This is a genomic window from Maridesulfovibrio frigidus DSM 17176 (assembly GCF_000711735.1).
GTDB classification, from domain to species: Bacteria; Desulfobacterota; Desulfovibrionia; order Desulfovibrionales; family Desulfovibrionaceae; genus Maridesulfovibrio; species Maridesulfovibrio frigidus.
Genome location: NZ_JONL01000006.1, coordinates 57672 through 115342, shown reverse-complemented (window position 1 = coordinate 115342; position 57671 = coordinate 57672). Strand labels below are relative to the sequence as shown.

General features: G+C 42.3%; 57 protein-coding genes (1 of these 57 only partly in view). 25 read left to right on the top strand and 32 right to left on the bottom strand.

Going from position 1 to position 57671, the window contains the following annotated elements:
• Window positions 1-69: 69 nt before the first annotated feature.
• The 5 genes from BR06_RS0112610 to BR06_RS0112590 all read right to left on the bottom strand — a co-directional run bounded on the left by BR06_RS0112610 (window position 70) and on the right by BR06_RS0112590 (window position 4686).
• The gene (locus tag BR06_RS0112610; protein ID WP_031483591.1) at window positions 70-360 is read right to left on the bottom strand and encodes a PxxKW family cysteine-rich protein; all 291 of its coding nucleotides are present in this window, start codon (window positions 358-360) and stop codon (window positions 70-72) included.
• 142 nt (window positions 361-502) lie between these two features.
• A complete protein-coding gene (locus BR06_RS0112605; protein ID WP_031483590.1) occupies window positions 503-1828 on the bottom strand; it encodes an amidohydrolase family protein in 1326 nt (441 codons plus the stop codon).
• Window positions 1829-1846: 18 nt separating this feature from the next.
• The gene (gene mtnP, locus BR06_RS0112600) at window positions 1847-2596 is read right to left on the bottom strand and encodes an S-methyl-5'-thioadenosine phosphorylase (protein ID WP_031483588.1); all 750 of its coding nucleotides are present in this window, start codon (window positions 2594-2596) and stop codon (window positions 1847-1849) included.
• A gap of 101 nt (window positions 2597-2697) precedes the next feature.
• The gene (locus BR06_RS0112595) at window positions 2698-3210 is read right to left on the bottom strand and encodes an adenine phosphoribosyltransferase (protein ID WP_031483586.1); all 513 of its coding nucleotides are present in this window, start codon (window positions 3208-3210) and stop codon (window positions 2698-2700) included.
• Between the two features lie 165 nt (window positions 3211-3375).
• Entirely contained in the window at window positions 3376-4686 is a 1311-nt protein-coding gene (locus BR06_RS0112590; RefSeq protein WP_031483585.1) for an NCS2 family permease, read from the bottom strand.
• Between the two features lie 170 nt (window positions 4687-4856).
• Between BR06_RS0112590 and rsmA the strand changes: the two genes are divergently transcribed.
• The 10 genes from rsmA (at window position 4857) to BR06_RS0112540 (ending at window position 16447) form a co-directional block, all read left to right on the top strand.
• Window positions 4857-5648, top strand: coding sequence for a 16S rRNA (adenine(1518)-N(6)/adenine(1519)-N(6))-dimethyltransferase RsmA (rsmA, locus tag BR06_RS0112585; protein ID WP_031483583.1), 792 nt, complete (start codon window positions 4857-4859; stop codon window positions 5646-5648).
• 251 nt (window positions 5649-5899) lie between these two features.
• On the top strand, window positions 5900-6172 hold the full coding sequence (locus tag BR06_RS0112580) for an HU family DNA-binding protein (protein ID WP_031483581.1): 273 nt from the start codon (window positions 5900-5902) through the stop codon (window positions 6170-6172).
• A 15-nt stretch (window positions 6173-6187) separates the two neighbouring features.
• Window positions 6188-6364 carry a hypothetical protein gene (locus tag BR06_RS20540; protein ID WP_169738244.1) on the top strand — a complete coding sequence of 59 codons (177 nt, stop codon included), beginning with the start codon at window positions 6188-6190 and terminating at the stop codon, window positions 6362-6364.
• A 163-nt stretch (window positions 6365-6527) separates the two neighbouring features.
• Entirely contained in the window at window positions 6528-6728 is a 201-nt protein-coding gene (gene rpsU, locus BR06_RS0112570; protein ID WP_015336888.1) for a 30S ribosomal protein S21, read from the top strand.
• A 3-nt stretch (window positions 6729-6731) separates the two neighbouring features.
• Window positions 6732-7175: a GatB/YqeY domain-containing protein gene (locus BR06_RS0112565; RefSeq protein WP_031483577.1), complete on the top strand. Its 444-nt coding sequence runs from the start codon at window positions 6732-6734 to the stop codon at window positions 7173-7175.
• 132 nt (window positions 7176-7307) lie between these two features.
• Window positions 7308-9620, top strand: coding sequence for an endonuclease MutS2 (locus tag BR06_RS0112560; RefSeq protein WP_031483575.1), 2313 nt, complete (start codon window positions 7308-7310; stop codon window positions 9618-9620).
• A gap of 64 nt (window positions 9621-9684) precedes the next feature.
• Window positions 9685-11415 carry a DNA primase gene (gene dnaG / locus BR06_RS0112555; protein ID WP_034603038.1) on the top strand — a complete coding sequence of 577 codons (1731 nt, stop codon included), beginning with the start codon at window positions 9685-9687 and terminating at the stop codon, window positions 11413-11415.
• The gene (gene rpoD / locus BR06_RS0112550) at window positions 11402-13159 is read left to right on the top strand and encodes an RNA polymerase sigma factor RpoD (protein WP_031483570.1); all 1758 of its coding nucleotides are present in this window, start codon (window positions 11402-11404) and stop codon (window positions 13157-13159) included. The genes dnaG and rpoD overlap by 14 nt, the downstream gene beginning before the upstream one ends.
• A 150-nt stretch (window positions 13160-13309) precedes the next feature.
• Window positions 13310-14260 carry an adenosylcobinamide-phosphate synthase CbiB gene (cbiB, locus tag BR06_RS0112545; RefSeq protein ID WP_031483568.1) on the top strand — a complete coding sequence of 317 codons (951 nt, stop codon included), beginning with the start codon at window positions 13310-13312 and terminating at the stop codon, window positions 14258-14260.
• 219 nt (window positions 14261-14479) lie between these two features.
• A complete protein-coding gene (locus BR06_RS0112540) occupies window positions 14480-16447 on the top strand; it encodes an ArnT family glycosyltransferase (protein ID WP_031483566.1) in 1968 nt (655 codons plus the stop codon).
• A 114-nt stretch (window positions 16448-16561) separates the two neighbouring features.
• Here the strand turns inward: BR06_RS0112540 and proC are convergent, their stop codons facing one another.
• The 13 genes from proC to dut all read right to left on the bottom strand — a co-directional run bounded on the left by proC (window position 16562) and on the right by dut (window position 28297).
• Complete coding sequence (gene proC, locus BR06_RS0112535) at window positions 16562-17365, bottom strand: pyrroline-5-carboxylate reductase (protein WP_031483565.1); 804 nt, start codon at window positions 17363-17365, stop codon at window positions 16562-16564.
• A 1-nt stretch (window position 17366) separates the two neighbouring features.
• Window positions 17367-17786, bottom strand: coding sequence for a nucleoside-diphosphate kinase (gene ndk / locus BR06_RS0112530; RefSeq protein ID WP_031483563.1), 420 nt, complete (start codon window positions 17784-17786; stop codon window positions 17367-17369).
• An 84-nt stretch (window positions 17787-17870) separates the two neighbouring features.
• A complete protein-coding gene (locus BR06_RS0112525) occupies window positions 17871-18665 on the bottom strand; it encodes an ABC transporter ATP-binding protein (RefSeq protein ID WP_031483561.1) in 795 nt (264 codons plus the stop codon).
• On the bottom strand, window positions 18658-19569 hold the full coding sequence (locus BR06_RS0112520; RefSeq protein ID WP_211252481.1) for an ABC transporter permease: 912 nt from the start codon (window positions 19567-19569) through the stop codon (window positions 18658-18660). Before BR06_RS0112520 ends, BR06_RS0112525 begins: the two co-directional genes overlap by 8 nt.
• Window positions 19570-19736: 167 nt before the next feature.
• A complete protein-coding gene (locus BR06_RS0112515) occupies window positions 19737-20687 on the bottom strand; it encodes an ABC transporter substrate-binding protein (protein ID WP_031483557.1) in 951 nt (316 codons plus the stop codon).
• A gap of 181 nt (window positions 20688-20868) precedes the next feature.
• Complete coding sequence (locus BR06_RS0112510) at window positions 20869-22134, bottom strand: divergent polysaccharide deacetylase family protein (RefSeq protein WP_031483555.1); 1266 nt, start codon at window positions 22132-22134, stop codon at window positions 20869-20871.
• Window positions 22135-22151: 17 nt separating this feature from the next.
• On the bottom strand, window positions 22152-23429 hold the full coding sequence (locus BR06_RS0112505) for a S41 family peptidase (RefSeq protein WP_031483553.1): 1278 nt from the start codon (window positions 23427-23429) through the stop codon (window positions 22152-22154).
• Window positions 23430-23478: 49 nt separating this feature from the next.
• Window positions 23479-24609: a murein hydrolase activator EnvC family protein gene (locus tag BR06_RS0112500; RefSeq protein WP_031483551.1), complete on the bottom strand. Its 1131-nt coding sequence runs from the start codon at window positions 24607-24609 to the stop codon at window positions 23479-23481.
• Window positions 24610-24622: 13 nt separating this feature from the next.
• Window positions 24623-25276 (bottom strand): endonuclease III domain-containing protein, encoded by a 654-nt coding sequence (locus BR06_RS0112495; RefSeq protein WP_031483548.1) that lies wholly within the window; start codon window positions 25274-25276, stop codon window positions 24623-24625.
• 41 nt (window positions 25277-25317) lie between these two features.
• Window positions 25318-26190: a 50S ribosomal protein L11 methyltransferase gene (locus tag BR06_RS0112490; protein ID WP_031483546.1), complete on the bottom strand. Its 873-nt coding sequence runs from the start codon at window positions 26188-26190 to the stop codon at window positions 25318-25320.
• Between the two features lie 102 nt (window positions 26191-26292).
• Window positions 26293-26502, bottom strand: a complete 210-nt coding sequence (locus tag BR06_RS0112485) for a hypothetical protein (protein WP_031483544.1) — start codon at window positions 26500-26502, stop codon at window positions 26293-26295.
• A gap of 88 nt (window positions 26503-26590) precedes the next feature.
• A complete protein-coding gene (locus BR06_RS0112480; protein WP_031483543.1) occupies window positions 26591-27793 on the bottom strand; it encodes an aspartate aminotransferase family protein in 1203 nt (400 codons plus the stop codon).
• A 30-nt stretch (window positions 27794-27823) separates the two neighbouring features.
• The gene (gene dut / locus BR06_RS0112475; protein ID WP_031483541.1) at window positions 27824-28297 is read right to left on the bottom strand and encodes a dUTP diphosphatase; all 474 of its coding nucleotides are present in this window, start codon (window positions 28295-28297) and stop codon (window positions 27824-27826) included.
• A gap of 205 nt (window positions 28298-28502) precedes the next feature.
• Here dut and glgP point away from each other — a divergent pair, with 205 nt between their 5' ends.
• The 8 genes from glgP to BR06_RS0112435 all read left to right on the top strand — a co-directional run bounded on the left by glgP (window position 28503) and on the right by BR06_RS0112435 (window position 40122).
• Window positions 28503-31070 carry an alpha-glucan family phosphorylase gene (glgP, locus tag BR06_RS0112470; protein WP_031483538.1) on the top strand — a complete coding sequence of 856 codons (2568 nt, stop codon included), beginning with the start codon at window positions 28503-28505 and terminating at the stop codon, window positions 31068-31070.
• 57 nt (window positions 31071-31127) lie between these two features.
• A complete protein-coding gene (locus tag BR06_RS0112465) occupies window positions 31128-31820 on the top strand; it encodes a thermonuclease family protein (protein WP_235727726.1) in 693 nt (230 codons plus the stop codon).
• Window positions 31821-31906: 86 nt separating this feature from the next.
• Window positions 31907-33040 carry a glutamate synthase-related protein gene (locus BR06_RS19820; protein ID WP_051677088.1) on the top strand — a complete coding sequence of 378 codons (1134 nt, stop codon included), beginning with the start codon at window positions 31907-31909 and terminating at the stop codon, window positions 33038-33040.
• Window positions 33041-33049: 9 nt separating this feature from the next.
• On the top strand, window positions 33050-34366 hold the full coding sequence (locus BR06_RS20755) for a 4Fe-4S dicluster domain-containing protein (protein WP_084154138.1): 1317 nt from the start codon (window positions 33050-33052) through the stop codon (window positions 34364-34366).
• Window positions 34367-34739: 373 nt separating this feature from the next.
• Window positions 34740-35081, top strand: a complete 342-nt coding sequence (yajC, locus tag BR06_RS0112450; protein WP_031483530.1) for a preprotein translocase subunit YajC — start codon at window positions 34740-34742, stop codon at window positions 35079-35081.
• 128 nt (window positions 35082-35209) lie between these two features.
• Window positions 35210-36811 (top strand): protein translocase subunit SecD, encoded by a 1602-nt coding sequence (gene secD, locus BR06_RS0112445; protein WP_031483528.1) that lies wholly within the window; start codon window positions 35210-35212, stop codon window positions 36809-36811.
• Window positions 36812-36824: 13 nt separating this feature from the next.
• Window positions 36825-37904: a protein translocase subunit SecF gene (secF, locus tag BR06_RS0112440; RefSeq protein ID WP_031483527.1), complete on the top strand. Its 1080-nt coding sequence runs from the start codon at window positions 36825-36827 to the stop codon at window positions 37902-37904.
• A 490-nt stretch (window positions 37905-38394) separates the two neighbouring features.
• A complete protein-coding gene (locus tag BR06_RS0112435) occupies window positions 38395-40122 on the top strand; it encodes an aldehyde ferredoxin oxidoreductase family protein (protein WP_031483525.1) in 1728 nt (575 codons plus the stop codon).
• Window positions 40123-40201: 79 nt separating this feature from the next.
• On the opposite strand, the gene BR06_RS20955 is transcribed toward BR06_RS0112435, so the two are convergent.
• From BR06_RS20955 to BR06_RS0112395, 9 genes are all read right to left on the bottom strand, one after another.
• A complete protein-coding gene (locus BR06_RS20955) occupies window positions 40202-40315 on the bottom strand; it encodes an adenine nucleotide alpha hydrolase family protein (RefSeq protein WP_084154136.1) in 114 nt (37 codons plus the stop codon).
• 181 nt (window positions 40316-40496) lie between these two features.
• Window positions 40497-41471 carry a 4Fe-4S binding protein gene (locus BR06_RS0112430; protein WP_031483523.1) on the bottom strand — a complete coding sequence of 325 codons (975 nt, stop codon included), beginning with the start codon at window positions 41469-41471 and terminating at the stop codon, window positions 40497-40499.
• 24 nt (window positions 41472-41495) lie between these two features.
• Window positions 41496-42371, bottom strand: coding sequence for a dTDP-4-dehydrorhamnose reductase (gene rfbD, locus BR06_RS0112425; protein ID WP_031483521.1), 876 nt, complete (start codon window positions 42369-42371; stop codon window positions 41496-41498).
• A complete protein-coding gene (rfbB, locus tag BR06_RS0112420; protein ID WP_031483519.1) occupies window positions 42368-43390 on the bottom strand; it encodes a dTDP-glucose 4,6-dehydratase in 1023 nt (340 codons plus the stop codon). Before rfbB ends, rfbD begins: the two co-directional genes overlap by 4 nt.
• A gap of 151 nt (window positions 43391-43541) precedes the next feature.
• Window positions 43542-44009 carry a tRNA (cytidine(34)-2'-O)-methyltransferase gene (locus BR06_RS0112415; protein WP_031483517.1) on the bottom strand — a complete coding sequence of 156 codons (468 nt, stop codon included), beginning with the start codon at window positions 44007-44009 and terminating at the stop codon, window positions 43542-43544.
• Window positions 44010-44475: 466 nt separating this feature from the next.
• Window positions 44476-44856: a RidA family protein gene (locus BR06_RS0112410; protein WP_031483515.1), complete on the bottom strand. Its 381-nt coding sequence runs from the start codon at window positions 44854-44856 to the stop codon at window positions 44476-44478.
• The gene (locus BR06_RS0112405) at window positions 44856-45857 is read right to left on the bottom strand and encodes a hypothetical protein (RefSeq protein ID WP_031483513.1); all 1002 of its coding nucleotides are present in this window, start codon (window positions 45855-45857) and stop codon (window positions 44856-44858) included. Before BR06_RS0112405 ends, BR06_RS0112410 begins: the two co-directional genes overlap by 1 nt.
• Before the next feature lie 85 nt (window positions 45858-45942).
• The gene (locus BR06_RS0112400) at window positions 45943-46296 is read right to left on the bottom strand and encodes an STAS domain-containing protein (protein WP_031483512.1); all 354 of its coding nucleotides are present in this window, start codon (window positions 46294-46296) and stop codon (window positions 45943-45945) included.
• 70 nt (window positions 46297-46366) lie between these two features.
• Window positions 46367-47506, bottom strand: coding sequence for a histidine kinase dimerization/phosphoacceptor domain -containing protein (locus BR06_RS0112395; protein WP_031483510.1), 1140 nt, complete (start codon window positions 47504-47506; stop codon window positions 46367-46369).
• Between the two features lie 216 nt (window positions 47507-47722).
• Here BR06_RS0112395 and BR06_RS0112390 point away from each other — a divergent pair, with 216 nt between their 5' ends.
• A complete protein-coding gene (locus tag BR06_RS0112390) occupies window positions 47723-48415 on the top strand; it encodes a hypothetical protein (RefSeq protein ID WP_031483509.1) in 693 nt (230 codons plus the stop codon).
• Window positions 48412-48693, top strand: coding sequence for a hypothetical protein (locus BR06_RS0112385; RefSeq protein WP_235727725.1), 282 nt, complete (start codon window positions 48412-48414; stop codon window positions 48691-48693). Before BR06_RS0112390 ends, BR06_RS0112385 begins: the two co-directional genes overlap by 4 nt.
• 131 nt (window positions 48694-48824) lie before the next feature.
• On the opposite strand, the gene BR06_RS0112380 is transcribed toward BR06_RS0112385, so the two are convergent.
• The 4 genes from BR06_RS0112380 to BR06_RS20535 all read right to left on the bottom strand — a co-directional run bounded on the left by BR06_RS0112380 (window position 48825) and on the right by BR06_RS20535 (window position 51707).
• Window positions 48825-49556 carry an amino acid ABC transporter ATP-binding protein gene (locus BR06_RS0112380; protein ID WP_031483507.1) on the bottom strand — a complete coding sequence of 244 codons (732 nt, stop codon included), beginning with the start codon at window positions 49554-49556 and terminating at the stop codon, window positions 48825-48827.
• Entirely contained in the window at window positions 49556-50569 is a 1014-nt protein-coding gene (locus BR06_RS0112375) for an amino acid ABC transporter permease (protein ID WP_031483506.1), read from the bottom strand. Before BR06_RS0112375 ends, BR06_RS0112380 begins: the two co-directional genes overlap by 1 nt.
• Window positions 50570-50658: 89 nt before the next feature.
• The gene (locus BR06_RS0112370; protein WP_031483505.1) at window positions 50659-51477 is read right to left on the bottom strand and encodes a transporter substrate-binding domain-containing protein; all 819 of its coding nucleotides are present in this window, start codon (window positions 51475-51477) and stop codon (window positions 50659-50661) included.
• Between the two features lie 62 nt (window positions 51478-51539).
• Window positions 51540-51707, bottom strand: a complete 168-nt coding sequence (locus BR06_RS20535; RefSeq protein WP_169738243.1) for a hypothetical protein — start codon at window positions 51705-51707, stop codon at window positions 51540-51542.
• A gap of 190 nt (window positions 51708-51897) precedes the next feature.
• Here BR06_RS20535 and BR06_RS0112360 point away from each other — a divergent pair, with 190 nt between their 5' ends.
• From BR06_RS0112360 to BR06_RS0112340, 5 genes are all read left to right on the top strand, one after another.
• Window positions 51898-52668 (top strand): basic amino acid ABC transporter substrate-binding protein, encoded by a 771-nt coding sequence (locus tag BR06_RS0112360; RefSeq protein WP_031483503.1) that lies wholly within the window; start codon window positions 51898-51900, stop codon window positions 52666-52668.
• Between the two features lie 95 nt (window positions 52669-52763).
• Window positions 52764-53546 (top strand): amino acid ABC transporter permease, encoded by a 783-nt coding sequence (locus BR06_RS0112355; protein ID WP_031483501.1) that lies wholly within the window; start codon window positions 52764-52766, stop codon window positions 53544-53546.
• On the top strand, window positions 53536-54273 hold the full coding sequence (locus tag BR06_RS0112350; RefSeq protein ID WP_031483499.1) for an amino acid ABC transporter ATP-binding protein: 738 nt from the start codon (window positions 53536-53538) through the stop codon (window positions 54271-54273). The genes BR06_RS0112355 and BR06_RS0112350 overlap by 11 nt, the downstream gene beginning before the upstream one ends.
• A gap of 158 nt (window positions 54274-54431) precedes the next feature.
• On the top strand, window positions 54432-56390 hold the full coding sequence (locus BR06_RS0112345) for a hybrid sensor histidine kinase/response regulator (protein WP_031483497.1): 1959 nt from the start codon (window positions 54432-54434) through the stop codon (window positions 56388-56390).
• 79 nt (window positions 56391-56469) lie between these two features.
• Window positions 56470-57564, top strand: a complete 1095-nt coding sequence (locus tag BR06_RS0112340; RefSeq protein ID WP_031483495.1) for an AI-2E family transporter — start codon at window positions 56470-56472, stop codon at window positions 57562-57564.
• Between the two features lie 43 nt (window positions 57565-57607).
• Here BR06_RS0112340 and BR06_RS0112335 read toward each other — a convergent pair whose 3' ends face one another.
• Window positions 57608-57671, bottom strand: the 3' end of a protein-coding gene (locus BR06_RS0112335; protein ID WP_031483493.1) for a bifunctional metallophosphatase/5'-nucleotidase. Its footprint extends 1577 nt past the window's final position; only the last 64 of its 1641 coding nucleotides appear in the window; its start codon lies off the right edge, out of view; it ends in the stop codon at window positions 57608-57610.

Here is a 57671-nt window from a genome sequence, read left to right as displayed (position 1 = left end):
AACAGTATAAACCGTTTTTCAGGTAAGTAAGATTAACGACTTGCCTAGAAAGGCAGTGCGAGCTGTTTATTAACGGCCGCGTGCTGCACGCTTGGAAGCTTTCAGCGGGTTAACCTTGACTTTACCTTCTTTATCTACTCCAGCGCGAGCGTGAGTAGCGAAGTTACATACGCCTTTAGCCCATTTTACTGCTGGCTGTGCGTAGCTAGGACAGTAAGTTTTGCTTTCAACTTCGATTGCACGTTCACAACCTTCACATTTGTCAATGACAGGTTCCATGATAGTTCCCTTGAAAGACAATCCTTCAGCAGTCATTTCAGCACCGTCAAGTGCGTGTATTTTTGCATTCTTTTTAGCCATGTAGCGCCTCCTGTTTGGCAAGTCGCTTGCGTACAAGCGTATTTATCTAATATTTATCTTGAAAAGCACATTTCCCTATGCAATCTTTCCCTATATTGTCAAGGGAAAAACTGCCCGAAAAGTTTTAAATCCAGCACCTATTTTACTTATGAAGCCTCTTTAACGCCCATTTTACGGCCTTTTCAGCTTCAAATGATATTGTTTCAATATCTGCAGTAAAATGTTTACCGTCTTGATAAAGAACCTTTCCATCGCAAATTGTAAGCTTCACATCCTGTGCGCCGACGCAGTATACAACGTGAGAAAGGGGGTTGTATACAGGTTTTAAATGCACCTTGTTCATATCAATGGCGATGATGTCCGCTCGCATCCCTGAACTGATAGATCCAGTGTCATTTAACCCTAAAAATTTAGCACCGTTAACCGTTGCTAGATCCAGTGCTTGCTGCGCTGGAATTACTGTCGGGTCCTGTTGAATTCCCTTTTGCAATAGCGCCGCTGTCCGCATCTCTTCAAACATGTTCAAATCATTATTACTGGCAGCCCCGTCTGTACCGAGGCCGACACATATGCCAGCGTCAAGCAATTTAGTCAAAGGGCAGATGCCCGATCCTAATTTGAGATTGCTTTGCGGGTTATGCGAAGTCATTGCTCCCGCAGCACGTATCTGGTCGATCTCAGCATCAGTAACGTCCACACAATGATGTATCCTCGTGCGTGCTGTTAATAGACCTGTATCGCGCAGAAGTTCAAGTGGTCTTTTGCCGAATTTCTCTAAAGTTAGTTTTGTTTCGGCAACAGATTCAGCGCAGTGAATCTGCCAGAGCACATCAAGTTTTTCAGCAAGCTCCATGCTTTCAGCAAGTTGATCAGGGTTTGTAGTGAAAACTGCGTGGGGAGTTACGGATGAATTTATACGGTCATGAGAAGAATATTTGTTATGTAAATCTTCTATTACCTCCCATGCCTCTTGCGCTGTTTTAAAGAATGGAGAGGGGAATTCGAAAAATCCTTCTCCTAAAACAGCTTTAAGGCCACATTCATCCACCGCCTTGCCTACGAAATCCTCATGCATGTACCCGTCAAAGAAAGCTGTAGTACCGCCTGCTATCATCTCCGCACAGCCTAATTGCGCCCCGAGTTCGACTAATTCTCTGCTCAGCCCTCCCTCGATGGGGAAGATATAGTCATGTAGCCATGTCAGAAGCGGCAGGTCGTCCGCTACGCCTCGCATAAGCGTCATTGGAACATGGGTGTGCGAATTGATCATTCCGGGCATTAGAATCGATTTTTCAGCGTCCAGCGTTTCTGCTGCCGCCCAATCTTTGCTAATCTCTGCCTTCGAGCCAACATCGGAAATAGTGTTACCGGTAACAGCAATTGCACCGTCGTCAATAACTCGTCGATTCTCATCCTGCGTAATAACGCTGGAACCGTATATGATGAGGTCGCATTTCTGTGCTGACATGTAGGTTTACCTGCGGAGCTAGCTTAACTGTTCAATTGTTTTGACCAGCATTGAAGTAACTTTTTCAGCATTTTCCTGAAATATTTTGAGAATGTCATCCCATGTTACTGGCTCTTCATCCGTTTTCCAGCAATCGTAGTCTGTGGACATCGCCACGGCTGCGTATGGAATTCCGGCTTCGTTAGCTAAAGCTGCTTCAGGAGCGGTACTCATGTTGATGATATCTGCGCCCCATGCACGAAACATATGGGATTCTGCGCGAGTTGAGAAACGTGGTCCCTCGATGGTGACAACGGTTCCTTTGTCGTGTGTTCTGATGCCAAGCTCGGCACATGATGTCATCATCTTTTCGCGCAAAAAATTATCAAACGGGTCAGCCATTGGAGTATGTGCAGGAGCATGCGGCTCGAAAGTTTCATGAAATGTGAGGGCGCGATTACGGGTAAAATCGATGAACTGATCGATGATAACAAGGTGGCCGCGGTCAATTTCTTCTCTAAGAGATCCTACTGCTGTTGTAGCAAGAATGTAGTCACAACCTAAATCTTTGAGGGCCTGAATATTTGCTCGGTTATTTACGAAAGTAGGTGGAATGGTGTGTTCTCTGCCGTGTCGGCCTATGATGTGAACTTCTGCTCCTGCGATTGTACCTGATTTGATGGGTGAGCTTGGTTCGCCCCATTTATTTGTAACTTTGGTATCTTTCGCATTCTTGATAATGTCAGGATTGTCCAGTCCACTGCCGCCGATTATGCCTATTACTGCCATTTTATTCGTATCCTGTTTCGCAAAACTGAAATTATAATTAAAAAGAAAAATCTCCTTTTTGCCGCGTTGGAAGCAAAAAGGAGATTTTGTTAGAACTAATTTTAAAGCTTGAGAAGGTGACTGTTCGGAATACCGTTCAGTTTGCTTTGCCCGTCGAGGAATCCTAGTTCAGTGAGGAATCCTATTCCGGAGACTATTCCGCCGGCTTTTTCAACTAGCTTGATCATACCTTGCGCTGTTCCGCCAGTGGCTAGAACATCGTCGATGAGTAGAACGTCTTCGCCTGCACTGACAGCATCAACATGCATGCTCAGGCTATCTGAACCGTACTCAAGGTCGTAACTTACGGAAATGGTATCGTATGGCAGTTTGCCTGGCTTACGGATGGGCACAAAGCCGATTCCGAGTTTATATGCCAGCGGTGCGCCGAAGATAAATCCTCTAGCTTCTGCTGCAGCAATTTTGTCAGCTTTATAGTCGCTGAATTTTTCAGCCATCATATCGATAGTGTACTGAAATGCTTTCGGATCTGCTAAAAGCGGTGTGATGTCAAAATATACGATACCTTCTTTAGGAAAATTAGGTACATCGCGAATGTATTCCCTCAAATTCATGAACTTCCTCCGTCCTATGCAAATTGATATTTATTAGAATTGGACTAGATGCTTTCACCGCAGTTGTCAAAGACCGAGATAAATCACTGTGTAATATAGTACGCATAAAAAGCTTAGTTTAAGCTGTCGGTCCGGTTAAAGCGTTGGTTCTTATATTTAAAAACGCTAGTGCGGACATGTTATAAAAAATACGACAGATAGAATGCATAGCACCCATATCCCCAGAGAGATTTCTTTAGTTTTTCCAGTAACTATTTTCATGAATGGATAGGCTATGAACCCTGCAGTCATCCCTGTTCCAAGATTGTAGGTAAAGCTCATTAGAGTAATAACTAAAAATGCTGGAACAAGTTCACTGATATCGTCAACGATGAGATCCTTGCACGGTGCGATCATCAGCATCCCAACTATTATTAGACTCGGGCCGTAAGCACATGGCGGGATTGTGGTGAGAATAGGTTCCAGAAAAAGTGCTGCGAGGAAAAGCATGGCCGTTGTTACGGAGGTAAGTCCTGTTCTGCCTCCCGCTTCAATCCCTGTAGCGGATTCTACAAATACTCCAGTTGTGGTGGTTCCGAGGAGTGACGCTAAAACGGTAGTCACTGCATCTACCAGTAGAGGTTTTTCGATTTCGGGCAAATCTCCGTTCTCATCAAGCAATCCTGCGCGATATGAAACGGCATACAAAGTTCCCATCGTATCTAAAAAATCAAGGATAAACACAGTAAGGATCACTGATATGAATCCCCATGTGAATGATCCAGTAATATCAAGTTGTAAAAAGGTCGGTTCCAATGAAGGGGGCATACTGATGAATTCTGTCGGAGGGCTAGCTATTCCCAAAAAGAAAGCTGTGACTGTTGTCGCGGTAATACCTATAATAATAGCTCCACTGACTTTTCGAGCCATGAGCAGGGCTATGAGAAAAAAACATCCGATGGCAAGCAAAGTTGATGTGCTTGATAAATTTCCTAGGTGGGTTGGCGCTCCAGGGACTCCTAATACAACAATTCCAGTGGTGTTTAGGCCAATGAATGTAAGAAAAAGACCTATCCCTACCACGAAAGCATTTTTCAAATTTTTAGGGATTGCTGATATCATCCATGTTCGAATACCTGTGGTGGTGAAAATAACAAAAAGCATACCGCCTATAAAAATAGCACCTATGGCTGTCTGCCAACTGTAGCCCATCACTTTTACAACCGTGAACGCAATAAAGGCGTTTTCGCCCATGTAGGGGGCAACAGCGAAGGGACGCTTTGCATATAAACCCATTGCCATTGTTCCGAAGAATGCGCTGATGATTGTAGCGACCATGCTCGGTCCAAATGGGATCCCGGCAGCCTCAAGAATTTTAGGATTAACCACAATGATATAAGCCATCGTTGTAAATGTGGTCATCCCGGCAATTATTTCCCGGCTTATGGTTGAACCGTGTTGTTTAATTTGAAAATAGTTGTCGATAAAGTTCTTCATAGTTTCTCCGCGAGCGAGTGAAGTTCGAATTGGTTACTTATAACATTTTGAGCCTATTTAATACAAGCGGCTTGTTTTTAGCTAATCATTAAGCTTGCGAAATGTGGTTGCGTAAAGCTAAAGTGATTTTTTAGAAAAATCAGAAGTAATTATTTTTAAATGGAGTTTTTGTGCAAGTCAGACATAAGGCGAAGAAGAGTTTAGGTCAGAACTTTTTACAAGATGATAATATAGCACGTAAAATTGTTGATAGTCTTAAGATAAGTGAAAAGGATTCTGTTATTGAAATAGGTCCCGGACAGGGGGCTTTGACTAAACATATATTGGAAGCTGGTCCTAAAAAGCTAATGCTGATTGAGATGGATAGGAATCTTGCTCCTGCGCTTGAGAAAGAATATCCGGCAGCAGAAGTGATTCAGCAGGATGCCCTGAAATTTATATGGGAAGATCTAGATCCTGAAAAAAATTGGAAGATTATCGGCAACCTGCCATATAACGTTGCTTCTAAGCTCATGTGGGACATTGCTGCGAAGAGTCCCGCTGTAAATTGCGTGTTCATGGTTCAGCACGAAGTTGGTCTTAGAATTACTGCTGACCAGGGTTCAAAAAAGTACGGCGGCATCAGCGCATGGATTAAAAGTTACTGTGAGACGCAATATCTTTTTAAAGTTCCACCGACCGTTTTTAAGCCAAAACCGAAAGTAGACTCGGCAGTAATAAAATTTTATTCACTGCCGAATAATGAAAAACCCAGTGATCCTGAGGGTCTTGCAGGTCTGATAAAATACTGTTTTCAGTATAGGCGCAAGCAGTTAGGTAAGATACTGAAATCATTCGTTTCTGATTCTTTGTTGCAGTGGATGGAGGAAGAGGGTATTTCGCTCAAAGATCGCCCAGAAGCCTTGTCGCCTGTACAGTTTCAGGGATTATATAATTGCATTAAAAATGATTTTCCCTCTTGACTTGTAGGCGAAAATTTTGTTTTAGATTTTCATCAAGGTTCGACAGTGCAAATTTTCCCCTAAGTTCTAAACTGTTTTGGGGGTGGGGGATTTGTGATGTTTGAATTTGATTAGCAGTAGCAATTCTTGTTACGTAAGTAATGCTCTGCAGATAAATTAGAACCAAACTCTCGCATTTATGTGAGGTCAATGGCAGACACAGATTAGTGTGTCGCAATAATTAATTTCCCGTTTTAAGGAGGAAGGAACTGATGACAAAGGCTGAACTAGTAGTAAAAATCGCTGAGAAAGCAGGTATGACCAAAGCTGACTCAGAGCGTTGCCTCAACTATTTTCTTGATACAGTTGAAGAAACTCTTGTAAGCGAAGGTAAACTGACTCTTACAGGTTTCGGAACTTTCCAGGTTGATGAAAGAAAAGAACGTGTTGGTCGCAATCCTCGCACTGGCGATGAGATCAAGATTCCAGCATGTAAAGTTGTTAAATTTCGCCCAGGCAAGCTTCTTAAAGACGCTGTAAAATAATAAAGGAGATTAACGATGTTACATGGTGAAACCGTTCAAAGCCCTCTTCCTATGGACCTTCCTTGGTGGCAGCCTGATCACGTAATTTTCTTCGGCGTTCTTTATGCCGTTATAGCCGTCCTTGGCGCAGGTCTTGTATACTGCGCATTTAAAGCTTGGATGGATTCAAAAGATCAGGCTACAGAATATTAGTCTTTATTTGATTTAGATTTTTTTATGTTCAGCACCTGAATTCAGGTGCTGAACATTTTTTGTTGTAGTAATGCTTGACTTTATTGCTATAATGGATGTACAAAACTTCTCTTCCGCAACGGTCTTTACGGTGCGAGATTTAAGCAAAGGGGGGTGATTTTACATGCCAGGTGTATACCTCGAAGATTCAGACAATTTTGAAATAGCTCTTCGCCGTTTTAAAAAACAGGTCGAAAAAGCTGGAGTTCTTTCCGAACTCAAAAAACGTCAGCACTACGAAAAACCTAGCGTACAGCGCAAGAAGAAAAAAGCTGCAGCACGCAAAAGGTTGATCAAAAAAATGCGCAAAATGTCAATGGGTTAATATATGAGTCTCATTGAACAAGTTGATACAGATTACATCGCGGCCTACAAGGCCAAGGACGATGTTAAAAAGTCTGTCTTGAGGCATCTCAAGACGGCTATAAAAAATCGCATGGTCGACAGCGGTGGTGAAATCACCGATGAAGACGTACTTGATCTTGTTGCAAAACAGATCAAACAGCGCAAGGACGCCATTGAACAGTATGAAAGTGCTGGACGACCTGAGCTGGCCGAGAAAGAGGCTATAGAAATAAAGGCTCTTTCAGGATACATGCCGCCAGAGCTTTCCACTGGAGAACTCGAAGCAGCTGTAGACAAGGCAATTGCCGATCTCGGTGCATCTTCAATTCAGGATATGGGCAAAGTGATGCAAGCCATCATGGCCGTTCATAAAGGACAAGTAGACGGTAAAGCTTTAAGTAGCCTTGTACGTTCTCGTCTTGCCTGATCTCGATCAGCTTTAGCTAGTATTAAACGGCAGGCCCCGGAGTTAATCCGGGGCTGTTTTGCCGTTTTTTTGGTATTGGACCCTGATATTTCAGGGTAATGTTGCTCAAACCTCTTCCCCTACTGGAATGCTATGGAACCTAGATCTCTTCAATTACTTGAGTTTCCAAAGGTTCTCAAAGTACTAGCAAATTTCGCTGTGTCTTCTTCTGGAGCGCAGGCATGTCTTGATCTTTCCCCTATGCGGGAAGCTGATGCCATCAACGAATTGTCCCGATTTTTTAGACAGGGACAGAACTTTTCAAAAGAAACCGGTTTTAAACTCAGCATATTCCCTCCACTCGAAGGTCTTTTTGAGTTTTTAGACAAACCAGCCAATGTTCTTGATAATGATGCGCTTTTCGCTCTTATCCAGACTCTTGGCCAGGCTCGCATACTCAAAGAAGCGTTATCTATTTCAGAAAAACGTGAATGGGATTGTATTGTCGGTTTCATTGATGCTATTGTTTGGCCCGAAAAAACTTTTTCAGGACTCAAACGTTGTATCGATCAAGATGGTCATATCAAAGATGAAAGCTCGCCTGAACTTTATGATGTAAGGCAGTCCCTCAGAGGACTTCATCAGCGCTGCTCTAAAAAGGTTCGCGACTACATTCACGGCGAAGATATCAGCCGTTTTATGCAGGACGATTTCATGACGATTTCGTCTGATCGCTATGTTCTGCCTCTCAAATCAAATTTCAAAGGCCGTTTACAGGGAATCATTCACAGTTATTCAAATACTGGTGAAACCTGTTATTTTGAGCCTCTGTTTCTGGTAGAACTTAATAATACCATGCAGGAGCTTAAGCAGAGAGAAAGACAGGAAGAACTGAAGATCCTGACTTACCTTACAGGGCTTGTACGCGCCGAACTTCCGCAGTGTGAAGCCGCGTATGGTTTCCTTATAGATTATGATGTATTGCAAGCTAAAATACTATTCGCAGATTCTTTAAATGCTGTTGCGGTAGATGTTGAAGCCGGAGCAGGGTTTAATTTGACCGGAGCGCGGCATCCCTTGCTTGTGGCATCCGAAATCGGAGTTCATCCACTAAATGTTGAACTTCCTCCTGATCAACGAGTTCTGATCCTCAGTGGTGGTAATGCTGGTGGTAAGACTGTGTGCCTTAAGACGGTGGGTATCCTTGCCGCAATGGCTTTCAGTGGTATTCCGGTTACTGTTGAGAAGGGATCAATTCTTCCGCTGTTTAAAGAAATTTTTGTTATTATAGGTGATGAGCAGTCTCTCGAAGAGAATGTAAGTACATTTTCAGCTCAGATTCAGTCCATCAGCCGTATCTGGGATTCAATGGATTCCTCAACCTTATTCATTTTAGATGAATTTGGTTCAGGTACTGATCCGGCTCAGGGCGCAGCGCTTGCTCAGGCTGTAGTTGATGGACTCCTTGAAAATAAAGTGACTTGTTTCGCGGCAACTCATTTTCCTGCTCTAAAGACTTACGCTCTTGTTACTGAGGGTGTTCGTGCTGCTAGTGTCCTCTTTGATCCTAGCACTAAAAAACCATTATTCAGTATTGCATATGATCAGGTCGGTGCTTCTATTGCGCTTGATGTTGCTCGTGAGCACGGTTTTCCTGAATCTCTTATTTCTAAAGCTGAGCAGTACCTGCTTATGGACGGCTCGGAGACTGGTTCGGTCATGAGTCGTTTGAATGACCTTGCTGTCACTAGAGAACGCGAGCTTGATGAACTTAGTAGGGACCGCGAAAAGCTGAATAAAAAACGTGCTAAACTTGAAGAACGTTTTGAGAAAGAACGTATCTCCGTTTTGAAAGATGTTAAGGCTCAGGCGCAATCAGTTTTGAAAGAATGGCAAGATGGCAAAATAGGCCGTAAACAGGCGCTTAAGAAGCTTGCTGATGCACGCGGTAAAATCGGTGGAGATGACAAGCCTAAGGTGGAAATTAAGCCGTTCTCATTTGAAGATATTAAAGTCGGTTCAAATATTTTAAATATAAATTGGGCACGTAAAGGTATAGTTCTTGAGAAAGATGACCGAAAAAAACGTGTGAAGGTTGATATGGACGGGGTCGCCATGTGGATGCCCGCCGATCAGCTTGGTCCTGTTGAAAAAGAGGGTCAGCCTTCAAGCTTTAAGGGACGCGCTTCTGATGTCAATTCTGCCGATACATCTCGTGGAGATTTGTGTCTCAAGATTGACTTACGTGGAAAGCGTGCTGATATAGCCATCAGTGAACTCGGTAAGTTTTTTGATCAGGCTTTACTGCGCGGAGCAACTTCTCTCGAGATTGTTCATGGGCGCGGGACAGGAGCTTTAAGGCGTGAGGTGCATATTTTTCTAGACGGTAATCCCGCAATTGCAAGTTTTGCATTTGCTCCTGAAGATCAGGGCGGAGACGGTATGACTAAGGTCGAACTGGCTTAGTGCAAAATATTTCCAGTTGTGTTACGGGTTTGCAGGGCGGGATATTGGCAATGGAGGGTTTTCTTTGGACAGAGCAGCTATAGAAGCTATCAAAGAGCGTCTCGACATAGTCGATATTGTTAGACGATACGTTGAACTTAAGCCTGTTTCCGGTAGGTTTATGGGACTTTGTCCGTTTCATCAGGAGAAGTCTGCATCTTTCAGTGTGAATAGTGATGAAGGGTTTTATTATTGTTTCGGCTGTCAGGCTTCGGGCGATATTTTTACTTTTTATTCTGAGATTAACGGACTTGAATTCAAAGACGCTTTAGAACAGCTTGCCGGAGAGGCGGGTGTTGAGCTTACTCCGGGCAAAGTTGACCCGGGAGCTGCAAAAAGAAGTTCCGAGCGCAAAACTTTTCTCGAGATGCATGAGAAGGCCGCAGAATATTATTCCCGTCTTCTTAAGCTTCCCGAAGGACGAACTGCCCGTACTTACCTTGAAAAAAGGGGAGTAGATGCTGCAACCATGGATGCTTTTGGGGTTGGGTGCAGCTCTGACGATTGGCAGGGGTTAGAGAAATTTTTGGTATCTAAAGGTTATTCTGCCGAGCAAGGGGTCCGTGCTGGACTTCTTTCTCAAAATGCAAAAGGCCGGACATATGATAGATTTCGTGGAAGATTAATTTTTCCTATAAAAAATTTATCGGGCCGAGTCATTGCTTTTGGCGGAAGAATAATTATTGAAGGAGAACCAAAGTATTTAAATAGCAGTGACACCCCGATTTATAAGAAGGGTGAACACCTCTATGGACTTTCACAGGCACGGACATCTATTTCCCAAACTAAGCAGGCTCTGCTTACCGAGGGGTACATGGATGTTATTGCTCTGCACCAATTTGGTTATGCCAATTCTTGCGGAGTGCTTGGAACAGCTTTAACTCCCGAACAGGTCAAAAGGCTTTCGGGTTTTTGTTCAAAAGTAATTCTCGTTTTTGACGGGGATAGTGCAGGGCTTAAAGCAGCTCTTCGCAGTTCTGAAATGATTTTAACGCAGGGTGTTTCCTGCGATGTAATAGTTCTTCCCGACGGGGAAGACGTTGATAGTATCCTTCAGGCCCGCGGCGCTGAAGGTTTTCAGGTTTTTCTGGATGAAGCTACAGAGGGGCTGGATTTTTGTCTGACTACTCTCAAAGCGGGGTATTCTCCCCGTGAGATTATGGATTGGGCGCAGGACTTTTTAAAGAATATGTCCAGTGCTTCACTTAAAGCCTTTTATCACCCCAAGGTCGCAACCGGTCTCGGGGTAGCTGAAGCAGGGCTGAATTCGGCTTTTTCCGGTGTTTTGGGTAAATCTTCGACTCCTGTTGCTAAAAAAGAACGGCCTCGTGCTGTTGCTTCGGTCGGTGGACAGGAGAAAGATGATAAAATTTTCTTGAGATATGCTGTTCAGCATCCTGAACATGTCACCGAACTCTCGGAACGGGGAATCGCGCAAGTCCTAACCTCACATTGGGGCAAATTGTTGTGGCCAAAACTCATGGCACACAGCGGGCAGGACATAATGCCGTACCTTGACGATTCTGAGAAGCGATTCTGGGCGAGCTGTAGAATGGAAGATCCATTTTCCCGCGAAGACCTGGAAGAAGAATGGCGACATGTTTGTATGGTGATTGCTAAGAGGCGATATGAAGCAGGCAGGAAACAACTTGCTGATGCTATGCGTCGTGCTCAGGCAGAAGGCGATTTAGACCGCGTTAACGCGTATCTCAAAGTTCTGAACGACTCTGTATGGAGGGATGATGGGCAATATTAAAGATATTCTGGCGATTAAGACTCTTATTTCCGAAGGAAAGAAACAAGGTTTTCTTACCTTTGAACAGCTTGGCAAGGCTCTGCCTGCTGAATTTAATGAGGCTAAACAGCTTGAAGATGTAATTAAGATTTTTGATCAGTTGAACATTGCCATCGTTAATACCATTGAAGATGGTAAAAAACTGATGGATGACGGTGCTGGTTCTGATGATGAGATTAGTCTTGTTGAGAGTACCGAAGACGCTATAGATTTCGTTTCCCGCAGTACTGACCCCGTTCGTATGTATTTACGTGAGATGGGCGCTGTTGGCTTGCTTGATCGTGAGGGCGAAGTTGTTATCGCTAAGAAGATCGAAAACGGAGAAATGGAAGTTCTTTATGCTCTGGTTGAAATTCCAGTAGCCATTGAAGAGCTTATCCGTGTCGGTGAATTTCTCGATGATTCCCGCATTAAGTTGAAAGATGTTGTTAAAACCATCGAAGAAGATGACCCAAGCGAAGACGAGATGAATCAGCGTCAGCGCGTAATCTTCCTGCTTGATGAAGTTAAAAAGATCTATAAGAAGAAGAAAAAAATATACGAAAAGCTTGATTACTGTGCACAGACAGACCGCAGGGTTTATGGCGTGCAGATGGAAATCATGACTTACAAGCAGGAAATTGTTGATCGCCTGCGTGATATAAAAATTGAAAAGACACTTGTTGATTCAATTATTGAAACTGTCGGTGACTACGTTAGACAGATGCACAACTGTCAGCGTGACCTTTCTGCTTACATACTCTCCACTGGTAAAACTCAGCAGGAGATTAAAGATCTTTTCAAAAAGATCGATGACAGAGAGATTAACCCTGTTGCAGCATCCGATGAATTGAATCTGACTGTAGATGAATTGTTCTCCTTTAAGGAAATGATTTCAGGTAAGATGGAAATTCTGGTTCGCCTTCAGGAAAAATGTTGCCATGACGTTTATGACCTCGAAGAAGTTGTTTGGCGTATTAAGCACGGAAACAGATCTGCTATGCAGGCTAAGCAGGAGCTCATCAGAGCTAACCTTAGACTTGTTGTTTCCATTGCTAAAAAATACACCAACCGCGGATTACAGTTCCTTGATCTCATTCAGGAAGGTAATATCGGCCTTATGAAGGCTGTTGATAAGTTTGAATACCAGCGTGGTTACAAGTTCTCCACATACGCAACATGGTGGATTAGACAGGCTATTACCCGCGCCATTGCGGATCAGGCCCGTACTATTCGTATTCCTGTGCATATGATTGAGACTATTAATAAGCTGATCAGAACTTCCCGCTACCTCGTTCAGGAACTAGGACGTGACCCAGCTCCGGAAGAAATTGCTGAGCGCATGGATTACCCACTCGAAAAGGTTAAAAAAGTCCTTAAGATCGCCAAGGAACCGATTTCTCTTGAAACACCAATTGGTGATGAAGAAGATTCCAGCCTCGGTGACTTTATTGAAGATAAAAAAGCTACTGCTCCTGCTGAAGAAGTCGTAAGTACTAAACTCGGTGAGCAAATAGCAACTGTCCTTTCTGATCTTACCCCGCGTGAAGAACAAGTTCTTCGCAAAAGGTTTGGTATCGGCGAAAAGTCTGATCACACTCTTGAAGAGGTTGGTAAGCTTTTCAATGTTACTAGAGAACGTATTCGTCAGATTGAGGCCAAGGCTCTAAGAAAGCTACGGCATCCTGTTCGCAGTGCACTTCTTCGCTCCTATTACGAAAATTAATATTTAAATGCGGCACAGAATTTATTCCGTGCCGCATTTTTTTGTGATATAAATGTAGTCGCTCAATCCCTGACGGGAGTGAGCATAATCTTTTTTTATGCATTTAAAATTAGTCGCCGTTAACGATTTAAAAGTCGAGGATGAAAGCTTATGGATAATTCAACTGTAGTATTTCTTGTTCCCGTAATAGCTCTTTTGCTAGATCTCTTCTTAAATGGTCCAAGCTGGTTCCCTCACCCTGTCCGCTTTTTGGGTATGGGGCTTGATTGGTATGATAAATGGGTCAGATCCACTTCACTTTCCCCTAAAATTATGGGCGGATTAGGAGTTATAGGATTCTGTCTTGTTATTTGGTGTGTTATAAAAATGCTCCTAGCTATTCCACTTATTGGAGTGCTAATCGGACTTTACCTCGCTTATGCAGGTCTTGCTCTTGGCGCACTTCTATCAGAATGTCGCAATGCGGCTTCGCTTCTCGATCAGGGTAAGATTGAAGCAGCGCGCACAACCATTGCAATGCTTGTTAGCCGTGATGTTGCTGATCTAGATGAAGCAGGTCTTCGTAAGGCTCTTGCTGAAACTACAAGTGAAAACTTGAATGACGGCTTTGTTGCTCCATTTTTCTACCTTGTTGTTGCCGGACCTGCTGGAATGTGGGTTTACAAAACTATCAGCACCATGGATTCCATGTGGGGATACAAAAATGAGCAGTACAAAGAGTTCGGATGTTTCGCAGCAAAAGCTGACGATATCTTGGCTTTCATACCAGCTCGTATAACTGGATTCATGATGCTTGCTGCGGGACGTATCCTCAAATTAGATTGGGAACGCACCTACGAAAATCTGCTTGATGATGCAGCTAAAACAGAAAGCCCTAATGCTGGTTGGCCTATGGCTGCGGCAGCTTGGCTTCTTGGCGCACAGATGGGCGGCAAGGCAACTTATTTCGGTGAAGAAATAGAAAAACCTGTCATCGGCCCTGTCGGTGAGTGGACTTCTTCGAAACTGAAAAGACTCGGAACACTCATGCTTTACAGTGCAATCATGAGTGCTATCCTTTTAGACATTTACTTTTTGCTAATCTGGATTTCAGAAATGTAAGAAGTTAATTCAAAGTGAATTAATATTAAGGGAGGTCGCAAGCGGCCTCCCTTTTTTTATGGGCAACAGCTTAAAGATGCGGCATAAAAAAAACTGTTCAAAATTAAGCAATAACGGTAATTGCTCAGTAGTTTAAATCTGAACACGTCAGAGCTAAGTTATAGCTCTCTTAATAATATTCCAGTTGCCTCACTTCAATTTTTACGGAGCTTTCTTACTATGTCTGAAAATTCAAGCAAAAATAAAATAATAATAATTCTGCTTTCATTGGCAATTATCCTTTTCGCAGCGGCAACATGGCTTGCTATAAATAAGTCGCTGGTAAAGCCCGAGAACTCATATCTTGCGGCTCACCCAAAAGCTGAATGGATCAGACTGGATATCCCGTTTAGGTTGAATGCTCGTAACAATGGCTCAGAAATGACCCTGTTCCGTACCACTTTTGACCTAACTGACGATAAAACAGCCAAGCTTAATTTTAAAGCTTTCCGTGGGGCAGGAGTCTGGCTGGATGGCAAGCCTCTTCTGAAATCTGACGGGGACCTCAACGATTGGCGTGATGAAAAAGTTATCGATTTGCCCTCTCTTAAAGTCGGAAAGCATGAGCTAAAAATTGCTGTTGTGAATAACAATGCTCACCCGATGCTGCTAGCGTGGTCAGATGAGCTTGGACTTTCAAGCGGAAGTGGATGGGAAGCGAGTAGGGACGATTATGTATGGAACCCCGCTCTAAATGCCGGAAAGTCAGGATCAGTTTTAATCAGTAACAAATTTAAAAGGGCGGATCAGGCTCTTCTACATTCGCTACCTTATATGCTGTGTGTTTTCGTTCTTGTCGCAGGATTTATATGGATGCGTGATCAGGATAAACTCCCCGCAGCAGTCAGTAAAATTATGATCACACCCAAAGCTTTTAAGATCGCGCTGATCTTTCTTTGGTCAGTGATGGCGTTGAATAATTTTAATATTTTGCCATTAAAGCTAGGTATGGATTCAACTGGTCATTTTACCTACATCCAATATGTCGCGGACAATTTAAGTCTGCCAAGCCCTATTGAAGGGTGGCAAATGTTCCAGCCTCCGCTGTACTATGTCATTTCAGCCGTAGCATATAAAATTCTGACCACTATGATGGGGGTAGAAAGCGCCCTGTACTGGCTCCGCTTAATCCCACTGGCATGTGGAGCTATAATGATAGAAGTCTGTTATAGAAGCGCAAAGTTAGTATTTGCTGAGAACAAAACCTTACAGGTTATAGCAACCTTACTTGGCGGATTCATGCCTATGAATTTCGTGATGTCACAGTTCTGGGGAAACGAACCGCTTGCAGCAGTTTTTTCTGGATTGACCATACTGATGGCACTTACGCTCATTATTCAAGAAGATAAGCGCAATCTAAAATCCTACGCACTGTTAGGATTATTTATGGGGTTAGCAATCCTTACCAAGGCAACCGCAAGTCTGCTTATCCCTCTTTGCCTGTTCTTCGTGCCTCTAGTCGTGCTTTCATCTAAAAAGGATACTACCGCGCATCAATTTAATCCTATCGCAGGCATGGCTCTTTCTGCGCTTATTACGGCATTGGTTAGCGGCTGGTATTATCTTCGTAATTTCTATGAGTACGGTAAGCCGTTTATAGGCGGCTGGGATGCAATGCGCGAGATTGTCTGGTGGCAGGATCATGGCTACCGTATATGGGAGCATTTTGTGACTTTCGGAAGTTCACTACTGCGCCCGATATATTCTACAACAAACGGACTATGGGACGGGATTTACGCAACATTGTGGCTCGATGGAAATTTAAGTGGAATTAGCAAGTTTGCAAGCCGACCACCGTGGAATGACGATCTTATGGTCGCATCTGCGCTACTGGCACTTGTGCCGTCCATCTGGATTTTAATCGGGATCGCAAGGACTTTTATAGCTCCGGTAAAGGGAGTCATGAACGGCAGAATGTTTCTTGTAGGATGCGTGGTAATTTACTTCACAGCAGTAACCTACCTTTACTTGAACCTGCCAATCTACAGCACTGCTAAAGCTAGCTATACTCTAGGTCTATTACCGTGCTTCGGAATATTAGCGACTGTAGGAGTGGAGCCATTCTTGAAAAATAAAGTGCTTAAAGCGATAACGTGTGGATTTTTGGGAGTGTGGGCAAGTACGGTTTATTTGACTTACTTTGTGTAAGAATATTTACTGCTCCTGTGAACTTTCCCCAAATAAAAGTTTTGGGGAAAGGGGGAGTCCAAAGGGGGAAAACACTTTTTTTAAAAAAGGGTTTTCCCCCTTTGGTCTTAATATCTATTTTTGGCCGAGTTCAACGCTGCGTTCATAGCTTTCGCGGACTGCGTCTATGATGTTTGCGCGTGTGGCTGTGCGGTCCAGATGGACCAATGCCTGTACGGTTGTGCCTCCGGGGGAGGTTACCATTTCGCGCAACTCGCTGACGTGGAAATCACTTTCCTGTGCCAGTTTCGTAGACCCTTCAAAGAGCTTTTCAACCATTTTGGTTGCAGGCTCCCGAGGTAGTCCGAGAGATACGGCTGATTCGATCATGGCTTCCATAAAATAGAAGACATAAGCAGGGCCGGACCCTATGACGCCTGTGAAAGTATCAAATTGGCTTTCGGCTAGTATATATACATCACCTAAAGGTTTGAACATTTCGCGTGCGAAAGAATTTTGCTCTTCGCTGATGTGTGTGTCGTCAAGGCAGACTGCAAATACTCCGGCATTAACTAATGCGGGAGTGTTAGGCATAACCCTTACAATGGGGCACCTGTTTTCGCTGGAATCTTTGAGCGAGCTTACAGTTAGTCCGGCTGCGATTGATACAATGCATTTGGACTCATCAAGTTCAGGCGCAATTTCTTCAAGAACTGTGGCCGCGTGCTGTGGTTTGACACATAGCACGATGTAGTCGGATTCCTTGGCAAGATCGCGAGCTGTATCCATCTTGGTCAGCCCAGTCTCTTCGGCAAGAAGGCCAAGTGCCGTTTTATTTAAGTCAAAGCCGAGTACGTTGAGATTATCATCGCCCGCCATGCCTTTAATAATGGCGGCTCCCATGTTGCCAGTGCCTATGAATCCGACGTTTTTAGTCATACTAGTTTACCAACTCGAGGGAGCTGAAGAAGTAAGGTACTTCAATTGCAGCAGTGTCAGGACCGTCAGATCCGTGACATGCGTTAGCTTCGATGCTTGCGCCGAAAGCTTTACGGATAGTTCCTTCAACAGCGTCAGCAGGGTTGGTTGCGCCCATGAGATCGCGGTAACGTTTGATAGCGTTGTCGCCTTCAAATACGGAAACTACACAAGGTCCGGACATCATGTATTCGACTAGCTCACCAAAGAAAGGACGTTCGCTGTGAACAGCGTAGAAACCTTCAGCCTGAGTTTTAGTCAAGTGGATCATTTTAGTAGCTTTAATTGTAAGGCCTGCATCAGAAACCATTTTCAAGATATCGCCGACTTTGTTGTTAGCAACTGCATCTGGTTTGATGATAGAAAAAGTAAGCTCTGCCATTTTAAAATCCTCCAAAGTGTATTGTTTTCTGCGGTTTTTCGCATAATTCAGGGTAGCACCCTGCTAAATAAAATCGTGACTGCTTTAAGAAAAAAGCATTCTGTCAGAAGCCACGCTCTCGCCACGAAAGGTGTAGAACCTTTCTAGAAGGTCTTCAACTTTTAATCCCTTCTTTTCCTTCCCGGAAATATCTAAAATAATCTGCCCCTGATGAAGCATGATTAGTCTATTACCCATGCTAATGGCCTGATTCATATTATGAGTCACCATTAATGTGGTCAGTTCGTCTCTGTGAACGACGGTGTCGGTTATATCAAGAATTTTCTGTCCTGTCTTGGGGTCAAGTGCCGCCGTATGTTCATCTAGAAGCAAGACGTCCGGGCGGGTCATTGTTGCCATGATCATGGTCAGAGCCTGACGCTGTCCACCTGATAAAAGTCCTACTTGATCAGTCAGGCGATTCTCGAGTCCTAGACCTAGCGTTGACAGTTGTTCTTTAAACAGCAGCCTGTCTTTTGCGCGTACTCCAAGTCCCAGCCCACGTCGTTTGCCGCGTTTAAGCGCAAGGGCCATGTTCTGCTCAATGGTCAGTGATGTACAAGTTCCAAGTAGCGGATCTTGGAAAACTCTACCGAGATTTCTAGCCCGTTTGTGCTCAGGCCATACGGTAACGTCATTACCATTGATAGAAATGGTTCCGCTGGAAAGAATGAAAGTACCAGCAATGGAGTTTAGAAAAGTTGATTTGCCAGCTCCGTTTGAGCCGATAATTGTTATGAAATCGCCTTTGTCTACTTCAAGGTCAATTCCGCGTAGGGCTTGAACTTTGTTTACGCTGTTGGGATTAAACGTTTTGGCGGCTTTATTAATATTAAGCATTGGAGCGAAGCCTCCTACCTAGAACGTTTGCTTTGATCTGCGGAGAGACCAGCGCGGCGATTACAAGAACGGCCGTGACCAGATTAAGGTCACTCGGGGTGAACGCAAAGTCGCCGATTCTCATGCCGAGCGCAAGTGCTATTGCGACACGGTAGAGGACAGAGCCGAGCACTGCGGAAATCATTGCGGCAGTGACACTTCGTGTACTAAAAATTGTTTCACCGATAATTACTGAAGCCAGCCCTGCGATGATGGTTCCGATGCCCATATTTACGTCTGCGGAACCTTGATTCTGAGCTACCAGTGCTCCGGACAGCGCGACCATTGCATTTGAAAGACCCACGCCGAATATTATAATCATGTCACGGTTAACACCAAGGCTGGTGATCATCTTAGGATTGTCACCTGTTGCCAGAACAGCAAGTCCGAATGACGTTTTCAGAAACCAGATTAGTGCGGCGAGTGCGATGATTGAAACTATCGCGAAAAGTATTGGAGTCGAAATATAAGGGGCGAGTCCTGTGAATTCCATGAACTGGTCTATCAAAGTATCTTGACCTAGCAAGGTCATATTTGGACGGCCCATGATACGTATATTGATTGAATATAATGATATCATGGTCAGGATGGATGCCAGTAAGTGGAGTATCTTGAATTTGGTATTGAGAATACCTGTGACTGCTCCGGCAATGAATCCCGCGCCCACAGCCATGCTCATGGCGATAGCAGGATGATATCCGTTAGTGATGGCAACAGCAGACACCGCAGCGCCAAGCGGCAGACTTCCGTCAACCGTCAGGTCTGGAAAGTCCAGCACTCTAAATGTTAGATATACACCTAGAACCATCAGCCCGAAGGCGAATCCTTGTTCAAGCGCACCCATAAAAGCGTATAAGCTGATCATCTGATAATTGGGGTAATAAGTTTATCCACGCCGGGCATTATAAAAAAGAAAAGGCGCGGTTCATCCGCGCCTTTAACTCGATTGTCTAGATTTGGCAAATTATGAATTCAGAGCGCGCTTCAACATAATATTGTAAGCGTTGTATAATAAACGATTTAGTGCCTAGTTTATTTAACGATTTCGTCCGCTCTGCTCATAACCTGCTTTGGAATGGCAATGCCCATTTTTTCCGCTGCGGATGGGTTAATGAATAGCTGTAAATTCTGTAGAGATTCAACTGGCATGGAGGCAGGTTTCGCGTTGCCGGAAAGAATGCGGACAGCCATATCTGCAGACTGAAGACCCATGCGGTAGTAGTCTACTGCTAGGGCGGCGATAGTACCACGTTTTACCGAATCGGTGTCAGCTGAAAATATAGGGAGCTTGTTCTGTCTGCATACTTTGATTGCAGCTTCAAGGCCGGAAACAACAGTGTTGTCGACAGGAATGTAGATAGCTTCACATTTCCCAACAAGGGATTTAGCTGCCTGATATACGCCGCTTGAGTTGGCTATTGATGCTTCTTCTACTTTGATACCAAATTCCGCACATACTTCTTTAAGTATTTTTATGAGTACAACGGAGTTGGATTCGCCTGCGTTGTAGATGGTCCCGAGGGATTTAATCTCAGGCATAAATTCCCTAATAAGTTCAACCTGACGGCGGATAGGACTCATGTCTGTCATGCCGGTAATATTATTACCGGGGTTCATTAAACTTTTAACCAGTCCCGCGGCAACGGGGTCGGTTACTCCTGTGAAAATGATAGGTATATCTTTAATTTTCTGAGCAACTGCTTGCGATGAGGGGGTGGTAATGGCTAAAATTAGATCAGGATTTTCTCCCTTAATCTGACTTGCAATTTGGGTGTTTGTTGCCTGATTGCCTTGTGCAATATGAACGTTGTACTGAACGTTAACATCGGCTTCTTTGAGGCGCTCTTGAAATCCTTTCCGCATTGAATCGAGAGCAGGGTGCTCAACAATCTGGGTAATGGATACGGTATAACTCTGCGCTGAATGGATAACTGGTACTACGACCATGAAAATGAGCACCATGAAAAGTAGGATTTTTTTCATCCGGATATACCTTTGATTTAGAAATTTTTGATTGTTTAATTTGGCCTGAAATAGGTAATCAAGTCAAGTCCCTGTAAGATTCATATGGGGTAAAAAACACATTAATAGCTGGAAAGCTACCCATTTATTGAAAAAGTTTAGAGAAAGTCATGAGTTACGACGAAAAAATAAATATTGATATTTAACTACGTGGAGCTAACTTCTCAACTGCAACAACTTTTATTTTACCCTTGATCTCTTTGGACCACAGTTTAATAGCAGCTACTGTTTCGCGGTTGGGATGGCCAATCGCTATTGATTGACCTTTTTGGCGGGCAATTTTAGCCGCTTTATTCAATTGGAATTTAATGGCTGCCACGTCTTTAACATTGTCGAGAAAGATGTTGCGCTCATATAAAGTTACGTGTCCATTTTTAGCGGCAGTATTAGCGGCACTTTTAGCCGTGGTGCGGCTGTCTAAAAAGAACAAACCGTTTTGGCGTAAGGGAACCATTACTTCAGTCATACCTGCTAGATTCTCTGTGAAACGCGAACCCATGTGGTTGTTAAGTCCCGTTGCGTCAGGTATTTTTTTCATAGCCGAGATTATGCGGTCATGAATAGTTTTTGCTTTCATGCCGATCAGCAGAGAGTCTGCGCCCGGATTAACTTTCGGATATCCTTTAGGCTGCATGGGAAGGTGGATCATTATTTCATTCCCACTTTTCTTGGCAATCAAAGCAACTTTACCCGCGTGTGAACTGTTGGGCCAAATGGAAAAAGTTACGGGAACATCTAAATCCGCTAGTTTTTGAGCAAGACCAATATCTTCGCCCATATCGTCAATGACAATCGCCATTTTAGGCGCATTGGGATCTATTACGACTGCGACTGGTTTTTTAGGTGTAATAATTTGATCTATAAAAAATTTGTGAGTTGGAACTTCATTTATACTAAGTAGCCAGTACCCTTCGGATAACTTGCTTATATCAGCATTCAGACCTGCACTGTTTAGCTTCTTTTTGACACTTTCAATAAAGATAGAGCTGTCTGTGCTAAGTGGAAAACGAAGCTGTTGAAAATGAAATGAGTTTCCCTGATGTTTTTTTAGCGTTACGTCTTCAATCTTTAGCTTAGCCATTGAGACGTGAGCATCTTTAAGGGCATTGATTAAAGAGAGATCGGCAATTTTTACTAAATCTTCGAGGTCGTCTTCAATTATTTCTTCATAGTTATTGGTTGCATTTTGAGATGTAAAACCTTGCTGATCCTGAGGAATGGCCTGCTGATTGTCTGCGACAGTTTCAGCACCGCCATAGAACAACAAAGCAATGACAATACAAATGAATGCTGCTGTTGCTACTGTGGCTACAACTACCGCTAACGGGCTTGAAAGATAAGCCCGAGCTCCCGGAATTTCTTCCGGGGTTTCGGGCTTATCATTTTGATCCGAAGTATTATTTTCCACTTCAGTTTATCCTAATGCTATTTAATTTCCTTTAAACGTGGAAGCTGCTTCACCAACTGAAGGCTTAGTCTGATCTGGTTGTCTCTTTCAAGCATTTTTAGTGCTTTATCATCTTGCTTCGAGTCCTTATCGGACTTTTTGTCACCGTTATTTTCGAGATGTCTGGACAAATCCTGTTCACGGACAATGAAGCGGTCATCTTTTTCATCTTTAGAAGGAGGGATGAAAGGATAGATGATGTCAGGGTCAATTCCTTCAGCCTGAATGGAGCGACCACTCGGGGTGTAGTAAAGAGCTGTGGTCAGTTTTATTCCTGATCCGTCAGCCATTGGGATAATGGTCTGTACTGAACCTTTACCAAATGTACGCTCACCTACAAGAAGTGCTCTGTTATGATCTTTCAGTGCGCCAGCTACGATCTCTGATGCGGAAGCAGAACCGGCATTAATGAGTGTTACGATAGGAACGTCGGCAAAGCCTGCGTTACCTTCCGCCATGAAGTCTTTTCTACTATTTTTATCACGACCTTCGATGTAAACGAGGATCCCTTTGTCGATAAAGGCATCTGCCACTGAGGCAGCCTGAGTAAGAAGTCCGCCAGGATTGTTGCGTAAATCCAGAACAATTCCTTTGAGCTCATTAGATTTTTTGTAGTTATTCAGAGCCTTGAGCATTTCGCTTGTAGTGTTTTCACTGAAGCGGGTAAGTCTAAGGTATAGGTAGCCTTTTTCAAGCTCTTGATTTTTTACACTTTTGATCTTGATAGAGTCGCGGGTGATAGTGACTTTAACGGGCTTGTTGTCATCTTTATGAAGGATTGTGAGGATGACATCAGTTCCGCGTTTACCTCTGATTTTGCTGACAGCCTCCATCAGGGTAATGGACTGAGTCGGTGTCCCATCGATTTCAAGGATCAAGTCGCCTGATTGAAGTCCAGCCTTATATGCGGGAGTGTCTTCAATTGGTGAAATTACAGTTAAACGACCTTTTTCAAGGCTGATTTCGATGCCGATGCCGCTGAAGGCACCACTAGTTGCTTCCTGCATCTCCTTGAAATCATCAGCTGAAAGAAATGTGGAATGCGGGTCAAGCTGCTCGAGCATACCTTTTACCGCATCATCGACAAGTTCTTTGCGAGAAATGTCTTTTACATAATTATGTTCAACTAAGTCTAATACTTGGCTGAATCTGCGTAAAGGTTTGAAGCGTGCATCATCAACGGCTTCTGTTGGTTGCGGCGCGGCAGAAATTACTAAAAGGCAGATTATGGCTATCATCCATAAAGTTTTTCTCATTTGTTCCTCCAGCTTAGTGAGTGCTGTATCTTGCTAAAGTTATTACTAATTATTGTTTAGAAAGCCATTTTTGCGGATTAACGGGTTTCTGGTGAAAACGCAATTCAAAATATAATCCGGTATCTTTTAAGTTGGGGTAGTATCCGGTTTTTCCAATAATTTCATCTTTTTCAACTTCCTGTCCGGTTTTAACGAAGCTTTCAGCTAAATAAGCGTACAAGGAGTAATAATTGTATCCGTGGTATATGATAACAACGCGTCCAAATCCTCTAAGTGTATCATTGTGAACAACTTTTCCCCAGAAGATAGAGTTGACATTAACATTACCATTTGTCTTGTAGCCAGTGCCTCGCACAGGTGGCTTGGCAAAAGGTTTAAATTTAATTTTAATCTTTCCATCGCAAGGATTCGGCAGTGAACCTTTAAAAGTCAGAATCTTTTTGCTGGTAAGGCTTTTGAGTTTGTAATTCAGTTTGTTAATTGTATCAAGAAGACCTTTCAACTCTTGTTCTCGGGTGAGTTTCATGGATCTTATGCTTCTTATACCTGAAAGGAGTTTGAGCTTACCCTTTAGTAGGACGTCTTTTGTTTTGTTGATATCAACCATTTTGCTTTCAGCTTTACTACGAAGTTCAGCCTGAACTTCAAGGTTTTCTGAAATCATTTTTGCTTTTTCTTCAGCTCTGGTCAGTTCTTTTTTAGCGTCCTTATAAATAGACGCAAGCCAGACAAAATTGCGGTCGGAACCTTCCCAGTCCTCAAGAGACCCGAACTTGTTTTCAAGTTTACGTGAATGAATCGGCCATAACTTGGTGAGCATTACTTTTAAATTACTAACTATTATTTCAAGTTCATCTTGAAGAACATCCTGCTCTAATTTTGCAGCTTCTTCATCTTCAACAATTTTTGTATGTTCGTCTTCACTTCTGAACAGTGTACGTTCTACCTCGGTAATTCTATCTTCAACTGCAGCAAGTTCCCCGAAAATCTCACGTTCTTTGCGGGTGAGTTTCAGCAGAACTTTTTTTTGTTTTTTAATATTTTGCTTTTGGTCTTTAATTTCTTCACGAATTCTGCCCACAGCTGAGCTTTCCGTCTGCGAAGATTTCGCCGGTAGCGGGAAAAGAAGTATAATGGCTGCCAAGATGAGCAGCACAGGCCTGAGAGAAACTTTGTGCATATTACCTGTTAATTCAGCTTTGAAGAAATTTGCCAAGCGGGCATCTCTCACAATCTGGGTTCGTTTTTTTGCACCACTCTTTAGCCGTTTTTACCAGAAGAGCGTGGAATTCATTGAAAAGTTGAACGTCTTCTGTCAGCACATCAGCGAAAAAACTTTGAAGTTCGTGGTAATCAATATCCTCGTGCACAAGCATATGTCTATTAAAAATCCTGCGTGTGTAAGCATCTACCACAAATGATGGTTTTTCGAGCGCGTAAAGAAGTATGGAATCCGCTGTTTCAGGACCTATTCCTTTGACGGAAAGAAGCATTTCGCGCAGCTCGGATGTTTCAAATCCGGATAAATCCGTGACACATTCCGCTGAGTTCTTTTCAAGTAAATCAAGAAAGTTTAATAAACGATCGGATTTTATGCGGAAGAAGCCTGACGGTCTGATCAGGTCCTGTAGTTCAGCAATGGAAAGACTTCTCATCCCCTGAACTGTCAGCGCATCGTTTGCCTTAAGATTGGCAATTGCTTTCTCGACGTTTTTCCAGTTCGTATTCTGAACAAGTATAGCCCCGACCGCGATTTCAAATGGCGAATCTCCTGGCCACCAATGGGATGGACCTAATTCCGCAGACAGGGTCTCATAGTATTCCATGAGAAGGGCTTCTCTGTTCATATTAACTTATTTTCGCTTATTGGGTTTGTTTCAGCCGTTTTCTAGCTGTCGATAGCGCCAGTGTTTTCCCAGAGCAAACCTGCCCATTCACCGTCTATGAAAATTTCAGGAGCTGGTAATCCTTTTGTGATGTAAGCCTTAGCTACATTTTCGGCCTGTTCATTCAGTATACCTGATAGAATTAGGATCGAATTTTCTTTTAGCCTTCCGATAACGTCCGGAGAAAGTTCAATTAGCGGCCCGGACAGAATGTTGGCGACAACAAGGTCGTATTTCAGACTTGGATCAATACAATCCGCACTGCCGACCGCAAGAGTTATATCGTCTTCAACATCGTTGTTCTGCATGTTTTCCAGAGCGCATACGATTGATTGCGGGTCAATATCCACGCCTGTTCCTTTGAGTCCAAGCTTGGCAAGGGCTATGGAAAGGATAGCTGAACCAGTGCCGAGATCGAAAAATGACATTTCTGGATTAAGCTTTCCTTCGCGGGAAAGTTTACTGATAAGTTCAAGGCAAAGCGCAGTGGTGGGGTGGCCGCCAGTACCAAAGGCCATCTTAGGCTCGATTACTATCTGAGTCAGTCCTTCGGTCTTCTTTTCTAAAAGCCATGGTGGCAATATTTCAAACATATCTCCGCACACGACAGGGACAAAAAATTCTTTCCAAGCAAGTCCCCAATTCTCATCTTCAATTTCTTCGCCAATGCATCCGGCATCCGGCCAACGTTTCTGAATTTCAGCTACGATTTCAGAACCTAGAGGGTGGTCTTCGAGATGAATTGTGTAAAATATAGAATCATCATCTTGCGGTTTTTCTTCCCAGCCATGAGCAACTCTTCCGGAAAGGTAAACCTGACATTCATCCATTTCAGTTTCAGGAAGCGTAAATTGAATTTTAAGAAGTTTGGACATTGTCAGCCTTATTTATTTTTTTTGGAATTTTATTAAAAAAAAGCCCAAATACTCACGCACAAAAAAGCGCGTTACTATTGGGCTTTTGATTTAGAGATGTTGTTAAATCATTTGATCAATAATGGAGCCTTTACCTGTTAACCTGTTTAAGGTTGCCGCGGCACTTCTATCAAGGTCTGCTTCATGTGCTCTTAGCGCAACATCGCTCATGTCGTTAGCAACAAGCTCAGGGCGCTCTGTCTTGGCAACAGGCGTAACAGACGTATCTTGAACTCCGCCCTCTACAGGGGTGGATAATGCTACCGTGTCCATAAGTATCTCTCCATTTTTTCCTAGTCTATACTACAAAGGTAAGTTTGGGTAGATTGCTGGTCAAGGGTTAACAGGTATCATTAGCTCATTAATCCATTTTCGCAAGCAGGGAGTCCAAAGCATCAAGAAATACGACAAGGTCCTGCTTATCAATTGTAAGAGCGGGCAAGAGTCTTAAAATTGTCCCTTTGGTGAGATTAAGGATAAACCCTTTCTCACGAAGTTTGGTAAAGACTTCACTTCCGTCAAATCCCAGTTCAACACCGAGCATAAGGCCGAGACCTCTGACGGAATTAATTTTACCGGGATACTTATCTTTCATTTTGTTTGCTTCACCCATGAAGAATGCGCCCAGTTCTGCCGCCCGTTCATCAAGTTTATTCTCTGTCATAATGTCGAGAACTTTTGATGAAACTTTTGAAACCAGCGCGCCGCCGCCAAAAGTAGTGGCATGGGAGCCGGGGGTGAATCCTTTTGCAGCCTTATCGGTTGCAAGCATGGCTCCCATTGGGAGTCCGTTTGCAAGAGCCTTGGCAGAAGTGAAAATGTCAGGAGTGATTCCGTAATGCTGATGCGCCCACCATTTACCTGTCCGGCAAAGTCCAGACTGAATTTCGTCAACTATCAGCAAAATGTCTTTTTCTTTCGCTAGAGCTATAATACCGTCAACATAATCATGATCCAGTGGATTAATACCGCCTTCACCCTGAACCATCTCAATCATTATTGCAGCTGTTTTGCCACTCACTGCTGATGTTAGAGCTTCAATGTCATTGACCGGAACATAGGAGAACCCTTCCGGAAGCGGTCCGAAACCGTCTTTAATGGGACCTGTTTGACCTGTTGCGGTTAGAGTTGCGAGAGTTCTGCCATGGAAAGATCCTTCGAGTGTAATAATCTCGTAGGCGTCTCTTTCTTTAACAGTCCGCATGTACCGCCTTGCGAGTTTAATTGCCGCTTCGTTTGCTTCGGCTCCAGAGTTGGAAAAGAAAACCTTGTCTGCACCGCATGTGGCGAGGAGCTTTTCAGCGCACTCAACCTGTTCTGCCTGATAGAAAAGATTGCTAACCTGTACAAGCTTGCGGGCTTGCTCAGCCATCACATCTGCAAGGTCATCACGGCAGTGGCCGAGGTTCGCTACAGATATGCCGGATAGTAGGTCTATGTATTCACGACCTGCGAGATCCCAAAGCCTGCTACCTTTTGCTTTGGTTACATCAACGGGATATCTGCCGTAGGTGTTGCAGATAACTTTATTATTTTTTTCGACCAGCGATTCATATTTAGTCATGATATTTCCATTTATTAATAGGTATGATATTTATTTTTTACCAGTGTGGCCGAAACCACCTGCGCCGCGTTCTGTTGAAGACAGTTCTTCGCAGGGGATAATGGTGGCGTGGTAATAGGGCATAAAAACTAATTGTGCTATGCGCTGTCCGCGCTCAATTCGTCGCACGCTATCAGACGTATTTAATAATGAAACTTTAATCTCTCCGCGATAATCGGGATCAATAACACCGACCCCCTGGCTGACTGTGAGGCCGTCTTTTGTGCCTAGTCCACTGCGGGAGTAAATGAATCCAGCAATACCTTGCGCCATGATCTCTATTGCAATCCCTACCGGAAAGGCAAATTTTTCGCCCGGTTTAATCTCTATAAACTCAGGCTTTATGCATGCTCTAAGGTCTATTCCTGCAGAATTAGGAGTGGAATAGTCCATGCCGCTTTCTTGCGCGATATCACTGATAAATTTAACTTTAACTTCGATAGAATTTGTAATTGAGCTAGTCATCAATCTTTTCCTTTTAGAAATATTCGAATTCCGAAGAATGCTCTTACAAGTTCGCCATGTCAACTTTCTCACCTAATTATTACTGAACGGTCTTGAGAAATTCACCTGAATAGTGCAAATAATAAAAATAAGTGTATAAGGTTCAGGTTTTCTGATATGTTATTTTCTGCCTCGTCAAATTAGTATAGTTGTTAAGGAGATAAGCATGCAACCGCTTAGAGTATATAGTGTTGTTCCCCGTCTGCCCAAAAAATTAGATGCACTTTGGGATCTTGCGTATAATTTTTTATTTGTATGGAACAATGATATTTCCAGTATTTTTTCATCTATAGATCATAGTTTGTGGCGGGATTGTCAGCAAAATCCGGTTGCTTTTCTAAATAATCTACCGCAGCAGCAACTTGAAGAGCTTGCAACGGATGATTTTTTTATTCAACGGCTCAATGAGGCTGTTAGGGTTCAGAAGAAGTACTTAGCAAGGGAAAGTTGCTCGTATCAGTTTGAAGGGGCTACTAAGGGTGAGCCTGTCGTGGCTTATTTCAGCCTTGAATACGGTATTGGTCTTAGCCTACCTATTTATTCTGGTGGACTTGGAATTCTGGCTGGTGATCACCTTAAATCTTCTAGTGATTTAAATATTCCTCTGGTCGGAATAGGTATTTGTTACCAGCATGGTTATTTTCGTCAGTATATGACTCAGGACGGCTGGCAGCAGGAACGTTACCCAAGCCATGATTTCGAAGAAATGCCCATTAAAGCGGCTAAAGATGAAAACGGGGAAGATGTTAAGTTCAGCCTTGATATGAAAGGCGAAACTTTGCATGTGAAAGTTTGGAAGGCTGTCGCCGGGCGAGTAACCTTATATCTTCTTGATACGAATATTACTGAAAATAGCCCTCACTTCAAGGCTATCACTGCGCGCCTTTATGGCGGCGACCTTGAAATGAGATTGTGGCAGGAAATTTTACTTGGCGTTGGTGGAGTTAAAGCTATTGCTGCACTTGGACTTGAGCCAAGCGTTATTCATATGAATGAAGGTCATTCTGCTTTTGCGGGACTTGAGCGCATTAGAGTGTTCATGACTGACCATAATTTATCATTTGAAGCGGCTATGGAAATGGTTGCATCTTCAAGTATCTTTACAACACATACTCCTGTGCCTGCTGGTAATGATCGTTTTCCAGCTGATTTAATGCGCCCTTACTTCGAGCCTTATGCTCAGACCATGGGACTTGCTTTTAAAGTATTTCTGGCTCTTGGCAGGGAAGATCCCCGTGATGATACCGAACAATTCTGTATGACTGTTCTTGCTCTGAAACTTTCACGTTTTAATAACGGAGTTTCGAAGTTACACGGGCATGTTTCAAGGAATATGTGGCAGAAAGTATGGCCTCAGTATCCTGTTGAAGATGTTCCCATCGGGGCTATCACCAATGGTGTGCATATGCCTACTTGGGTTGCAAATGATATTTCTCTCCTTTTCGATCGTTATTTAGGCCCGAACTGGCGTGAGGACCCTGATTGCGTTCGTACATGGAATCAAATCGACAATATTCCTGATGCAGAACTTTGGCGGACGCATGAAAGGCTTAGAGAACGTCTGGTGGATTTTGTCCGCAAAAGACTTCGTAAGCAGTTGCTGAATATCGGTGCCCGCAGAAAAGAGATTGAGCTCGCTGATGAGGTGCTTGACCCAAGAGCATTGACCATCGGGTTTGCCCGCAGGTTTGCGACTTACAAGAGAGCTGGGCTGCTGCTTAGGGACAAGGAAAGATTAATCAAACTTATTTCTGATACTAGACATCCGGTGCAGTTTATTTTTGCCGGCAAGGCGCATCCTAAAGATAACGAAGGTAAGAAGCTTATTCAGGATCTTATCCAGCTCTGCCGCCGTGAAGAATGCCGCATGAGCATGGTCTTTCTTGAAGATTACGATATGAAAATGGCGAACTATTTGGTTCAGGGTTGTGATGTATGGCTGAATACACCGAGACGTCCTCTTGAAGCTTGCGGTACCAGCGGCATGAAAGCCATGGCAAATGGTGTGCTTCAGTTCAGTACTCCTGACGGATGGTGGGATGAAGCGTATTTGGCAGATAACAGTCTTGGCTGGGCAATCGGAAGAGGCGAAGATTATAATGATCACGATTATCAGGATTTTGTAGAAAGCCAGACTCTTTATAAAGTTCTAGAAAATGACATTATTCCTGACTTTTATGACCGTGGTCATGGAAGCTTGCCTAGAAGCTGGGTTAATAAGGTTAAAGCGGCTCTGAGAGTACTCGGACCTGAATTCAATGCTAACCGTATGGTTGAAGATTATACTGAAAAAGCTTATTTACCAGCTTTCAATAATTACCAGACCATGTCTAAATCCGATTTTAAGGGCGCGAAAGATCTTGCTGCCTGGAGAATGGAACTTATGACCAAATGGTCCAGCCTCAAGATTAGAAATATTGTTTCCGAAGCACGTTGTGATGTTTATGTTCAGGAACCTATTATTGTTAGCGCTGAGGTTTTCCTCAACGGGTTAGAAACTAAAGATGTGCAAGTTGAAATATATGCCGGGCCGATTAGTCAGGACAGGGCATTTGTAAGTCGTCAAACAGTTAAAATGACTCCTGAAAAAGAGATGGGCATAGGCTGGCATCTTTATCGGGGAGAAGTTCTGCCTAGCGAGGCCGGAAGATTCGGTTACACCGTAAGAATTCTTCCTCATCATGAATTGCTTCTTGATCCTCATTCACTTGGACTTATTTATTGGGCTCAATAATATTCTACACCACGCTCGAAAGTGGTTTTTGCAGTAGTTTAAAAATAAGGATTTGATGTGTTGAAAAGTTTTTATACTAATGAAATTAAAAACGGAGCCTTTAAAGGCTCCGTTTTGTTTTTTTGTGTCGCAATAGCGCTTTGTTTTATATCTGCCAGCAACAGCTACGCTTTCGAAGGAAAGGTTAAATATGTTGTAGATGGAGATACCTTTGTTCTTCAGAGCGGAGAAAAAGTCAGGCTTGCTTCCATAGATACGCCGGAAGTCGGGCGAAATGGCAAAGTTGATCAATATTATGCGAAAGAAGCTACTGATCTGCTCAGTGAATTGATATTGAATAAAGTGGTAACTGTTACGCCTGTTAAAGGTAAAAAAGAAAGTTACGGAAGAGTTGTTGGTTGGGTTTATCTGGGTAAGTCCTTTATCAATAAGGAAATGGTTTCGAAAGGGGCGGCATTTTATTACTACCATCCCCATAATGATGCAGGGAAACAGGATTTATTGTTAGAGGCTCAAATAATCGCAATGTCTTCCGCTAAAGGTTTTTGGACGAAAATATCCGCTATGGAAGACTTTAATATTAAGTGGGTTGGTAATTTAAGAAGCCGCAGGTGCTTCCGCGAAGGTAGTAATTTCTCCGTTACTGTGATGAGTAGAAACAGGGTGCATTTCAGTAATCTTGGTGAGGCTTTCATGGCTGGATACACCCCCGCAAGAGCTACCAAATTTTGGCCTGAAGTTAAAAAGTAATAAGCGACTGGGCGAATCGACTAACTACAATAGATAGAATATTCAGTTAAAATTTACGAGTTGTTGCTTTTCGCAAGAGGTTCATTTTGCTTTTCCAAAAAATAGCTGACACTTACCATGAATTCGCGATTCTGCGTGATGTAAATTCGTGCATCGATTGCGATGTATGTATTGGGCAGTGTACATATAATGTCCACTTTCGCGATACCGTCCGTAGTTGCGTTACTTCTGATAATAGTATGTGTGTAGGTTGTCTGCGTTGCTCTGCTTTGTGCCCTACAGGCGCGCTTTCCATACGCTTTAATGATTTTTGCAATGGATCTAACGGTGCTAGTCAGTCCGCTTTATTACGTAATATTTATACTCAAGCTGAAACTGGCGAGCAACAGTCTTGCGCTGGTCAAGAGCGTTCAGTTCTGCCCGTTTATTGGGATAAGCTGATGCTTGTTGCAGGTGTTGCAGAAGATCATTTAAATGCAATCACACCTGAATTTTTGTTAAACAAACCTCTTTTGCTCGATATAATACCATCTATTTCAATTAATCCTAATCTGCGCACAGCCATGAAAATTGCGGCTGATAAGCTGAATCTTGCTGAGATTCGCGATAATGAAATTTATGCCGATGACGGTTCATGTGAATACGTTAGAATTGCTGCTACTTATAATGTTGCAAAGCTTGCCTTAGAAGCAATAAGCGGAGGGGCAAAAGTAATTGTTATTGATGGCACGTCGGGCGGATATGGTCCTTATAGTCGCAATGACAGCCAGCTAATGCCAATTGAATTAGCGATTGGAGTAGTGGACAGGACATTGCGTGCCGAGGGGATGCGTGAGGATATTTTGGTCATAGCTGCGAGCGGAATCAGGTGCAGTTCTGATATCATTAAAGCTCTGGCTTTAGGCGCAGATGGAGTTTCTATCGCAGCGGCAATGATGATTGCTGCCGGATGCTCGTTGTGCGGGAGCTGTAATACTGGAAAATGTCCATGGGGCATCGCCACCGTTGAATCAAATCTCTGCAAAAGACAAAACCCCGAACTTGCTGCTGAGCAGATGATTAATTTGGTGAATGCATGGAATCAGGAGATTGATGAAATGCTCGAATGTCTGGAGACTGCTTCTCTTTTAGATGTGCGCGGTAATAAAGATAAACTTAGAGCTGTAGGGTTATCAGAAACTGAGATGAAAATTCTCGGTATTGAACATGCAGGACTATAGAGTACAGTTATGAAACGAATATTTCCGGATAAAGAATATTGCATTGGTTGCAAACTCTGCGAACTTGCGTGTCTTGCAGTTCATTCCAAAAGCAAAGATTTGATAACCGCTTATAAAGAAGAGCGTGTTAGAGGTCTTGCTCCGGCCATACATGTGATCGAAAAAGGTGAGACCTGTGTCGCCGTTAGTTGTAGGCACTGCGTAGAACCTGCGTGTGCGGATGTGTGTAAGGCTGGTGCCTTGTCAAAAGATGCTGCCACAGGAATTGTTCACTACAATGCTGCTCAGTGTATAGGGTGTTGGTCGTGCTTGGCAGCATGTCCGTATGACTCAATCAAGCGAAATAAACTTTTGAATAAGATTATTAAATGCGATCTGTGTTCTGGCCGTGAAGATGGGCCTGCCTGCGTAAGCGCGTGTCCGAATCGTTCTCTTAAATATGAAGAGCGTTCTATCATATATCATAGGGCTGAGAAATCTGAAATTTCATTTGAACTCAGTGATGGCTGCGGACCGTCTCTTGGGACTGAGGCTGTAATACTTCACGGCGCTGAAGATGTTGGAGCACTTTGCTGCTCTGAGCTGTGCTTTACTGCGGCGCTTCTAGCTATTTCCAAAAATTTAAAGAGGGCAGTGGTTGTCGGTAGTGGGCATTGCGGATTAAAAGCTGCGGAAAGCTTTTATGAGTCAGGTGTAGAAGTTGCTATTATTGAAGAAGCTCCGCACATACTTCCGCAAAATTCGGACGGTCAGGCTGCATCTTTAATTTCTCGTAGAATTAAGGATGCCGGACTGATGATTAAGCTCGGCACCATGGTTAATGATGTTGTTCGTGATGATGACGGACGAGTGAAAGGAGTGTTATTGTCGGACAGATCATTTCTGGAAGCCGGCGCAGTTGTTTTTGCTAACGGAGTTACTCCAGATGATTGTGTTGCTGGGAATTTTGCGAGTAAATCCAGTGAAGGAAATGCGCAGACAGATTCTATTGCTCTCAGTTCAATCTCTTTTTGCGGATTAGCGATGGTTTCAGCGGGCATTCTTGGTCCTGAACTTGATTTGGCTGATGATGATGTTGAATATGATTCGTACTTTTATTGTAATGAAGTAAAGCAAATTTTGCGCAAGCTTGTTTTTAAAGATCAATTGCTGGTGGGTTATATTTTGGTTGGGGATATTGAGTCTTGCGGTATATTAACTTCTTTTATTCAATTTAAATTAAAAGTTGATGCTGAGTTACAAAAGCAGCTATGTAGCGGTAGGCCTAATTTGCTTATGTGGCCGGATAAATTTTTTGATAAAAAGTGGAATCCAGAAAAAAGCTAGATAACACACAAAAAAACCTTTACACCGTATTACGAACCACTTAGGCAAGGGCAAGCTTTACGGCTTGTTTGCTATTTACGTTAGCGCCGATGTCGGTTATCGAAGTACTTGTTCATGTTTAATAAAATATGGATTAGCGGGCGTTGATCGTAACTTCCGGAATTGCTGATGTTTATGTTTAGAAATAGAAAGTTTTACTTGTTGGGGTGTTTTCTGTTAAACAGAGACTCGTAAAAAGTGAAAGTTTTTATTTATTTAAGTTGAGGAAATCGGTGTCAGTGCTGGTCGCTTTCACCGCTCTTACGGGAGCATGTACGTTCCCGCGTAATAGGCGGATTATTTATTTAGTTCACAGTCTTTTCAGGAGGACATAATGTTTTTTGATGATATCGCACACGCGATGGGTTCTTTGGGTGGTGCAGACGGCCAAGCTGGTCCTGCTGGTGCTCTAGGTTCCTTTCTGCCTCTCATTCTCATGTTTGCTATTTTTTATTTCTTGCTCATTAGACCACAGCAGAAAAAAGCTAAGCAGCATAAAGAATTGCTTGCTGGGCTCAAGAAGGGTGACAGAATCCTTACTGGTGGTGGACTTTATGGCAGAATCGTTGCTGTTGATGGCGATGAACTCTCCGTTGAACTTGCTGAAGGCTTTCAGGTAAAAGTTGACAGAGGCTACGTTGCTGGAATGGCTGACACTGCTAACGCAAAGAAATAAGGTTAATTAATCTTATTTCATATGTCGCCTTACTAAGGGCAAGTCACTTTAACCGGATTCGTTCGGTGGTGCTTGCCTTTTTAAGTGCGTCGTAACATTTCCTAGTTGATTTTATAAAGGGAGAGGAGATGAACGGGAGTCTTCGTTGGAGAATTGCTCTGACCTTGATAGTGGTCGCGCTTGGAGTTGCTTATCTCCTGCCATCATTGCCAGCGGTTCAGAATTCGGCCATGGCTCGTTTCCTGCCGAACGACAAAATCAGTTTAGGCCTTGACCTTAAGGGCGGAATCCATCTTACACTTGGTGTAGATATGGATAAAGCTATGGATAATACCCTTGTTCGCCTTGGTGATGACGTTAAAGTCGTTGCTAGAGAAAAAGGGATTATTGTTCTGAAACCTAAAGTCATCAATGGTCAACAAATTGAAGCTGTTTTGCTCAAGAAAGAGCAGCAGGAAGAACTGAATTCTTTAATTACAAAAGATTTCAATAATTTGAGTGTCGTCAGCACATCTGTGAAACCTGACGGTAAAGTCACTTACATCTTTGCTCCAACCTCGGAATTTAAGAAGTATCTAACTAAGCTCACAATGGATCAGGCCATTAAGACCATCCGCAACCGTATTGACCAGTTCGGTGTTGCAGAGCCTGACATTCGCAAGCAGCAGGGCAATCGTATTCAGATTCAGTTGCCCGGTATGCAGGATCCTGAAAGAGCTATCAATATCATCGGTAAAACAGCACATCTTGAATTCAAGCTTGTTGATGATCTCGCTGATCTTGAAAAAGCAAAGAAAGGTATAGTTGCTCCTGGACGTGAAATTACCGTTATCAGACACATGTTGCCTGATGGTTCTTACGTTGAGAAGCCTATTGTACTCAGAAAAGAAGCTTTGCTTACTGGTGAATTTATTAATGACGCACAGACTCGTTTTGACCAGTTCAATCAGCCTTACGTAACTCTCAACTTTAATAGTAGAGGCGCAAGAATTTTTGAACGTATCACAGGTGAGAACGTAAAAAAACGCATGGCTATCGTTCTTGACGGCAAGGTTTACTCTGCGCCGACTATTCAGGACCGCATCAGCGGTGGTAAAGCTAGTATTACTGGTTCTTACTCTACCGATGAAGCACAGGATTTAGCTATCGTACTCAGAGCCGGATCACTTCCTGCTCCTGTGACTATTTTGGAACAAAGAACTGTCGGACCTTCTCTTGGACAGGAGTCTATTGATAAGGGCATAACAGCTGCTGTTGTAGGTAGTATTCTCGTGCTTGTTTTCATGCTCGTATACTACAGCTTTGCAGGGCTTGTTGCAGACATCGTTCTTGTTCTTAACGTTATCCTGATTTTAGCTGGACTAGCTGCTTTCGGAGCTACTCTGACACTTCCGGGTATCGCGGGTATCATTCTTACTATCGGTATGGCTGTTGATGCTAACGTCATCATCTTTGAGCGCATACGTGAGGAATTGAGAAGAGGGCTTACTGCAAAAGCTGCAATCGTTGAAGGTTACAGCAGAGCGACCCTTACTATTCTTGATGCAAACATCACGACTGTGATCGCAGCTGTTATTCTTTACCAATTCGGTACCGGGCCGATTCGGGGATTTGCGGTAACACTTACTCTTGGTATTCTTACCTCGATGTTCACTGCAATTTTTGTCACCCGCATCTTGTTCGATCTTTATACCTCCAAGCGCGCAGCTGATGCTCCGCTTAGTATTTAGGGAGAGTGAATAAATGGGATTGCAAATAATAAAACCCGATACTCATATTGATTTTATCGGATTCAAACGTAAAGCATTCATTATCTCCGCTATTCTTATCCTGCTTGGACTAGGCTCTCTCGTCGTAAAGGGCGGACCTAAGTACGGTATTGATTTTGCTGGTGGTATTGTGGTTCAGGTTAAGTTTGATAAGCTTGTTCCTGTCAAAGAAGTTAAAAACATCCTTAAGGGTACAGAGCTTCCTGGGCTGACAGTTCAGAGCTTTGGACATCTTGATGATAATGAAATTCTTATCAGAACATCTACTTCTAAAGTTACTTCTGCGGATATCAGGGCAAGAGTTAATAAAGAATTCACTGATAATCTTAAAGATACTAAGTTCGAAATTCAGCGCCTTGAAATGGTTGGTCCAAAAGTTGGAGCTGACCTGAGAACTAAGGCTATTGAAGCTCTCTATTTTGCGGTTCTACTTATCGCAATTTACATTTCAGGACGTTTTGAAAAACGCTGGTTTGCAGCAGCTCTTATGGCTGGTGGACTCTTCGGCGGTATCAGCATCCTGGAATTTGCAGGGCTTCCGACCTCATTACTCATCTTTGCTGCACTGATAATCACAGTGGGGCTATGCTGGTACTTGAAGCTGAATTATGCTCTGGGAGCCATTGTAGCTCTGATTCACGATGTACTCATAACTGTTGGTATCTTTTCTTTACTCGGAAAAGATTTCGATTTGACCATCATTGCAGCATTGCTGACAATCATCGGTTACTCGCTTAATGATACCATCATTGTTTTTGACCGTATTCGTGAAAATATTTTTGGCAAAGCGGGTGAAGACTTCGCTGATACCATTAATATCAGTATTAACCAGACACTCAGTAGAACAATCCTGACTTCAGGCACAACCCTGCTTGTTGTTATCGCTTTGTTTGTGCTTGGCGGCGGAGTTATTCATGACTTTGCTCTTGCACTCCTGATCGGTGTTGGTGTTGGTACTTACTCTTCAATCTTTGTTGCTAGTCCGATTCTTCTTGGAGTTGGAGCTGGTAAATTAGAAGATGATGAAGAAACAGTTGGGGCAGGAGCTGCATAGCAGTTTACTACTCAGATTTAGGATTTACTAAGCGGGGATGGTTGAAAAACCATCTCCGCTTTTTTTTGTGCAAAATATTTAATAACTATTGATTAGATTAAAATAATTATCTTTTAATTATATAAATTAAAAATAATGTTGCATTGCAACTTTATTTTATAGTTTTGTAACTGAGTGTTGTAGCTTTGTAACTGTTGATGTTATTATTGTATTATGAATTACATGGTTAGTAATTTAACTTAATAGTCTCTCAAGGCTTGTGCGTTAGTATGTAGTGTTCAATTAATATTGTGAATATATTGTTTTACTGTAGTTAAATTGCTTATTATGTCTAATTTGATACAATAAAATGTAGTTGTGTCTCAAATGATATAATTTAATTGTTTTGACAAAAATTGGTATGCAGTTATGATTATGACGCTTGTTAATTAATTTACTGTTTCATTAGTAGAAGGTTGTTTGGAATTTAACTTTAATTTAAGGGGATAACATGCCCAGAATCCTTAGAATCAATACTCGCACTAAAGAATTTAAATTTGAAGAGCTTGGCGAATTCGCTGGCCTTGGTGGTCGCGCTCTTACTTCTCAGCTCGTAAACAAAGAAGTTCCTGCTGATTGTCATCCACTTTCAGCATCTAACAAACTTGTATTTGCCGCAGGAGTTCTAGCTAATTCCGGTGCTGCAAACTCAGGTAGACTTTCATGTGGAGCTAAGTCACCTCTTACCGGCGGAATCAAAGAAAGTAATACTGGTGGCCAGTTTGCTCAGGCTCTACCTAAACTTGATATTCTCGCGATTGTTTTTGAAGACAAACCAGCTCAGGATGCAGAACTTTCAATTATTGAAATTTATGCTGACAAAGTTGAGTTTAAGTCTGCAGCAACAATAGCTGGTAAAGATAACTACCCTGCACATGAAGAACTTAAGAAAGTTTACGGCGAAAAAGTTGTAACTGCTCTTGCTGGTCCTGCTGGCGAACAGTGTCTTCTAGCTTCAACTATTCAGTTCTCTGACCCTCATCTAAATCCAGCTCGTTCAGCCGGACGTGGTGGTATGGGTGCTGTTATGGGTTCTAAAAGAATCAAGGCTGTAGTTATTGATCCTGCAGCTTCTGGACGCGGCGCTCCTGCTGATCCTGAAAAGTTCAAGGTTGCTCGTAAGCGCTGGACTGAAATTCTTCTTGGTCACCCTGTGACAGGCGAAGGACTTCCAGCTTACGGAACTTCTGTTCTTGTTAATATCATTAACGAAGCAGGCGCTCTACCAACTAAAAATTTCCGTACTGGACGTTTTGACGATGTTGCTGAAATTTCTGGTGAAAAGATTGCTGAGGTTATTGAATCTCGCAATGGTAAAACTAAAGAAGGTTGTCATACCGGTTGTGTTATTCAATGTTCACAGCGTTACAACGATAAAAATGGTGATTACCTAACTTCTGGTTTCGAATATGAAACAGTATGGGGCTTCGGCGCTAACTGTTTGGTTAAAGATATCGATGTCATTGCTACTATGGACCGTACTTGTGACGAAAAGGGTATTGATACAATCGAAATGGGTTGTACCTTGGGTGTTGCAATGGATGGCGGCATTATCGAATGGGGTGACGGCGAAGCAGCTCTTGCTCTTCTAAAAAAGATCGGTTCTGCTGATCCTATGGGTCGCATTATCGGTAACGGAACTGTCTTTGCTGGAAAAGCATTCGGTGTTGACCGTATTCCTACTGTCAAAAGCCAGGGACTGCCAGCTTACGATCCTCGCTCAGTAAAGGGTATTGGCGTAACTTACGCAACAACCCCAATGGGCGCTGACCATACTGCTGGTTACGCTGTCGCAACAAACATCCTCAAGATCGGTGGAGATGTTGATCCTCTTACTAAAGAAGGTCAGATCGAGCTTTCCAAGAACCTCCAGATTGCTACCGCATCGATCGATGCATTGGGACTCTGTCTCTTCGTAGCATTTGCAGTTCTTGATACTGAAGACGCTGTTCAGTGTATCTGTGACCTCGTTGCATCTACATACGGTATTGAATACACAGCTGATGACTTCATCGCTCTTGGTGTGAACACACTTAAGAACGAACTTGAATTCAATGCTAACGCTGGATTCACCAAATACGACGATCAGCTTCCTCGCTTCTTCAGCGAAGAAACTCTCGCTCCTCACGACACAATCTGGGATTACTCAGTAGAAGAACTTCAGGCTGCTAAAGTTTAAAGTTCTCCTAGCCTCAGGATATTAAAAAGCCCCTCAGAGAAATTCTCTGAGGGGCTTTTATTGTTTTAATAGAATGAATCTATGGAACTATTTGTACGGGTAAAGGTGAGTTTTTGATGACTTTAGCTGTCACACTGCCGATGGACGCCGATGTCCCACCTCGTTTCTCAAGTCCGAGACCGTGGCTAGACATAACAATTAAAATTTATTCGCAAATTCAAGAATAGTCTCAACTGGGTCGCCATGTGCCAATCTGATAACAATTTCTGGGCAGCTTTTCAGTTTATTATCAAATAAAATCTTTAGATTATTTGGCTTATACATCTATTAAGGCGGATGTCAGTGTTTATGGAATAAATATCATATGGACCGCTTTATAGATTCAGATAGTAATTGCGGAGCATTTCAACTGGCATTGGTGAGTTCCAATGATTGGTGAATACTGCTGCTGCGTAGTAGAGCAGAAGTATAAAAACGGTTCCAATAGCTATTGTCATCCATGGAAGTCTTTTGCGACTCAGTCTATCAGACAGGGTCAAACAGTCATCTACGGGGCAACTGTCGATGCATTGGATGCATCCTACGCATTCAGCGGAGTTTACAGTTTCCTTAATCTCAACTTGAATTCCACCTGGGCAAGCTTTCGTACATTTCCCGCAATTGATACAAAGGTCATCGTCACGCTTAATCGCAACTGGCGAGGCTTTTGAAATAATTCCAAGTAAAGCTCCGTAGGGACACAAGAAGCGGCACCAGAAGTATGGAATAAAGATAGATAGAATCACGATTGCTGCGATTACCATGGCGGCAATCGAGCTTAGATTGCTGAAAAAATGGAGCATCTTAGCTTCGGCCGTGAAATTGTATCCTGAATGAATGAATGCGTTCACATCTTTTACGCTCATTTTAACAAAAACTGCGTAAACAAAGAAAGTCATTGCAATATATTTGGGAATGAGAAAGGCAAATTCGATCTTGCCTTTGACGGTGATAGTGCGCTTAGTCTTAAGTCCGATACGATTCAGTATATTACTAATGAATCCGACAGGGCAGAGATAGCCACAGAATCCTTTTCGAAGGAGTAGTGACATAACGATCACAGCTATGAAAATTGTCAGCCCCGCGGGGTGAACCTCGTCATAGATACCTTCGGTTATCAGTCTTTTGAATGAAAGCAGGGCGCTTATAGGCAGGAATCCTTCAACTGCTCCGGGTTTGGTCATAGCAACATCCGAGTTGCCGATCATAAACTCGTAGAAAAGGTAGAACCTGTAACCAACCCAAACACAGAATAAAGTCATTAAGCACTGAATAGAATTTCTCAGTGTAGCAGGGGATATTTTTAGCATGAGGTGTCGTAAGGTCTCTGTTTTTTATTGTTCTTCGATGTCGTTGTAAATGTAATCCCGGAGTGCCTGAACCCACGGCCTAGGAGTGATGCCAGTAATTTTAATGAATTTTTCGGTATCTAGGACTGAGTAGCTAGGGCGATAAGCTTTTGTCGGGTATGAACTAGTGGGCACTGGATTTACAAGGCAGTTTACGCCTGCGCAATTAATAGCCTCTGCTGCAAGCTCACACCAACTTGCTTTACCTGAATTTACTACATTAAATATGCCGGTTGCTTCTGCAATTAGGAGCTGTGCGGTGTATTCTGCAAGATCAGGCGTGTAAGTAGGAGATCCATTCTGGTCGTGGACAATGTTCAGACAATCTCTTTCTTGCGCAAAATTAAGAATCTTATGTACAAAGTTTGTTTTATTAGGTCCAAATAACCACGCCGTGCGTATTATAAGGATATTTTCGTATCCTAATTTTATCAATTGGGATTCTCCAGCTAGCTTTGTCTCGCCGTAAACAGATTTTGGATTGGTTTTATCTTCCTCTGTGTATGGAGAGTCTTTTTTCCCGTCAAAAACAAAGTCTGTGCTGAAATGAATTAATTTCGAATTATGTTTTTTGGCAAGTCGAGCAAGAATTACAGGGAAAGTTGTATTAAGCAGATGAGCCTTCTTTTCTTCATCTTCGGCCTGATCTACCATGGTGTAAGCAATAGTATTTACTATGAAGTCAGGCTCCTCTCTTTCTAAAAGAGCGGTAAGCGATTCTTCATTTAGCGGGTCAAAGTCGTTTCGAGACAGCGGGATAGTTACGGCTCCGTGGCTGCGTAGAACCTCGGTTAAACTTTGCCCTAAAAGTCCTGTACGCCCGCCGAGCACTACGGCCTTTTTGCCTTTAAGTTCTATCATTTTCGGTCTCCATACCATTCGTTCATGAATTCGCGATAGGCTCCACTGCGGACATCTTCAAGCCACTGCCCGTTATCTTGATACCATTTTATGGTCTTTTTTATGCCCTGTTCGAAAGTTACGCTTGGGGCGAAACCCAGCTCTTTTTCGGCTACAGCATAATCCATAGCATATCTTTGATCATGCCCCGGCCTGTCTGTGACGTAAGTTATCAAGGACTCGTCCTTGCCTAGTATTGCGAGAAGTTCATGAACTAGTTCCAGATTGGTCTTTTCAGCCGCTCCGCCGAAGTTATAAGCTCTCCCAGGCTGTCCTTTAAGAAGAGTTAACTCGACACCCGTGCAGTGGTCATCAACGTAAATCCAGTCACGGATATTGCTTCCATCTCCGTAAATAGGGAGCTGCTCTCCGGTTATTACTTTTGTGTACATAAGCGGGATGAGTTTTTCCGGAAACTGATACGGACCATAGTTGTTTGAACATCTGGTTATGGAAACTGGAAAATTGTATGTTTCAAAATAAGCTCGTGCCATAAGATCAGCACTGGCTTTTGATGCAGAGTAGGGGCTATTTGGCTCTAATGGATTGTTTTCTGTAAATGCGGGGTCATTCATGCCGAGAGAGCCATAGACTTCATCGGTAGAGACATGAACAAATTTTTCAATGCCTGCCTGCCTGGCGCATTCCATGAGATTTTGTGCACCGCAAATATTCGTAGTCAGGAAGGGAGCAGGATCGTTAATTGACCTGTCCACATGTGATTCTGCAGCGAAGTTTACTACGGCCTCAATTTTGTGCTCTTCCAGAGTATTGGATACGAACTCTTTGTCGCAGATATCTCCGTGAACGAAGCTGTAATTAGCGGCATTGTTGTTTTCGATTGATAGGAGGTTTTTTCTGTTGCCGGCATATGTTAACTTGTCGAGATTTATAATCTCCCAGTCCGGGTGGCGTTCCTGCATAAGATAAACGAAATTGGTTCCGATAAAACCGCAACCGCCAGTAACAAGAAGTCTCATATAGTCTCCATCCTGATTTTTATTTTGATCGACAATATAACCCTTGCACTCATGTTGTGCAAGAAGTCTGGATGACCAAAAGTAAGCAAAACTAAGTCCCTCAATAATTAGATATTTTGAGGGATTTTACTTGTTTGTTCTGTAGTGGCTTTTATTCAAAGAGTGAGTCGTTGTTAAGTGATGCCAGAGCTTGATATAATATGATTCCGGCCGAGGTAGAAAGGTTCAAGCTTCTTATTTTTTTATTTGTGGGAATGTTTATGGCGTCTGTAATGTCGTCAAACATCCATTCCGGTAACCCTCTGGTTTCCGGGCCGAAAACAATATGATCGCCGGGTTCAAATTCAAATTTAAACAATACTGTTCCACGTTTGGCGCTGGTGGTGATCAATCTGCCAGCTTCTCTATTGTCTTGAAATTCTTGCCAGTTTTTCCATACGAAAAGCTTCACGTTTGGCCAGTAGTCAAGGCCAGCGCGTTTTAAATGCTTATCCGAGATTGAAAAGCCTAGTGGTTCGATTAGATGTAGTGCTGTATCTGTGCCTGCACAGAGTCTTGCAATGTTACCCGTATTGGGCGGAATTTCAGGTTCAAAAAGAACTATACTGAAAGGGTTCATAAAACTTCTCCTCCTTTCTGGAAAGGAATCGTTATCAAGAGAAGTGGCTGAGGGCAATCTTTGTTTGTAGTATAATCGTGGAAAAGGGATTTGCAGGAAGTATGATTTAGAAAAAAGTAAAAGAAAAAGTCCAAAATAATCGCGGGAGGGAGGTGGAATCGCTTATGTATAATTTCTTTTTTAAGCTGTTCGGTTCCACTGATGCCTGCACTCGCCTATCAATTTAGACATTTTCTTTTAATGTTCAGCTGCTTGAAGGAAGACTTTTTTTAAATGGCGTTAGCCTTATTTTTTTTTGTTTTTTTAATCTTCGCTTATTTGCAGCTGAGCTGTTGAATTAAGTATTGCATTAAGAGTGCCACTTTTAAGTAAAGTTACTTAAGGTGCTGAAATAAAAAGACCTCTTTATCTGCACGGTTATTGAGCGCAGATAAAGAGGCAAAAAGTGCCGGAAAAATGACTAGTGTTAAATCGCAGCTGTGCACTTAATTTCGACAATGCCGCCTTTGGGCAGAGCGCTGACTTCAATAGCTGCCCGTGCCGGCTTGTGGTCAGTGAAGTATTCAGAATAGACTTCGTTTAATGTTGCGAAGCCGCCCATGTCAGTCAAAAAAATGTCCACAGCGATAACTTTGTTTAGCGAGCTTCCGCATGCTTCGAGTATAGCTTTCATGTTTTCGAGGGCCTGTCTGGTCTGCGCTTCCAACTCTTCTGATACGAACTCTCCCGTTTTGGGAGAAAGGCCGAGCTGACCGCTTACGTAAGCCTGTCCGTTGTAAACCGTTGCTTGAGAGTAAGGACCGATAGCAGAAGGAGCTTTGTCAGTATTAATTGTTTTTACGCTCATTACTTTTCCTTTTTAGGATTAAAGTTTTTGGGAACACTCCATAAATATTTATCACAAAATGTTTCGGGTAAAATTTTGGTAACTTGAACAAGGATGGCAACTAAGACAATTGCTAACGCCAACCTTCCCCATAGTAATCCCGACACATGCCCACCTATCATCATAAGTAGAAAAGTGTCTTCTACCACGCTATGGCACAGGCCCATCAATGTTAGTGAATAGAATACGTCTTTTTTGTCTATTTTACCAGATTTAGTCTCGTGAATGATCATCCCGCCACCATAGGAAAGGCCCATAGTGAGGCCCACCACGGTCAGGGCGGAAGCCTTAGGTCCAATACCCATCATTTTGAGTAAGGGGCGTAGCACAAAATCCATAGCGGCAATGATTCTTAATTTTGTAAGTATTTTCATAACGATCAAAAGTCCTAAGATCATCAAGAAAATAGAGAAAAAGTTTTTAAGCTCGCCTAAACCCCATGTCAGGAGAGTTTTATCCGTTACTGCGGAATCTGGTGTCAGAATTATGTGCGCAGGAGTTTGTAAAAGGTCATAGTGACTATAGATAAAGTTAAGGATGATGCCTATGAGTAGGGCGCCTGAGAATCTGGCTATAGCTTGGAATATAATCCGTGGGCCTGAGCTTTGCACAACGCGCAGTTCAACGGGCATAGAGTGTGCTACGAGGATCATTGTGCCGATAACTGTGGCTTGCGCCGCCGTGAGCGGGGAATCTTTAGCTAGGCTGAGAAATACGATGAGTGCACTGTATATATTGTTAAACATCGCGGTTGCCCACACAATGCCCATTTCAGCTGGCAATCCTACCAGCTTCATTAGTGGAGCAAGCGGAGTAGCTAGGTAGCCAATCATGTCCAGTTCTTGAAGTATTTTAACAACAATAACGATCGGGATCATTATTTTGAAAAGATCCCATGAAATACGAACCGCATTCTTGAGAATATCGTAACTAGCTTTCTTAATAGAAGATAATTTATTCATTATTTCACGGTGGGTAGGAGGTAATCAAAAAAAGAAACTGGGCATACTTATTTAAAGTACACCCAGTTAAAGAAATGATCTGATACTAAGAAAGAATCTGCTGTTTCAAACCTTCAACAGCTTCATCTTCTGTTTCATAAAGGGAAAAGACTTTGTGCAATGCCGCAATATCAATGATTTTCTTTACTCTATCACTGAGGTTAAACATAGCGATGCAGCCTTTTTCTTTCATGAGTTTGTTGCGCAGAGTAATCAGAGTTCCGATTCCCATACTATCCATGAAATCAACTTTAGCCATATCAAGAGCTATATTGAAATTTTTATTCTCAAAGAGAGGAGCTGTCTGTCTCTGAAAATCATGGCTTACAACATGGTTAAGTTCCGGTGAATCAAGTTTTACGATCGTTATTTCATCTACATGCTTAAATTTAAGTTCCATTTTTATTCCTCGTAATTATGTGGTTCTAATAAAAGGATCACTTGCCGAAATCTACACCGCCTTTCAAGTTCTAGCAAGCATCAGTTTTACTGGGGAAAATTACTTGGAATGAAGATCCTTTTTTCCTGTCTTTATTAATAATAACTTCTCCGCAAAGTTGCTCTGCGAGAGTTTCGACAAGAGTCATACCCAGTGTATTAGTATTCCCTATTTTGAAATCATTAGGCAACCCTATGCCATTATCTGAAACTGTCAGGCAATTATTATCACCATCGTCTGACATGGAAACGTATAGCGTTCCTTCACTTTTTTCAGGGAAAGCATGCCTGAGAGAATTTGAAAGTAGCTCATTAATAATAAGGCCACACGGAATAGCTTTATCAATGCCTAAGTGAATATCCTCAATGTTAAATGAGGGTTTAATTTTATCGTCTATGGTATATGAACGTAGTAGGAAATCCATTAAAGTGCGTGCGTATTCACGCATATCAATTCGTGAAAGATCTTCGGATCTATACAGTCTCTCGTGAAGCATAGACATTGAGCGGACCCTGTGCTGGCAGTCTCGCAAAAGGTTACTAGCCTTTACATCATCGGTGTAGCCGCTTTGAAGGCTTAGCAAGCTGGAAATAATTTGAAGGTTGTTTTTTACTCTATGATGTATTTCTTTGAGCATTACCTCTTTTTCTGTGAGTGAAGCTCGGACTAGTTTTTCAGAAGTTTTGCGTGCTGATATTTCTTCTGAAAGAATAAGGTTAGTCCTTTCCAGTTCTTCAGTGCGTTCTCTAATTTTAATTTCTAGTTCTTGCTTATATTTTTCATTCTCGACAAGTAATCTGGATCTTTCAAAAGTTCTTACTATAGAAGACTCGAGATCAGAGAGGTCTGTGATAGGCTTTGGAATATAGTCCCACGCACCAAGCCTGACCGTTGCAACAACGTCGTCAAAGGAACCTGTTCCGGATACCACTATAACAGGAGATTGCGGTGCTTCCTTTCCAAGTGTCTTTAAAACAGCAAGGCCATCCATTTCCGGCATTCTTAAGTCTAAAAGAACAACGTCTGGATTTTGTTGTCTAAAAATATCGAGCCCTTCTGAGCCGTTTGAAGCTTGAAGAACCTTATACCCACTGTCTTCAAGAAAATGTGCGATGGAGAGCCTTACTCCTTCATCATCATCAATTGTAAGTACTGTAGGGGTATCTTGCATTCTATTTGTTCCGTTTTAAGTTAAAAATTTTGCGATGATTAACATATTAATTGGTATTCGAAAAGGGTAGCAGGGTGAGTTTGTAATCTTACATTCGGTTTTTATTGAGAACTTGTTTCTTTTGAGTTTGCTAATATTGCTGAATTTTTTTAGTATGAAGTAAGAAAAGTCCGCGAGGAACACGATATTAAATGGCTTTTTTGGAGGTTTTTTAAGTTGAATGAGGTCAGAATTCTTCTCGTCTGTATGGAAGGAGCTAGTCTGAACGCATATATTAAGGAACTAGACAGCCTTGGTGTTGCTTATGATGTTGTTCCTTCTTTTGGTGATACCTACAAACATAAGAAGACCAAATATAATGGATTCCTTTTTGATGTTGCTACTGTCGTCAGGGCAAAGCCCAAAGAGAAAATAGAGGCCAATCGTTTTGTGGAGCGTTTTCCGGTTTTACGGATTAATTACCTTCTTTCTGGAAATGTTATTCGCGGAATACCTATAGGTCAATTTTCCGGTGAAAGTAATGAGTTGGTTTACTTTATTACTCATGTTTGTGCTAATTTTCCTGCTAGGTCATTGCGAGGAAGCAAAAGCTCTTCACGGGTTTTGAATGTCCTATTACGCAGGGAGTTGGGGCCGGACAAGATCCGTATTGAAAAAAGTGTTACTTTTGATATTTCTGAAGAAGGAGGCTTTTTCTTCTCTGTTAAGAGATGGGAGGAGGGAGAACCCCTTTCGGTTGTTGTTAAAGAGTTGGCTGACATGACCCCGATATTATCTGTTGTTCAAAGAGTTCAGATATGGGGGAAGACGGATAAAATTCCTGGAATTGAGGTTAAGTTTTTAACGATGACTGAAGCTCAAGCCGATCAAATAGAAGAATTATTGTTGTTTAATAAGGATATAAAATGAGCGAATTGCAGACAGATAAAAGTTTTGAAAGGTGGCTTGAATGTATGGCGCGCGGCATACTTGTTGGCGGTTCTCTCGGAGCAATTGCCGGGTGGTTCCTTATGGATATACAGCGTTCTTTGCTACTCGGAATGCTAATCGGTTGTCTTGCCGGTGTGACAATGAAGAATGTTAAAGATAGTAAAGACCGGGAGGCTGAATTAAATCCTAAAACTGAATCCAAATTAAATTCAGAGTCTGAGGATAAGTCCAAATCAAAAGAGAAATCTAAAAAATAGTGTTCGAAGGTTTATTTATTGATAACCTGAATTTAGATGTTTTATTATAATTAGTGGAACAGACTAAAACTTAAAAAGCCGCTTTGTTTAAAACAAAGCGGCTTTTTAAGTTTTTATTATATGCTTGAGGGTTATAAAATCTGGCTTAGGAATGCTTTTGTCCTGTCAGACTCTGGATTCGTGAAAAAGTGTTCCGGAGTTCCTTTCTCCAGAATCATTCCATGATCCATGAAGAGCACTTCGTCTGCTACTTCACGTGCAAATCCCATTTCGTGAGTTACGACCACCATGGTCATGCCTTCTTTGGCAACAGCTTTCATTACATCTAGAACTTCCCCGATCATTTCAGGGTCAAGTGCAGATGTTGGCTCATCAAAAAGCAGCACTTTTGGCTCCATTGCAAGTGAGCGGGCAATAGCAACTCTTTGCTGTTGTCCACCTGAAAGTTGAGCCGGGTAGGTTCCCGCCTTGTCGTGAATGCCTACTTTTTTGAGTAAAAGCATGGCTCTTTCCACCGCATCTTTTTTTGAGCGATTCCGCACGACTGTTTGTGCTATTGTTAAATTTTCAAGCACTGTCTTGTGAGGAAACAGGTTAAATGATTGGAACACCATTCCTACTTCTTCACGGATTTTATTGATATTGGTTTTTGGGGAAAGGATATCCACACCATCAATATAGATATGTCCTGAATCAGCAAATTCAAGCCTGTTAAGACAGCGCAGGAAGGTGCTTTTTCCGGAACCGGAAGGTCCTATCACAACAACAACTTCCCCCTGATTAACTGTATGGGAGACATCTGAAAGAGCCTGCACTTCGTGCGTAACGAAGAATGTTTTGTATATATTTTGTACTTCTATCATTATCTTTGCACCATTCTTTTTTCTAGATACTGAACAAACATTGAGAACGTGAAAGTAAGGATCAGGTAAAGGATAGCACAAAGAAACCATAGCTCGAAAGGCTGTAAGCTTACAGATACAGCTTCACGGGTTGCTTTGGTCAGCTCTCTGATTGCAATTACTCCAAGTAGTGAGGAGTCCTTGATCATGCTGATAAATTGTCCAGCGAGAGGTGGAAGAATTCTTCTGAATGCCTGTGGAATTATGATATGCCGCATTGCATTAAAGTTTGACATTCCAAGCGATCTTGCCGCTTCCATTTGCCCCCGGTTAACAGATTGAATACCTGCACGAACGATTTCTGCAACATAGGCTCCTGCAAAAATCGCGAGGGAAGCAATACCGAACCATAGTGGTGGAACTTGAGAAATATCATATTTAGAAAGGATACTGTTTATTAACGTTCCCAGCACAAAATACCAAATGAAAATCTGGACGAGAAGCGGCGAACCTCGAATGAGCTCAATATAGGTGATTGCAGTCATTCGTAGTGCTGGATTAGCTGAGATCCTAGCAAGTCCGGTGAGAAGACCTATCCCGATTCCAAAGAAAATTGAAATGGCACTGACTTTTAGGGTGACAATAAGCCCTTCCAGAATAATCCCCATGGTCCATTCTTTTTCGGAGCCGAGTACATCCCCTACAAATATGGAATCTCCCTCGTACACCTCAAGGTCGCTAAACGGTATTTCGTATTGCTCAGATTCGTTATTTTCTCCTGTAATTATGATAAGAGCATTTTCTCCACTCTTTTTAATGGAAGAAATTGAACCATCAAGATTAGAGGTTACATTGATATCTTTTTCATAATAAAAATAGTTTGGAATACGCTCCCAGCGCCAAACGTAGTCAACTTGGTTAGTTGCCCACCCAAGAGCCGCGAGAGTCGCAAACAAGCCTATATAAAATACAGTCTTCCAAAAAATATCGTAGCTGCGCCCTTTGCCAGGAGTTCTTAAGTAAGGTCCACTCATAGTATATTAAGCCGTATGAAATATGTTGTGGTAAAACTAAAAAAAGGGGGCGATTCACCGCCCCCTGGAATAGTTGAGTCTGTACTGTCTTACTGAAGGTTTTTACGCCAATCTGTGCTCATGAACCATTTAGCGTAGAACTTTTCGTAACGACCGTCATTTTTGATCTGAATGAGGAAGTTATTGAGGAAGTTAATGAAGTCAGGATCACCTTTGCGGATACCGAAAGCGAGAGGCTCGTAGGTGAAAGGCTTATCAAGGAAGAATAATTTGCCTTTGCCCTGTTCAGCCATGAAGATAGCATTGAAAGGGAGGTCATATACCATTGCATCTGCTTTTCCGTTAAGAACTTCAAGAGCTGCATCGGATTCAGTTTCGAAAGATTTATATTTAGCTTTAGGAAGAAGACGTTTTACGGACTGTTCGCCAGTTGTACCAAGCTTGGATACAATTGTGTACTCGGGGGTGTTAAGATCTTTGTAGGATTTAACTTTTCCTTCGAGCTTTTTGCTAACGAGAGCTGTCTGTCCCACAACGAAGAATGGATTAGCAAAGTTTATCTGTAGATTACGTTTTGCATTAACGGTCATCCCAGAAGCGATGATGTCAATTTTATTAGTAAGGAGAGCTGGGATTATTCCGTCGAAGGACATATTAACTGGTACGAATTTGACGCCCATGTCTTTAGCCATTTCACGCATGATATCCATTTCAAATCCAATAAATCTACCGTTTTTATCAGTCATTTCAAAGGGCATGTAGCCAGAATCAAGACCAGCGCGGATTTCGCCTCTTTTAAGGATAGAGTTGAGTGTGGATTTTTTTGCCAGATCAATGTCTGAAGCATTTGCGCTGAAAGCAAACCCGAGTACCATTACCAGAGCTAACATTAGATAAACTTTTTTCATAGATTCTCCCCTTTAATTACAGCAATTGTTAAAATTTAAAATAATATCAGCCGCAAGACTGATCAACCATATTTACCTTCAGTTAGAATTTCTTTAATGACCATTTCAACCTTACAGTAAGGGCAGGTCGGCATGGATTCTTTTGGGAAATAGACAATGCTAGTTTCCCTACATTTGGGACAGATAACTTCAACAGCTTCTTGTCTAACTTCTTTAGCTTTCTTTTTCATGAAAATTGCCCCCTATTAATGAATTAGCAATTTAACTGCTTTACATTTTTAATTCAACATATGTTTGATGTCTGTTATTAATTATATTTGAAACAACACGATATTTGACTGATGTGATTGACATGGTTTGTAAATTGTATAAATTCACGTATGTATTTTGCGCGTTTTAACAAATTTTGGAGGGAAAATTATGTTTAAAAAGATTATTGTTCTTTTGATGCTTTCAATGCTCGTTGCTGTTTCTGCTCAGGCTGAACTGAAAGTTAATAGCGAAGGTAAGCCTATTATCAAGGTTGCTTCAGACTGCACATGGCCCCCAATGGAGTTTATCAATAAAGATAAACAGTTGGTTGGATTTTCTGTAGACCTTATGAAAGCTGCCGCTGAAGCTGGCGGTTATGTTGTTGAAATCAAAAACGTTGCTTGGGATGGTATTTTTGCTGGCCTTGCAGCAGGCAAATACGATTGCATCACTTCTTCTGTTTCAATCAATGATAAACGTAAGAAGGCAATGGACTTTTCTTCTCCTTACTTTGAAGTAACACAGGCTGTTGTTACCAATAAAGATTCTAATGCAAAGACTTTGGCTGATTTCAAAGGCATGAAGGTCGGAGCTCAGATCGGAACAACTGGTTACTTTGCTGTTAAAAAAACTGATGATGTTATCGCAAAATCATACGATGAAGTTGGTCTTGCTATGGAAGATCTCTACAATGGACGCCTTGTAGCCGTTGTTTGTGATAATCCTGTTGCAGCTGACTTTGCTTTGCAGCAGGCTGAATACTCCAAGAGAATGAAGATTGCTTTCACAGTGAAAAGTGATACCACTGAATTTTATGGTGTTGCAATCCGTAAAGGAAACACAGAAGTGCTTGAGCTAATCAACAAAGGTTTAGCTGCTGTTGTTAAAGACGGAACATATGATAAAATTAACGCTAAATGGTTCGGAACTGCTAAATAGGTTCTAACTATCAAGCCTCATTTATTTAATGTAGGGTTGGGATCGGCAGCACTTAAGCTGGTCCCAGCCTTTTATTTGTAGCCGGGTAAAAAAATATGACAGACAAACCAACTAAAATTGAAATTACAGATGGAGCCGGGATACCTGCAAAGAATGACGCAGGCCTGATAAGTGCTTGGTGGATTTCTTTTATAGGCGCAATTTCAATTATCACCTATCTTGTAGTAACAAAGCCGGATCCTTATAAAGATATATTGATGTTCGTTCCAGATGGCATTTTAGTGACTTTTCAGGTTACTATCTTTTCCATTATTGGCGCTTCAATCATCGGGCTGTTCACAGGTTTGGGTAGAATTTCTAAGAATAAAATTTTAAATCTGATTGCCTCTACTTATGTTGAGGTTGTGAGAGGTATTCCTCTCCTTGTTCAGCTTTTTTATATTTATTACGCCCTCGGTAGAGTTTTGCAGGTTCCAGATATGTTGTCCGCCATCATTGCGATGAGTGTTTGTTATGGCGCATACATGGGAGAAGTTTTCCGGGCAGGCATCGATTCTATTGATAGCGGACAGACTGAAGCTGCCAGATCTTTAGGATTTGATAAAAATCAGACAATGTTTTTCGTTGTTCTGCCTCAGGCTTGGAGAATGATTCTGCCACCTGTCGGCAACGAATTTATTGCTCTCTTAAAGGATTCCTCCCTTGTCTCAATCCTGGCTGTTGCAGATATTTTGAGGCGAGGCCGTGAGTTTGCTGCTGAAAGCTTTCAGTACTTTGAAACATATACCATGATTGCGCTCCTTTATCTTTTGATAACTTTGATTCTTTCAAAGGGTGTAAGTTACATGGAAGATAGGTTGAACCATTATGACCGTTAATTCCATCATCGAAATTAAAAATGTATATAAGTTCTTTGGTGATCTTGCTGCGCTTAGCGACGTTTCACTTGATATCAAGGCTGGCGAAAAGGTTGTAATTATCGGACCTTCCGGCTCTGGCAAAAGTACTCTTTTGCGCTCTATCAACAGACTTGAAGAGATCAGCAGGGGGTCCATTGTTGTTGATGGAGAAGACATTCACGACAAAAGCAACAATATCAATAAAATTCGTCAGGAACTGGGAATGGTTTTTCAGTCTTTTAATCTTTTTCCACATAAGACTGTTCTTGATAACCTGACAATGGCTCCAATTAAGCTTAAAGGGATTGAAAAAGAGGAAGCTAAGGCAATTGCAGTTGATTTGTTGAAGAAAGTTGGCATTAATGAGAAAGCCAATGTTTATCCTTCGAAGCTTTCTGGAGGTCAACAGCAGAGAGTTGCTATTGCCAGAGCTTTGGCTATGAATCCTAAAATTATGCTTTTTGATGAGCCTACTTCTGCTCTTGATCCCGAAATGATTGGGGAGGTTCTTGATGTTATGACGAAGCTTGCTGTTGAAGGGATGACCATGGTTGTGGTTACTCATGAGATGGGCTTTGCAAGAGAAGTTGCTGATAGGATTGTTTTTATGGACGAAGGGCGGATTATCGCATGTGAACCTCCTGAGACTTTCTTTACCTGCACTGAGCATCCTCGCCTAAAGCAGTTTTTAAGCCAAATATTATAATTTTTCAGATAATACATATAAATTGAGATAGATATTTTAAACCGATTCTGATAATTTTCAGAATCGGTTTTTTATTTATTATGGTTAAGTTTCGTATGGTTTGTGTTAAATTTCAATATTAGGTTTTATACTAGTTATATTTATGTGGGGTTTTGAAGATGTCCGGCACTAGAATTCTTGTTGTTGACGATGAGAAAATTGTTAACCTTGATGTTCAGGGAACTTTGAAAAGGCTTGGATACGGCGTTGTAGGAGATGCTGTTTCCGGGCTTGAGGCTATAGCTAAAGCCGAGGAGCTTAAGCCTGATCTTGTATTAATGGATATCAAACTTCGCGGGGACATGGACGGAGTTGAAGCTGCAAATATAATTTTCAAAACTTATGACATCCCAATTATATTCTTAACTGCCTTTTCAGATGACAAAACTCTAAATCGTGCAAAACTTTCCAGTCCGTTCGGATATCTTTTAAAGCCTTTTGAAGAAAGAGACCTGCGTTCGGCAATTGAAATTGCAATTTATAAACATGGTATGGATCAAGAGTTTCGTCAGGCATTGCATGATGCTGAAATTGCAAATGAGGCAAAAAGCTCCTTTTTAGCAACAATAAGTCATGAGCTCAGAACCCCTATGAATGGTATCCTTGGGCTTAGTGAAATTTTGCTAAGTACTAATCTTGAGCCTGAACAGTATGAATATATTGACCTGATCAAAGGTTCAGCCACATCCTTACTACGTGTATTAAATGAACTTTTAGATTATTCAAAGATAGAAAGCCGCATTCTTGAGTTAAGGGAAGGTCGTTTCGGTGTAAGAAAAACGATGAAAAGTGTTTTTAAAACTCAAATGGGGCAGGCTGATAAAAGAGGTCTTACCGTTGAGTGTTTTATTCATCCAGATGTTCCTGCTGAGTTGCAGGGGGATTCCGGTCGGCTTATCCAGATTTTAAATAACTTGGTGAGTAATGCTATTAAATATACAGATAGCGGTGGCATCGCTGTCGAAGTAATGCCTGATTCTGTTGAAGCTGAACCATATCCTTCAGATGCTGTGCGATTACTATTTTCTGTGACCGATACCGGCGTTGGCATTGAGCCTGAACAGGCGGAGTGTATTTTTGACAGTTTCACCCAAATAGAAGACTATATGACCCGCAAACAAGGGGGAATCGGTCTCGGTTTGGCTATTTCATATAACTTGGTGAACATGCTTAAAGGTGTAATGTGGCTCGAAACGGTTCCTAAGTTAGGCAGCAACTTTCTTTTCACCGCAGTGTTTAAAATACCAGGAAACATAGAGCAATCTGAACCTGATGACTCTGAAAAAAGCACACCTTTCACAGAGCCTAAAAGGGTCCTATTCGCTGACGATAATATAATTACCCGAAGAGTTGTCACATCTTTTCTTGAAAATGTTAACTGTGATTTAGAAGTTGTTGAAAACGGAAGCGAAGCTGTAGAAAGCTTAATGAAAAAGAAGTTTGATCTGGTAATTATGGATGTTCAAATGCCTGTGATGGATGGTCTTACCGCTACCAGATTGATTCGTTCAGGTAATCTTGAAAATGTAGATTCAAATATTCCGATCTTAGCTCTAACAGCCCATGCTATGAAAGGGGGTAAGGAAAGGTGCTTAAGTGCGGGGATGGATGGATACCTTTCGAAGCCAGTTCGATCTTCTAGTTTATTAAAATCTATAGCTGATATTTTCGATTCGAATGAGTCTGATTCCAGAGGGAGTGGTGCAGACTTTTTGGATGGTGAAGGTGCTGATTATTTGGATTTAAATGGGACAATTTCTCGTTTTGATGGAGATCATACTCTTGTTAGGGAGGTTTTTGGGCATTTCCTTAAACTGGTTCCTAAACAGATTGCCAGCATTGAAGCCTTTTTATCGCTCAGTGATATGGAAGGTATGGTGAAGGAAGTTTCTATCTTACGTGAAATGGCTCTTGATGTCGGAGCTCATAAGCTTTGCACTATTGCTAAAGAGGTAGAACAAAATGCTGATAATGACAGTATTGGATATTTTTCAGGAATGCTCTCTCGGATAAAGTGCGAAACCGATACAACTCTTGCAGTTATGGCTGATTATATTTTTAAATCTGCACTAGCCTAATTTCTCTTTCCCAAAAAGAATTTCATTTTAATTTTCCTAAATAATTAGCATTCTTAATTGTTGGGATAAGGATTACCGTATGCTTTCTTATGATAAAGAAGAGCCAAAATCTCCAATAATTTATACGTTGTTTTTGCTATTTCTCTTAGTTGCTGCCATTGCTCTAGGTTACTCTGTTGCAAAGCCTTTTTTTAATACAATCATTATTTCCATTACCCTGTCGGGGCTTTTCTATCCATTAAGTCAGCGTATTTGCGTGAAGCTTGGCGGGCGGGCTTCACTATCAGCCTTTTTGACTGTTTGTATTATTGTTTTTGCGATCGTTATCCCAGCATTGATTTTTTTCTTAGGCTTAATCGGGCAGGGAGTTGATTCTGTTTCCGCAATAAATGAGTGGCTTAGACATACTGATATGTCCAAACTGGTGCATACAGATAAATTTGATGCCTATTTTAAGTGGGTCGAATTGAAATTTCCATTCCTTGAAATGGATTCAAAGGATATTCAGTATAAAGCCCTAGAATATTCTAAGACTTTCGGTCAATCAATGTTTACTTCCGGCACTTGGCTGGCTGGAAATATGGCCGGACTTATTGCTCAGTTTTTTATTATGATTTTTTTAGTGTTCTCATTCTTAAAAGATGGGATTCGCTTTCTCGAAAGACTAAAATATCTTTCTCCACTTAGAGCGGAGCAGGAAGACTTTATTTTTACAAGTCTTCGTAAGGTCTCTAAGTCGGTCCTGCTGGGAAGTTTGTGTATTGCCCTGCTTCAAGGGGTGGTGGGCGGAATAGGGCTCGCCATAGCGGGTATTCCGGCCCTTTTTTGGGGGACAATGATGGGCTTTACTTCTCTCATCCCCGTTCTCGGGACGGGATTGATCTGGGTCCCGGCTCTTGGGTACCTTCTCATCATCGGTGAAGTGAATATGGCTATTTTTCTAGGTCTTTGGTGTGGGATACTCGTGACTGGTATTGATACCATTCTTAGGCCGATAATAGTGCGAGAGGCTTCGCGCGTATCTACTATTTATGTTTTTCTAGCTATTCTTGGCGGGATTAATACTTTTGGCGCACTTGGAATTTTGTATGGACCGCTGATTCTCACTTTCTTAATGGTCATGCTGGATCTTTACGGTCTCGAATTTCAAGACGTTCTAAAGCACAAAGGATAAACTTTATTCTCGTGAACCACGCCACAACGATTCTGTGCTCAGGCTAATCATTTTTTACTTTAAAAAAGGGTTTTCCATCTGTTCCAAATGTTGTTGTGGTGTTTTCA

What these genes read in the sequence shown, in the direction of transcription:
- BR06_RS0112395 (WP_031483510.1), bottom strand. Translation starts at nt 47,506, where the DNA reads ATGCAAGATACCCCTACAGTACTTACAATTGATGATGATGAAGGAGTA.
- BR06_RS0112435 (WP_031483525.1), top strand. Translation starts at nt 38,395, where the DNA reads ATGCCCAGAATCCTTAGAATCAATACTCGCACTAAAGAATTTAAATTT.
- BR06_RS0112540 (WP_031483566.1), top strand. Translation starts at nt 14,480, where the DNA reads ATGTCTGAAAATTCAAGCAAAAATAAAATAATAATAATTCTGCTTTCA.
- BR06_RS0112515 (WP_031483557.1), bottom strand. Translation starts at nt 20,687, where the DNA reads ATGAAAAAAATCCTACTTTTCATGGTGCTCATTTTCATGGTCGTAGTA.
- BR06_RS20755 (WP_084154138.1), top strand. Translation starts at nt 33,050, where the DNA reads ATGAAACGAATATTTCCGGATAAAGAATATTGCATTGGTTGCAAACTC.
- BR06_RS0112345 (WP_031483497.1), top strand. Translation starts at nt 54,432, where the DNA reads ATGTCCGGCACTAGAATTCTTGTTGTTGACGATGAGAAAATTGTTAAC.
- yajC (WP_031483530.1), top strand. Translation starts at nt 34,740, where the DNA reads ATGTTTTTTGATGATATCGCACACGCGATGGGTTCTTTGGGTGGTGCA.
- BR06_RS0112485 (WP_031483544.1), bottom strand. Translation starts at nt 26,502, where the DNA reads ATGGACACGGTAGCATTATCCACCCCTGTAGAGGGCGGAGTTCAAGAT.
- secD (WP_031483528.1), top strand. Translation starts at nt 35,210, where the DNA reads ATGAACGGGAGTCTTCGTTGGAGAATTGCTCTGACCTTGATAGTGGTC.
- rpsU (WP_015336888.1), top strand. Translation starts at nt 6,528, where the DNA reads ATGCCAGGTGTATACCTCGAAGATTCAGACAATTTTGAAATAGCTCTT.
- BR06_RS0112410 (WP_031483515.1), bottom strand. Translation starts at nt 44,856, where the DNA reads ATGAGCGTAAAAACAATTAATACTGACAAAGCTCCTTCTGCTATCGGT.
- BR06_RS0112580 (WP_031483581.1), top strand. Translation starts at nt 5,900, where the DNA reads ATGACAAAGGCTGAACTAGTAGTAAAAATCGCTGAGAAAGCAGGTATG.
- BR06_RS0112595 (WP_031483586.1), bottom strand. Translation starts at nt 3,210, where the DNA reads ATGAATTTGAGGGAATACATTCGCGATGTACCTAATTTTCCTAAAGAA.
- BR06_RS0112375 (WP_031483506.1), bottom strand. Translation starts at nt 50,569, where the DNA reads ATGAGTGGACCTTACTTAAGAACTCCTGGCAAAGGGCGCAGCTACGAT.
- BR06_RS0112605 (WP_031483590.1), bottom strand. Translation starts at nt 1,828, where the DNA reads ATGTCAGCACAGAAATGCGACCTCATCATATACGGTTCCAGCGTTATT.
- BR06_RS0112355 (WP_031483501.1), top strand. Translation starts at nt 52,764, where the DNA reads ATGACAGACAAACCAACTAAAATTGAAATTACAGATGGAGCCGGGATA.
- BR06_RS0112430 (WP_031483523.1), bottom strand. Translation starts at nt 41,471, where the DNA reads ATGCTAAAAATATCCCCTGCTACACTGAGAAATTCTATTCAGTGCTTA.
- BR06_RS0112400 (WP_031483512.1), bottom strand. Translation starts at nt 46,296, where the DNA reads ATGGAACTTAAATTTAAGCATGTAGATGAAATAACGATCGTAAAACTT.
- BR06_RS0112370 (WP_031483505.1), bottom strand. Translation starts at nt 51,477, where the DNA reads ATGAAAAAAGTTTATCTAATGTTAGCTCTGGTAATGGTACTCGGGTTT.
- proC (WP_031483565.1), bottom strand. Translation starts at nt 17,365, where the DNA reads ATGACTAAAAACGTCGGATTCATAGGCACTGGCAACATGGGAGCCGCC.
- BR06_RS0112380 (WP_031483507.1), bottom strand. Translation starts at nt 49,556, where the DNA reads ATGATAGAAGTACAAAATATATACAAAACATTCTTCGTTACGCACGAA.
- BR06_RS20955 (WP_084154136.1), bottom strand. Translation starts at nt 40,315, where the DNA reads ATGTCTAGCCACGGTCTCGGACTTGAGAAACGAGGTGGGACATCGGCG.
- BR06_RS0112385 (WP_235727725.1), top strand. Translation starts at nt 48,412, where the DNA reads ATGAGCGAATTGCAGACAGATAAAAGTTTTGAAAGGTGGCTTGAATGT.
- BR06_RS0112610 (WP_031483591.1), bottom strand. Translation starts at nt 360, where the DNA reads ATGGCTAAAAAGAATGCAAAAATACACGCACTTGACGGTGCTGAAATG.
- BR06_RS0112415 (WP_031483517.1), bottom strand. Translation starts at nt 44,009, where the DNA reads ATGAACCCTTTCAGTATAGTTCTTTTTGAACCTGAAATTCCGCCCAAT.
- BR06_RS0112480 (WP_031483543.1), bottom strand. Translation starts at nt 27,793, where the DNA reads ATGACTAAATATGAATCGCTGGTCGAAAAAAATAATAAAGTTATCTGC.
- secF (WP_031483527.1), top strand. Translation starts at nt 36,825, where the DNA reads ATGGGATTGCAAATAATAAAACCCGATACTCATATTGATTTTATCGGA.
- BR06_RS20535 (WP_169738243.1), bottom strand. Translation starts at nt 51,707, where the DNA reads ATGAAAAAGAAAGCTAAAGAAGTTAGACAAGAAGCTGTTGAAGTTATC.
- BR06_RS0112560 (WP_031483575.1), top strand. Translation starts at nt 7,308, where the DNA reads ATGGAACCTAGATCTCTTCAATTACTTGAGTTTCCAAAGGTTCTCAAA.
- BR06_RS0112360 (WP_031483503.1), top strand. Translation starts at nt 51,898, where the DNA reads ATGTTTAAAAAGATTATTGTTCTTTTGATGCTTTCAATGCTCGTTGCT.
- rpoD (WP_031483570.1), top strand. Translation starts at nt 11,402, where the DNA reads ATGGGCAATATTAAAGATATTCTGGCGATTAAGACTCTTATTTCCGAA.
- BR06_RS0112590 (WP_031483585.1), bottom strand. Translation starts at nt 4,686, where the DNA reads ATGAAGAACTTTATCGACAACTATTTTCAAATTAAACAACACGGTTCA.
- BR06_RS20540 (WP_169738244.1), top strand. Translation starts at nt 6,188, where the DNA reads ATGTTACATGGTGAAACCGTTCAAAGCCCTCTTCCTATGGACCTTCCT.
- glgP (WP_031483538.1), top strand. Translation starts at nt 28,503, where the DNA reads ATGCAACCGCTTAGAGTATATAGTGTTGTTCCCCGTCTGCCCAAAAAA.
- ndk (WP_031483563.1), bottom strand. Translation starts at nt 17,786, where the DNA reads ATGGCAGAGCTTACTTTTTCTATCATCAAACCAGATGCAGTTGCTAAC.
- rfbB (WP_031483519.1), bottom strand. Translation starts at nt 43,390, where the DNA reads ATGAGACTTCTTGTTACTGGCGGTTGCGGTTTTATCGGAACCAATTTC.
- mtnP (WP_031483588.1), bottom strand. Translation starts at nt 2,596, where the DNA reads ATGGCAGTAATAGGCATAATCGGCGGCAGTGGACTGGACAATCCTGAC.
- BR06_RS0112405 (WP_031483513.1), bottom strand. Translation starts at nt 45,857, where the DNA reads ATGAATAAATTATCTTCTATTAAGAAAGCTAGTTACGATATTCTCAAG.
- rfbD (WP_031483521.1), bottom strand. Translation starts at nt 42,371, where the DNA reads ATGATAGAACTTAAAGGCAAAAAGGCCGTAGTGCTCGGCGGGCGTACA.
- BR06_RS0112500 (WP_031483551.1), bottom strand. Translation starts at nt 24,609, where the DNA reads ATGCACAAAGTTTCTCTCAGGCCTGTGCTGCTCATCTTGGCAGCCATT.
- cbiB (WP_031483568.1), top strand. Translation starts at nt 13,310, where the DNA reads ATGGATAATTCAACTGTAGTATTTCTTGTTCCCGTAATAGCTCTTTTG.
- BR06_RS0112340 (WP_031483495.1), top strand. Translation starts at nt 56,470, where the DNA reads ATGCTTTCTTATGATAAAGAAGAGCCAAAATCTCCAATAATTTATACG.
- BR06_RS0112520 (WP_211252481.1), bottom strand. Translation starts at nt 19,569, where the DNA reads ATGATCAGCTTATACGCTTTTATGGGTGCGCTTGAACAAGGATTCGCC.
- BR06_RS0112495 (WP_031483548.1), bottom strand. Translation starts at nt 25,276, where the DNA reads ATGAACAGAGAAGCCCTTCTCATGGAATACTATGAGACCCTGTCTGCG.
- BR06_RS0112490 (WP_031483546.1), bottom strand. Translation starts at nt 26,190, where the DNA reads ATGTCCAAACTTCTTAAAATTCAATTTACGCTTCCTGAAACTGAAATG.
- BR06_RS0112350 (WP_031483499.1), top strand. Translation starts at nt 53,536, where the DNA reads ATGACCGTTAATTCCATCATCGAAATTAAAAATGTATATAAGTTCTTT.
- BR06_RS0112505 (WP_031483553.1), bottom strand. Translation starts at nt 23,429, where the DNA reads ATGAGAAAAACTTTATGGATGATAGCCATAATCTGCCTTTTAGTAATT.
- BR06_RS0112565 (WP_031483577.1), top strand. Translation starts at nt 6,732, where the DNA reads ATGAGTCTCATTGAACAAGTTGATACAGATTACATCGCGGCCTACAAG.
- BR06_RS0112525 (WP_031483561.1), bottom strand. Translation starts at nt 18,665, where the DNA reads ATGCTTAATATTAATAAAGCCGCCAAAACGTTTAATCCCAACAGCGTA.
- dut (WP_031483541.1), bottom strand. Translation starts at nt 28,297, where the DNA reads ATGACTAGCTCAATTACAAATTCTATCGAAGTTAAAGTTAAATTTATC.